Origin of the sequence: Siminovitchia sediminis, from assembly GCF_042680885.1 — a bacterium.
GTDB classification, from domain to species: Bacteria; Bacillota; Bacilli; order Bacillales; family Bacillaceae_C; genus Siminovitchia; species Siminovitchia sediminis.
Window position 1 is genome coordinate 230,686 of record NZ_JBHUEO010000005.1, and the last position, 57,671, is coordinate 288,356.

Genomic DNA, 57,671 nt, shown 5'->3' on the forward strand with positions numbered 1-57,671 from the left:
CGGAAAGAGAGGCTAAGCTGTTTGACGAGCTGCAGAAGCAAATAGGAATTCACTTTACTGATATAAAACTTTTAAAGAAAGCTTTTACACATTCATCCTATGTGAATGAGCATCGGAAAAAGCCGTATGAAGACAATGAACGCCTTGAATTCTTGGGTGATGCTGTCCTGGAATTAACTGTCTCCCAATTTTTATATGAAAAATATCCGATGATGAGCGAGGGCGAATTAACAAAATTGAGAGCAGCAATCGTATGTGAACCATCGCTTGTTACTTTTGCCAATGAACTGAACTTCGGCGAAGCCGTCCTGCTTGGCAAAGGTGAGGAAATGACAGGGGGAAGAAAGCGCCCGGCATTATTGGCCGATGCATTCGAAGCATTTATTGGTGCTTTATATTTAGACCAAGGACTGGAGAAAACGAAGGCTTTTTTGGATAAAGTTGTATTTCCAAAAGTTGAAGTAGGTGCTTTTTCTCATGTGATGGATTTTAAAAGCCAGCTTCAGGAAGTGGTGCAAAGAGATGGAACCGGCACGCTTAAATATGAGATCTTAAAAGAACACGGCCCTGCGCATAGCCGTGTATTTGAGTCCCAGGTTGTACTCAACGGAGAAGTTCTGGGCGAAGGAAAAGGACGCTCCAAAAAGGAAGCTGAACAACATGCAGCGCAAATGGCGCTGGGTAAACTAAATGAATCATGATTGAACATAAAGAAGGAGGAAGTTTATTTGTTCCTCAAGCAATTAAATATGTATGGATTTAAGTCTTTTGCAGAAAAAACGGAAATGGAATTTGTGCCGGGCGTTACGGCGGTTGTAGGTCCAAATGGAAGTGGAAAAAGCAACGTGACCGACGCTTTGCGCTGGGTCCTTGGGGAACAATCGGCCAAATCTCTCCGCGGGGGTACAATGGAGGACATTATATTTGCCGGAAGTGATTCGAGGAAGCCTCTGAATTATGCAGAAGTTTCGATTACATTGGATAATGAGACCGGCTCCCTGCCAGTGGATTACAGTGAGGTAAATGTGAAAAGGCGGGTTTTTCGGACGGGCGAGAGTGAATTTTTTATTAATGAAAAACCGTGCAGACTTAAAGATATTGTGGAATTATTTACTGACTCGGGCCTTGGTCGTGAAGCTTTTTCTATCATTGGCCAAGGGAAAGTGGATCAGGTATTAAACAGCAAGCCGGAAGAAAGAAGAACGATCTTTGAAGAAGCTGCAGGAGTTTTGAAGTATAAACACCGAAAGAAAAAAACGGAAGACAAGCTTCTTGAAACAGAAGAGAACCTTCAGCGCGTAGATGATATCCTTCATGAGCTGGAGGGCCAGCTGGAAATATTGAAAGAACAGGCTGACCGGGCGGAACAGTTTCTGCAGATGAAAGGTGAACTAAAAAAAGTGGAAACTGCCCTGATTGTTCGGAAACTTGAAGAATTGTACGTCCAATGGGAGAAAGTCAACAATGAAGTTGAACTCTATACTGACGCAGAAATAAAACTTTCGAAAGATATACAAAATCTTGAACTGGACATTGACAAAAAAAAGCAACAGCAAAATATTACGGATGAGAAAATAAACTCTCTCCAGGAAAAACTTGTAGATGTGTCTGAGCTGCTTGAAAAATTGGAAGGCCAGCGTCAAGTTTTGGAAGAAAAAAGTAGAAACATCGTTCGGAATATGGATATGCTTCAGGTGAATATCAAGGAAGCCCAATCCAAAAAAGAAGAGCTCCTTCATACCCAGAAGGAAACGGAAAGTTTAATTTCTCAAAAGAAAGCTGAAACGCAAAATATTCATAATCAATTATTGAAAATCGAGCAAAGCCTGGGGAAACTGGACGATACTCTGGACCAAACGATAGAAAATTTAAAAAGTGAGTATGTGGATGCCATGAATGAGCAGGCATCCTATAAAAATGAAATACAATATATCGAAAAGCAGCTCGGCCAGCACCGGATCAGGCTGGAAAAACTAAGGAGCGACAAAGAAAAGGACGAAGCAGAGCTCAATCTCATTTTGACTGAACTCAAAGAAAAAGAAACGAAGTTGACCCACATCCAGAAACAGCTTCGCTCCTTGACGGAAAAAAACGAGCAATATACAGAAAAACGGGCAGTAATGAAAAACCAACGGGAGAATCTTCAGTCAGAACTTTTTCAGTTGTACCGTGAAACACAGAAAATGAAAGCTGAACAGGAAAGTCTTGAGATGATGGAAGATGACTATGCTGGTTATATGCAGGGAGTCCGTGAAGTATTAAAGGCAAAACGGACGCTGTCAGGTATTGAAGGTACAGCAGCCGACCTGATTCAAGTTCCAAAAGAACTGGAGACGGCAGTGGAAACGGCTTTGGGTGCTGCTGTTCAGCATATTGTAGTTCAGACCGATACAGACGGCCGGAAAGCGATTGAGTTTTTGAAGAAGAAAAGACTTGGTCGTGCTACGTTTTTGCCTTTAAATGTAATCCAGCCAAAGTACTTTCATTCAAACTATAAAGAGGCAATGAAATCCCACCCTTCTTTTCTTGGCACTGCTTCAGATCTAGTAACATACGACAAAAAACATGAGCCGGCCATCAGGCATCTCCTCGGCAGTATTGTTGTGGCAAAAGATTTAAAGGGAGCAGGTGAATTGGCAAAGCTTACAGGCTATAAGCTTCGCATTGTCACTCTGACGGGTGATGTGATCAATGCAGGGGGTTCCATGACAGGGGGAACTTCTAAGCAAAAAAGAACCTCTTTAATCAGCAGAAAAAACCGGCTGGAATCTGTAAAGAAAAACCTCTTCGTTCAAAAACAGAAAATCACAACTGCTGAATCGGAATTAACCCGTCTGAAAGAAAAAATGACTGAATGCGAAAAGCTGTTAAGCAACCATCAAAACAAAATCAAGGAATTGGAAGCCGTGCAATATGAGCTTCAATCAGATAAGACGCAACTGAAAATCCAATTAAAACATGTGAAAGATGCCCTGTCGCTGAACGAGGTGGAACAAGATGGCCTACTAAACGACATTCAGGAATTAAAGCTGCAATCGGAACAATCACATACAGCCTTAATGGCGCGGGAACAGTCCATCCGCCAGCTGGACGAGGAAATCAAACAGCTTGCTGAGACGAGAATTTCTCAGCAAAGTTCAAAAGATCAGCTTTTGGCTACCATCCACCAATTGAACTTGCAAAAAGTCCAATTGGAAGAACAGATGCACGCAGCCAATTCTAATCTGGAGCGCATCCGTTCTTCATTAGTTGAGACAGACAGCTTCATCAAAGAGGCTCATCATAAATGGCAGGCTTTCATAACTGAAAAAGAGAGCTTGTTATTTGAAACGACGGAGCTGGAGGAGCAAATAAAGATCAAGCAGGCCGAAAAGGAAAAGACTCTGCAGCTTATATCTGACAGCCGCCGCATGAGGCTGGACATCCAAGAAGACATAAAGCATTGTGAAGCTGAATTAAAAGAGTTGGCCAGACAACAGAAAAAACTGGCGGAGAAATTAAAGAATGAAGAATTTAAAGGCAGCCGCCTAAAAATGGAGATGGAGAATCTTGCAAAGACCTTAACCGAAGATTTCGCCATCTCGTTTGAACGTGCCCGCAAGGAGTCATCCTCCCTGATAGATGTACCCGAGGCAGAGAAAAAAAGAGACAGCTTGAAAAAGGAACTTTCTGCTGTCGGTACAGTAAACGTCGGTGCGATTGATGAATATAAAAGAGTCAGCCGCCGTTGTCAATTTTTGCATGAACAGCGGGACGACCTGTTAAAGGCAAAATCCACCTTATATGAAATTATGGATGAAATGGACCAGGAAATGATCAAACGGTTTGGCAGTACATTTCACTCCATCCAAAATTCCTTTCAGGGTGTTTTCTCCTCATTGTTCGGGGGCGGACGCGCCGAGTTAAAGTTAACAGATCCAGATGATTTATTGAATACAGGTGTAGAAATTGTTGCACAGCCCCCGGGGAAAAAGCTGCAAAATTTAAGTTTGTTGTCAGGAGGAGAACGCTCCCTGACTGCCATCGCACTGTTGTTTTCTATTTTAAAGGTACGGCCCGTTCCTTTTTGTGTGTTGGATGAAGTGGAAGCTGCACTGGATGAGGCCAATGTCGACCGATTCAGCCGGTATTTAAAAAAATTTAGTGAAAATACCCAGTTTATTGTCATCACCCACAGACAGGGGACAATGGCGGGGGCAGATGTTTTATACGGGATTACTATGCAAGAGTCCGGTGTTTCCAAACTGGTATCCGTCAAACTGGAGGAGAGCCGGGCGATGGCAAAATTAACTTGAGGTGAAGAAAATGAGTTTTTTCAAAAAATTAAAAGATAAATTCTCAACTTCCGGTGACTCCATATCGGAAAAGTTTAAAGAGGGTCTTGTCAAAACAAGAGACAACTTTTCTAATAAACTAAATGACCTGGTCTCACGTTATCGTTCTGTGGATGAAGACTTTTTTGAAGAACTTGAAGAAATTCTGATACAGGCAGATGTCGGGTTTGATACCGTAATGGAGCTTGTCGAAGAGTTGAAAATGGAAGTGAAAAGAAGAAATATAAAGGATCCTGAAGAAGTGCAATCGGTTATATCTGAAAAGCTGATCGAAATTTATGAATCAGGTGAGGATCATTTAAGTGCTCTTCATATCCAAGAGGACGGGTTGACGGTCATTTTGTTTGTTGGTGTAAACGGAGTGGGCAAAACAACAACGATCGGCAAGCTTGCACACAAGTTTAAATCTGAAGGAAAGAAAGTGATCATGGCCGCCGGGGATACTTTTCGGGCAGGAGCCATTGAACAGCTGGAAGTATGGGGAGACCGCGTTGGGGTAGATGTAATCAAGCAAACGGAGGGGTCGGACCCCGCAGCGGTGATGTACGATGCTGTTCAGGCAGCCAAAGCCCGGAAAGCGGATATTCTGCTATGCGACACAGCAGGCCGGCTTCAAAATAAAGTAAATCTGATGAAAGAGCTGGAAAAGATTAAAAGAGTCATTGAACGTGAGATACCAGGTGCTCCGCATGAGGTTCTGCTTGTTCTGGATGCCACAACCGGCCAAAACGCACTCATTCAGGCAAAAACGTTTAAAGAGGCCACCGACGTCAGCGGAATTGTGTTGTCAAAACTAGATGGCACAGCCAAGGGGGGAATTGTTCTGGCTATTCGCAATGAAATGAAGATCCCTGTAAAATTTGTAGGTCTTGGTGAAAAAATGGACGATCTTCAGCCATTTGATCCTGAAAAATATGTGTACGGGTTATTTTCCAATGTGATTGAAGAAGCGGAAGAATGAGCGGTGGGTGTTGATGGTGCTTGACGCCCAGCTCGAAAAAAGTTATGATTTAACATGTGTAAAGGTTTTTGACTTAACAAGGTGGAGATTGAAGTATGCTTGAGAAAACAACGCGAATGAATTACTTGTATGATTTTTATCAATCGTTGTTGACTCCAAAGCAGCGCGACTATATGTCTCTATACTATCGTGACGATTTTTCTCTTGGTGAGATTGCGGAGAATCATGGAGTCAGCCGTCAGGCAGTATACGACAATCTCAAAAGAACCGAGGCTTTGCTGGAAGAATATGAGGAAAAGCTTTCTCTCTATAAAAGGTTTGAAGAGAGGAAAAAGTTGCTGGTTTTGATTAGACAAGAGTTGACGGAAAGTCCGTTGGACAAAGGCAAGCTAAACCGTTATTTGGATCATTTAGAGGAATTGGATTAGGGAGGCGGAAATCTATGGCATTTGAAGGATTGGCCGACCGCTTGCAAACGACTATCCAGAAGATCCGCGGCAAAGGCAAGGTAAACGAAGCTGACGTAAAAGAAATGATGCGGGAAGTACGCCTGGCCCTTCTAGAAGCGGATGTAAACTTTAAAGTAGTCAAACAGTTTGTGAAAAAAGTGAGCGAAAGAGCGGTTGGGCAGGAAGTGATGAAAAGTCTCACTCCTGGCCAGCAAGTCATTAAGGTCGTTAAAGAAGAGCTGACGGAACTGATGGGGGGCGAGCAGAGTAAAATAGCAGTAGCCAAACGCCCGCCAACCGTGATTATGATGTCCGGTCTCCAAGGTGCCGGTAAAACGACGACAACCGGAAAGCTTGCCAACTTGCTTAGAAAAAGCTATAACCGGAAGCCGTTGCTCATCGCTGCAGATATTTACCGGCCGGCTGCCATTAAGCAGTTGGAGACGATAGGTAAGCAGCTGAATATGCCCGTTTTTTCACTGGGTGACAAAGTCAGTCCAGTTGAAATTGTCAGACAAGGGATCGAAAAGGCCAAGGAAGAACATTATGATTATGTCTTGATTGATACTGCAGGACGCCTTCATATAGATGAAGAGCTGATGCAGGAGCTTAGGGATATAAAAGAAATCGCCCAGCCTGACGAAATTTTCCTCGTCGTAGATGCAATGACAGGTCAAGATGCGGTGAATGTAGCCCAAAACTTCAATGAGCAGCTTGATATTACCGGGGTCATTTTGACCAAGCTCGATGGAGATACAAGGGGCGGTGCCGCATTATCCATTCGTTCGGTAGCCGAGAAGCCGATCAAGTTTGTCGGTATGGGTGAAAAAATGGATGCGCTGGAGCCCTTTCATCCTGAAAGAATGGCCTCGAGAATTCTCGGTATGGGGGATGTGCTGACATTAATTGAAAAGGCACAGACGTCTGTAGACGAAGAAAAAGCCAAAGAAATGGAGCATAAATTCCGAACAGCTTCCTTTACATTTGAGGACTTTCTGGAGCAGCTGGGGCAGGTTCGGAATATGGGTCCTCTGGATGAGCTGATCAAAATGATGCCAGGTGCCAATAAAATGAAGGGTCTCGATAATATTCAGGTGGATGAAAAACAAATTGGCCACGTGGAAGCTATTATTAGATCCATGACAAAAGAAGAAAAAGAACGTCCTGAAATCATCAATGCCAGCAGGCGGCGGAGAATAGCCCGTGGAAGCGGAAGAACCATCCAGGAAGTGAACCGTTTACTCAAACAATTTGAAGAAATGAAAAAAATGCTGAAGCAAATGAGCGGCATGCAACAAAAAGGTAAAAAGAAGGGTTTTAAATTTCCGTTTATGTAACTAGAAAAGCGGAAGCGCCTTGCTTAGCCCCGACAAGCATAAGACGAGTGCTGAAGAAGGTGTCTTTTGCCTTCAGCAGCACTTGGCTTATGACCTCAAGGGGCTAGGCGCAGCAGCTGGACCGTAGAAAAGCGGAAGCGCCTTGCTTAGCCCCGACAAGTATAAGACGAGTGCTGAAGAAGGTGTCTTTTGCCTTCAGCAGCACTTGGCTTATGACCTCGAGGGGCTAGGCGCAGCAGCTGGACAGTAGAAAAGCGGAAGACGGCGTCTAGGGGCGACAAGCGCTGGAGAAAAACCAGTGAAGGCTGCTCTTTGCCTTCATGGTTTTTCGAAGCGACCTCGAGCCCCTGCCGTCTGCAGCTGGACCGTAGAAAAGCGGAAGCGCCTGTTCATCGACGTACAGACTGGAGCGACTCTGACGAGATAAAGGAAACACGGCGACAAAGGAGCCGATGTTGACTTATCGTAGGAGGAGGCGTGAAGTCTGCTAGTCGATAGGCGCAGCAGCTGGACCGTAGAAAAGCGGAAGCGCCTGTTCATCGACGTACAGACTGGAGCGACTCTGACGAGATAAAGGAAACACGGCAACAAAGGAGCCGATGTTGACTTATCGTAGGAGGAGGCGTGAAGTCTGCTAGTCGATAGGCGCAGCAGCTGGACAGTAGAAAAGCAGAAGTTTTTACGTGTTAAGAAAAAACACTTTACAAACAAATCACACATTGATAATATACTATTTTGTGTATAACATTTCGGAGGTGCTCATTAAAATGGCAGTTAAAATTCGTTTAAAACGTTTAGGAGCGAAAAAGTCTCCTTTCTATCGTATCGTTGTGGCAGATTCTCGTTCTCCACGTGACGGACGTATTATTGAGGAAGTAGGAACATACAATCCGGTTGCAGATCCTGCAGTGGTTAACATCGATGAAGAGAAAACATTAAAATGGCTTCAAAACGGTGCTAAGCCGTCCGATACGGTTCGTAACCTGCTCTCGAAGCAAGGGATTATGGAAAAATTCCACAACGCCAAAAATAGTAAGTAACAGGTAATCAAGCCTATGCAAGAATTAATAAGGTCGATTGTAAAGCCGATTGTTGACCATCCTGAAGATGTCCAAATACGTATAAATGAAGAAGAAAAACGGATAACGTATTACCTGACCGTTCATAAAGAGGATATCGGGAAGGTAATCGGCCGGCAAGGCAGGGTGGCCAAAGCCATTAGAACGGTCGTTTATGCTGCAGCAGGATCAAAACAACATAAGAGGATTTATTTAGAAATCGACGAATAGAGGGGATCAACACCCCTCTTTTTTCTACTTCAAGTAAATATACAGACGGAGGATGAGATTGTGAAAATTATCCAAACAGTCACCGTCAAACAGGTTCTAACAGAAAAAAGCAGGGAAGAACTATCTGCCAAATATAGGAAAACCAAACAGCAGCTGCAGAAAGAATGTGACCAATTGCTTTTTGAAATGAAAAAGCTTGAAAGAACCAAAAAGTATTCGGCTGCTGCGCTGAAAGCTCAATTTGACAAAGAAATTGAGCTTCGAAAGGAAAAAATGAAACTTGTCGATTTTCAAATGGAACAGTTAGAGATGCTGCCGTACGGAAGTGAACTGAAAGACCAGGATATCCAGGCGCTGGTGGATATTAAAGTCGGTGATTCCTGGGAAGAGATCATGAGTGGAAAAACAATTATCGTCAAAGACGGGATCATTGAAGAGATTAGGGAGCGATAAATGCATGGAAAACTGGTTTAATGTTGGAAAAATCGTAAATACCCATGGTATCCGGGGAGAAGTAAGGGTTATTTCTATGACAGATTTTCCAGATGAACGGTATATACCAGGCAACACCCTCTATCTTTTCCTTCCCAACAAACAGGAACCTACCCCATTAACCGTCAAGTCTCATAGGAAACATAAGAACTTTGACCTTCTTGCCTTTGAAGGGTATGATGACGTGAATGAAGTGGAAAAATGGAAAACAGCTATGCTAAAAGTACATCGGGAGCAGTTATCTGAATTACCTGAGGGTGAATACTATTTCTATGAAATTATCGGGTGCCGAGTGATAACGGAACAAGGTGAAAATATCGGTATAGTCAAAGAGATTTTGACTCCTGGAGCAAATGATGTCTGGGTCGTGGAGGATAAAAACGGAAAAGATCAACTGATTCCCTATATCCCTGATATTGTTAAGAAGGTTTCGGTTGCTGAGAAAAAGATCATCATTGATCCCATGGAGGGATTGCTGACATGAAGATTGATATTTTAACTCTATTTCCTGAAATGTTTGCAGGGGTATTGGGATCCTCAATTCTGAATAAAGCTGCAGAAAAAAAGGCAGTATCCTACCAAATTACAAATTTCAGGGATTTTTCCACTGATAAACACAAAACCGTCGATGATTACCCTTATGGTGGAGGAGCAGGTATGGTATTAAAACCGCAGCCGATTTTTGATGCGGTAACCCATGTGCAAAAAGGGTATGATCGCTCAAGAGTGATATTAATGTGCCCTCAGGGTACCCGATTTGATCAAGGAAAAGCTGAAGAACTCGCAAAAGAGGACCATTTAGTGTTTATTTGCGGACATTACGAAGGATATGATGAGCGGATCAGGGAGCATGTGGTGACAGATGAAATCTCTATCGGAGATTTTATTCTGACCGGGGGAGAGCTTGCGGCAATGGTGGTCATCGATGCAGTGGTCCGCCTCCTCCCTGGTGTTTTAGGCAATGTCCAGTCCGCCATTGAGGAATCATTTACCACCGGTCTGCTGGAACACCCGCACTATACACGGCCGGCAGATTTTCGGGGAATGAAAGTACCTGAGGTTTTGCTTTCAGGCAATCATAACAAAATTGAAGAATGGCGGTTACGTGAATCATTGAAAAGAACCAAAAACCGCCGTCCGGATCTCTATGCAAAATATGAGGAATCTGATAGAAAAAAATTGGATGATATCTGAAATCAAGAATGAAAAATGGATTGTAAATGATTTTGCGATATGGTATTATTACCTTTGTGACAATGGCGTTTACCGGATGCCTGTCTGTAACTACGGTGTTCCGCTGCAATGAAAATTTTTTTGTAAGAGCATCGGTTGGAAGGAGATGAATACGATGCACAAATTAATTGAAGAAGTAACTAAAGAACAATTGCGTACAGATCTTCCTGAATTTCGCGCTGGTGATACAGTTCGTGTTCACGTAAAAGTAGTCGAAGGCACACGCGAACGTATCCAGATTTTTGAAGGTGTTGTCATCAAACGCCGTGGTGCTGGAATCAGCGAAACATTCACTGTCCGCAAGATTTCTTATGGTGTTGGAGTAGAGCGTACCTTCCCACTTCACACACCGAGAATTGCCAAAATCGATGTCGTGCGTCGCGGTAAAGTTCGTCGTGCGAAACTTTACTATCTGCGTAAACTTCGCGGAAAAGCAGCTCGTATTAAAGAAATTCGATAAAAACCATGCATGGGTGCTGATCGGAAGCAGCCTTGCTGGATGATAAGTTCATTCCGTCTGTAAAAGGAGCTTGAGTACAAGCTCCTTTTTATAGTTTTAGAAAAGGATAAACGATTCTAGGATCGGAGTATACAAGAAAAATGACTTTGCCGGGCTCGACGGACAAGAAATCCCGGCGCCACCGAAGCAAGAGAATACAGCGTTCTCTTCTTCTTCGTTGTTCCGGGCCGAGTTCTATCCGGCGCAAGGGTATGCCATTGCTTTCTAAGGCATACTTCGCTTTGCCGGCACTCATCAAGTATGATGCCGATAAGCAGGCATCCCTCGCTTTGTCTCGCCAGAATTATTCTTTTTCTGGCTGCAATATATACCTCTCGAAATTATAACCCTGCAAGAATTGGGTAAGCTTAGCTTTGCTCATCGCAATACTGCATGAAGTATATTCAAGGATGTTTCTCACGGCGCTATTAATATCAATCGCTTGGCTGAGAGGCTGCTTTCTTGGAATCGCCTGATTTCCCCGCGCTCTGCCTTTCAGTTCTCTTTACATCCATAAACAGGCACTTGTGCTTTTGGATCTATAACAAGTATGTTTTCAGTGTTTTTACCTGGCCATTTACTGTACAATAATATAAACAGGATATTTATGGAGACTTCTTTAGTTGATTGGAAGGTGACAATATGGCAAAAGAAAAAAATGAATTGTGGGAATGGACAAAAGCTTTACTCATTGCTGTAGGACTGGCTGCAATTATTCGTTATGCATTTTTTACACCGATTGTCGTGGATGGTTTTTCCATGATGCCTACTTTGCATAATGGAGATCGGATGATTGTCAATAAAATCGGCACTCCCGACCGCTTTGATATTATCGTATTTCATGCTCCTGAACAAAAAGATTATATCAAACGGGTGATTGGTCTTCCGGGAGATACCGTTGAATATGTCAGTGATACATTATATGTAAATGGAAAAGCATATGAAGAGCCATATTTGGAAGCCTATAAAGAGCAGACTCCTGAAGGACCGCTGACAGAAGATTTTACCCTGGAAGAAATTACGGGAGAAAAAACCGTTCCGGAAGGAGAACTGTTTGTGCTGGGTGACAATAGACGCTCCAGCAAAGACAGTCGCCATATCGGTACCATTTCGATGGAACAGGTAATCGGAGATACAAAAATCGTCTATTGGCCGATAAAAGACATAAGAATTGTAGAGTAATGATGGAGTGAGTGTCATGGCAATCCAGTGGTTTCCCGGCCATATGGCAAAAGCACGCCGGGAAGTGACAGAAAAACTTAAAATGGTGGACATTGTATTTGAATTAGTGGATGCACGGATTCCTGTTTCGTCCGCAAATCCGATGCTTCAAGAGATTATCCGGCATAAAAAGCGGTTGATATTGCTGAATAAGGCTGATATGGCTGACCCTGAATGGACGAAACAATGGATTCAATTTTTTTCGGAGAAAAATCACAAAGCCATAGCGATTAATTCGCAAGAAGGGAAAGGATTAAATCACATCGTTAAATCAGCACAAGAGCTGCTCCAGGAAGAAAGGGAACGCCGCAAGGCAAAAGGGATCAAACCCAGGGCAATCAGAGCTATGATTATCGGGATTCCCAATGTGGGGAAATCCACTTTAATCAACCGGCTTGCAAAGAAAAATATTGCCAAAACCGGAAATACGCCCGGAGTTACCAGAGGACAGCAATGGATTAAAGTTGGCAAGGATTTAGAATTGCTCGACACACCTGGGATTCTATGGCCCAAATTTGAACATGAAGAAACGGGGTATAAACTTGCATTGACGGGAGCAATTAAGGATTCTCTTTTAAATATGCAGGATATCGCCGTATTTGCACTTCGGTTCTTGCAAAAGCACTATCCGGAACGGTTAAAAAGAAGATATCGGCTCGATGCCATCCCTGATGGAATCGTTGAATTATTTGACCATATCGGAAAAATGCGAGGTTGCCTTATATCCGGCGGAGAGGTGGATTATGAAAAAACCGCAGAGGCTGTGATCATGGATATGCGTATGCAGAAGCTGGGGGCCCTAACATTGGACAGGCCGGAGGATATCATCGACCAAGACCCGTAAGGGTCTTTGTTTTTGGCGCATCGACTTATTGAAAGATTTTTAATTTATGGCACTTTGCGTGAAACAGAGAGAGGAGGGAAAAGGGAGTGGTGAAAACCATGACCATCGCTCAAATACAAAAGGCTCTGCAGAAAATACATACCGAGAATGACCCTTTTTTGAAAGAGTTACAAACCGATTCCCGCAAAGGCGTTCAAACTTTATTAAACAGATGGAAGGTTGAAAGGAAAAAAGAACGTCAGGAATTGGAAAGGTTTCAACACATGTCCCTCCATGAAAAACGTTGGAGGCAAAAGGGGTTTGACGCCATTTGCGGAATTGATGAAGCGGGGCGCGGACCGCTGGCAGGCCCGGTAGTATCTGCAGCAGTTATATTGAAAAAGAACAGTTTTATCAAGGGGTTGGATGATTCCAAAAAAATCAGCGAGGCCAGAAGGCTGCAGTTGTTTGAACAAATTCATGAAGAAGCTGAGGCAATCGGTATAGGCATGATCTCTCCAATAGAGATAGACAAATATAATATTCATCAAGCTGTCTTAAAAGCAATGAAACTTGCTGTAAGCAACTTAGTTGTTCAACCAGATGTTCTGTTAATTGATGCAATGAATATTGAAACTCCCTATCCACAGGAATCCATTATAAAAGGGGACGCAAACAGCATTTCAATTGCGGCTGCATCCATTATTGCCAAAGTCACCCGTGACCGAATAATGGCAGAATACGATCTCCGCTATCCGGAGTATGGATTTGCAATACATAAGGGGTATGGAACAAAAGCTCATTTAGATGCATTAAAGAAATGGGGACCCAGTGAGATTCACAGAAGGTCTTTTGCCCCGGTACGATCGGCTTTGCAGCAATCCCGAAAGGGTGAATAAGATTGAATGTACATACGGTAACAAAAAATTTGCTCCGGACTTTTTCTTCAGACCCAAGCAGCCCCCTAATTTTAAGGCAAGGACAAATCTTTTTTGCTCAGGTACAAAAGATTTATCCAAACCAGCATGCCGAAATTCAATTGGGCAGCCGCCAATTAATTGCCAGGCTGGAAGCCCCGCTGGAAAGCGGCAAGGGCTATTTTTTACAAGTCGATTCTCATGAAGGAGAACTGCGTTTAAAACTGTTGGGAACGAGGCAGCAGGATGTCCATTTGCTCATGAAACAAATGTCTCTGCCGAATGAGAAAGGATTTCGGAGCCTGGCTGACTTATTAATGAAAGAGCCACTAAGTCTGACAAGGGATCAACTATATAAAGCGGGACAGTGGATCCAGGCTGCTGCGGATAAAGAACTCGCTCTGGAAGTGATACAATTCATCCATCACCAGAATTTACCCTTTAAGGAAAGTGTGTTTCAGGCACTTTTCAATGCCGGCAGCAAAGAGTCATTGACTCAATTAATTACTGGTCTGCGTGACGTACTGGCTGCAGAAAAACCCTCATCAGCATCACAGAAAATTATCTCTATCATTGATGAATTTGGTGTAGATTCCGAAAGACATTCCCGTGTTGCCGTTCCTGCAGCGTTATCGGGAAGGGAAGCGTTGGCAAAGATCAAACATTCGATAGAACAGATGGGCCTGTTTTCCGGGAATCATAACACCCGGCAACAGATCAGCCAAGCTGAGACACTAAGATCCCTCCTGGTCCAATATTTGGGAGCGAAAAGCGGAAAGTCAAATCAGGCTGCATTGGCGGCAGAAAAGCTTTTGCACAGAATCAATGGCCAGCAGCTCTTGTCTATTGATACCGGACCTGTACAGCAGCTGTTTTTTGAGCTGCCTGTTAACTTAAATGGCTTTCGTACGGATATTTCTTTTCTTTGGGAAGGAAAACGAAACAAGAAAGGAAAAATAGACCCTGCTTATTGCAGAGTAATTTTTTATTTACATTTGCCCTCTTTAAAAGAGACGGTAGTGGATGTAAAAATCCAAAACCGTGTAACAACCATCACCATTTTTAACGATTTTCCCGCCATTAAAGCCCTAGCTGATCCGCTGCTGCCGGAAATAAAAAAACAGCTGAGTACACTTGATTATGAAATATCCTCGGTTGAATTTAAAAAAACTCTTCAAAAGAAGGAAAAAAAGCTTCCTGCCTTCAGGGTGCAATCGTATTCGGGAGTTGATATTCAAGTATGAACAAGTCTACAAAAATTACTAAGGCAGCGGCATTGGGAGGTCCGTTGGATGATGGAGGAGCTCCTGTTGTTTTGGCTAAAGGCAAGGGGATCACTGCCGAAAAAATATTGGAAACAGCAAAAGAAAATGGGATACCTGTCCATGAAGACCCCGCTCTTGTTGAACTGCTGGGCCAACTGGACTTGAACGAAGCCATTCCGGAAGAGTTATACGAAGCTGTTGCGGAAATTTTTGCCTTTATTTACAGGCTTGATCAAAAAATGGCGGAAAATAGCTGATATGGCCTTAAACAGTGGACTTCCATTCGCCGTTTTTATACAATAAACACGCAATCTATTTTTTCAGTATTTGATAGGAGGACGGAAAATGAATATCCATGAATATCAGGGTAAAGAAATCCTTAGAAAATACGGAGTATCTGTCCCTAATGGAAAAGTTGCTTTTACCGTGGATGAAGCTGTAGAAGCTGCGAAAGAGCTTGGTACGGATGTTACGGTTGTCAAAGCTCAGATCCATGCCGGCGGGCGCGGAAAAGCCGGCGGGGTGAAAGTGGCTAAAAACTTGGATGAAGTTCGTACATATGCTGAGGAGATTTTAGGAAAAACACTTGTAACTCATCAGACAGGACCGGAAGGAAAAGAAGTAAAGCGCTTGCTGATTGAAGAAGGATGCGATATTAAAAAAGAATACTATGTCGGTCTCGTAGTTGACCGCAGCACGGACCGCGTGGTCATGATGGCTTCTGAAGAAGGCGGAACGGAAATTGAAGAAGTAGCTGAGAAAACTCCTGAAAAAATCTTTAAAGAAGTGATTGACCCGCTTGTTGGATTGACTGGATTCCAAGCCCGCAGACTTGCGTTCAATATCAATATTCCTAATGAACTTGTGGGCAAAGCGGCTAAGTTTATGATGGGGCTTTATAAAACGTTCGAAGATAATGACTGCTCGATTGCTGAAATCAATCCTCTTGTGGTAACAGGGGATGGAAATGTGCTTGCTCTTGATGCGAAATTAAACTTTGATGACAACGCTTTATATAGACATAAGGATATCCTTGAGTACCGTGATCTGGATGAAGAAGATCCAAAAGAAATTGAAGCTTCAAAATATGACTTGAGCTACATTGCACTTGACGGGAATATTGGATGCATGGTAAATGGAGCAGGTCTTGCGATGTCTACCATGGACATCATCAAATATTACGGTGGAGAACCGGCAAACTTCCTGGATGTCGGAGGTGGTGCAACAGCAGAGAAAGTGACAGAAGCATTTAAAATTATCCTCTCCGATGATGCCGTGAAAGGAATCTTTGTCAATATTTTCGGCGGCATTATGAAGTGTGACGTGATTGCTTCCGGTGTAGTTGAAGCTGTGAAACAGGTCGGCCTCGAAGTACCTCTGGTAGTAAGACTGGAAGGGACGAATGTGGATAAAGGAAAAGAAATTCTTCAACAATCCGGATTGAATATAACGGCTGCGGATTCCATGGCAGATGGAGCTCAAAAAATTGTCGAACTGGTAAAATAAGGGATCTGAAATGGTTGGTTTCATATCGCTCGAATCATAGACCACTTGAAAGGCAGGGAAAATCATGAGTGTTTTTGTCAATAAAGACACAAAAGTTATTGTACAGGGAATTACAGGCTCAACAGCACTTTTTCATACAGAGCAAATGCTTGAATATGGCACAAAAATCGTTGGCGGTGTCACACCTGGAAAAGGCGGACAGGAAGCTGCCGGTGTACCGGTTTTCAACACTGTTGAAGAAGCGGTAAAAGAAACAGGCGCAAATGCTTCTGTCATTTATGTACCGGCCCCATTTGCCGCAGATGCCATCATGGAGGCGGTGGATGCGGAATTAGACCTTGTCATTTGTATTACAGAACATATTCCTGTATTGGACATGGTGAAAGTCGTACGTTACATGGAAGGCAAGAAAACAAGACTTATAGGGCCTAACTGTCCTGGAGTGATTACAGCAGACGAGTGTAAAATTGGCATCATGCCTGGATATATTCATAAAAAAGGCCATGTTGGCGTAGTATCTCGTTCCGGGACGTTGACATACGAGGCCGTTCATCAGCTTACCACTGCGGGAATTGGCCAAACAACGGCTGTTGGTATCGGCGGAGACCCTGTGAACGGTACAAACTTCATTGATGTTCTGAAAGAGTTCAATGAAGATCCGGAAACCGAAGCTGTCATTATGATCGGAGAAATCGGAGGTACCGCAGAGGAAGAAGCTGCTGAATGGGTGAAAGCGAATATGACGAAACCTGTAGTCGGTTTCATTGGCGGAGCCACAGCACCTCCAGGAAAGCGTATGGGACATGCAGGCGCTATCATTTCCGGCGGTAAAGGTACAGCTGCGGAAAAAATACGTGTCATGACTGAGTGCGGTATTAAAGTGGCTGACACTCCGGCCGTGATCGGCGAAACTTTGATTGAGGCATTGAAAGAAAATGGCTTATATGAAAAATGTAAAACACATTAATTTCCTGAGCCCCTCCGGAAAGAGGGGCTTTCTCTAAATAAATCCGAAGGAAGTGGTCTGAATTTTTAAAGAAATGCTGGTCCATTTGCACCATTGTCCCCAACTGGGCAATCATTCGTTAAGAAACCTGCTTAGGCATGACCCGGCATTGGCCAATTTTCACTCCTATTCATCTTCTGTCCTACAACAAATCCTTCAATTAAAACCCTCATCTATGAAAAAATTTCTATATGAATTCAATACCATCGACATGAAAAGGATATTGGCAGTATACGATGCAAATTCCATCTCTGTCATAACTTTTCAGGATGAGGAATACCCGGAAATTTTACGAGAAATTCATGATCCCCCGCTTATTCTCTATACGGTCGGAAATAAAGATCTCCTGCAAAAACCAGCAATCGCGATCGTGGGAGCAAGAACCGCAGATGATTATGCAAATACTGCAATTTCTTTATTGCTGCCCCCTTTAATTGAACAACAATTGGTTATTATTAGCGGCTTGGCAAAAGGGGCTGATACGATTGCTCATGAACAAACCATCTGTATGGATGGTAAAACCATTGGAGTACTGGCTGGAGGATTTTTTCACTTATATCCGCCGGAAAACAAGGTACTTGCTGAACAAATGAAGAAAAATCATTTGATCCTTTCAGAATATCCCCCGATTTGGAAACCTCAAAAATGGCATTTTCCCATGAGAAACAGAATCATTAGCGGCCTGGCACAAGGCACCGTCATCATTCAGGCAAAGGAAAAAAGCGGATCGCTGATCACAGCTGATTTTGCCTTGGAAGAAGGACGTGAGGTATTTGCAGTTCCCGGTCCCATTAGTTCTCCGCTGTCTGCAGGAACAAACCGCTTGATTCAGCAAGGAGCTAAGCTTGTTACTTCGGGGCATGATATTCTGGAAGAGCTATATATCAGTTGAACGTCAGCGGCTTGAAAAATCAAAAAAAACTTGCAATTTCAAGTAAAGTGGGATAGATTCATCAAAAGAAGCATAGAATGGGTATATTAAACATGCACCATATATCTAATGACATTCAAACCAATTTGTGGTCCGCCAGATCGGCACTTCGGTGCCGTGTTTTCTTTTATTTTCGCAGGAGGCAGGCGTCCTCCGCTTTTCTATTGTCCAGCTGCGGCGCCTAGTCCCTCGAGGTCATAAGCCAGTCGCTTTAGAAGGCAAACTGCGCCTTCGTCAGCGCCAGTCTTATGCTTGTCGGGGCTGGGCAAGGCGCCTCCGCTTTTCGGTTGTCCAGCTGCGGCCGCCATCGGCTCGAGGTCGCTTCGGTCCAGTCAATGAAGTCTGAAGAACGACTTCATTATCTGGCCCTCCAGCGCAAGTCGCCGATAGGCAGGCGTCCTCCGCTTTTCTGATACCCTGTTCTATTTCTTTCGTTGACAAACATATCATACAACGTATAAGATTTAATCTACTGAATTAACCTCTGGGGAGGATTTTTGCATGTCGGATTATTTAGTAATAGTGGAATCGCCTGCAAAGGCGAAGACCATTGAACGATATTTAGGAAAAAAATATAAAGTGAAAGCATCCATGGGGCATGTCATTGATTTGCCGAAAAGCCAAACGGGTGTGGATGTTGAAAATAATTTTAAACCGAAATATATTACAATTAGGGGAAAAGGACCTGTTTTAAAAGAATTAAAAACGGCAGCCAAAAAAGCCAAGAAAGTATATTTGGCCGCTGACCCGGACAGAGAAGGGGAAGCCATCGCCTGGCATTTGGCTAATAGCCTTGATATTGATATTCATTCAGACTGCCGCGTGATTTTTAATGAAATTACAAAAGATGCCATTAAAGAATCATTTAAACATCCGCGTCCTATTAACATGAACCTGGTGGATGCGCAGCAGGCGAGGAGAATTTTAGACAGACTTGTAGGATACAATATAAGCCCGCTTTTATGGAAAAAAGTGAAAAAAGGACTGAGTGCCGGCAGAGTTCAGTCCGTAGCCGTACGTTTGATCATTGACAGGGAAAATGAGATTAAAAACTTTGTCCCTGAAGAGTACTGGTCGATCGAGGGTTTGTTTAAAAAGGGAAAAGATACCTTTCAGGCTGCATTTTACGGGATTAATGACAAGAAGAAGAAGCTTCAGTCCGAAGAGGATGTTCAAGAAATACTGGGAAAATTAGAGGGAAACACATTCATTGTTCAATCGGTGACAAAAAAAGAAAGAAAAAGAAACCCGGCCCGTCCCTTTACCACTTCTTCCCTTCAGCAGGAAGCCGCAAGGAAGCTGAACTTCAGAGCTAAAAAAACCATGATGCTTGCTCAGCAATTATATGAAGGTATTGATATCGGCAAAGAAGGAACGGTTGGTTTAATTACTTACATGAGAACGGATTCTACCAGGGTATCTGAGATTGCTGTCAAAGAAGCTGCAGAATATATTACTTCCCAATACGGAAAAGAATATGTGGCTTCAGGAATACGTAAAGAGAAGAAGAATGCCAATGCTCAGGATGCCCATGAAGCCATCCGTCCTACAAGTACCATGCGGGCTCCGGGTGCGTTAAAAGCTTATTTAAGCAGGGATCAGCTAAGATTGTACAGGCTTATTTGGGAGCGTTTCGTTGCCAGCCAGATGGCTCCTGCTGTAATGGATACCGTGACAGTCAATATGGTTAATAATGGTGTGACCTTTCGTGCCAATGGTTCCCAAATTAAATTTCAAGGGTTTATGAAAGTATATGTCGAAGGTACGGATGATCAATCAGAGGAAAAAGAAAATGTCCTGCCTGCTTTTTTGGAAGGTGAAAAGGTTCAATCTGAGAAAATCAATCCTAAACAGCACTTTACCCAACCGCCTCCAAGATATACAGAAGCAAGGCTGGTTAAGACTTTGGAAGAACTGGGAATCGGAAGACCGTCAACCTATGCCCCCACGTTGGATACCATTCAAAGACGGGGATATGTTGCTCTGGATAACAAACGTTTTGTACCTACAGAATTAGGTGAAGTTGTCATTGAACTGATGATGGAATTCTTTCCGGACATCCTGGACGTTGAATTTACTGCAAATATGGAAAACAATCTTGACGAAATCGAAGAAGGCCAAGCCGAATGGGTAAAAATTATCGATGATTTTTATCAAAACTTCGAGAAAAGCTTAAAAATAGCAGAATCTGAAATGAGAGAAGTAGAAATAAAAGACGAATATGCCGGGGAAGACTGCGAAAAGTGTGGGAATCCCATGGTCATTAAGATGGGGCGTTTCGGCAAATTTATGGCGTGCAGCAATTTTCCTGACTGCAGAAATACAAAAGCCATTGTCAAAGAGATTGGCGTGAAATGTCCATCATGTAAAGAAGGGAATGTCATTGAACGAAAAAGCAAGAAAAAGCGAATTTTCTATGGGTGTGACCGTTATCCGGAATGCGATTTTCTGTCATGGGATAAACCGATCAACCGTACTTGTCCGAAATGTGATCATATCCTTGTAGAGAAAAAGCTTAAAAAAGGAAAACAGATACAATGTGTTCATTGTGATTACAAAGAGAAGCTCCAACAGTAAGGAAAAAGCCATAAGTATAAGACAACCGCGGAAGAAGGCAATTTGTCTTCTTCTTTCATTCGCAAGGGGCCCGGGCTGAATTGACAACAGATACAATGTGGCAGTCGGCCAAAGGCGGGATGCACGATACGATACTGTCTGATCATGACAAGCGGCTTATTTCCTGAGGAGCATGTTGTCAGGAATGCTGGAGATCCGGAGCTGCTGTCAAGACCATCCGGTAACTTGCTCAGGTACCTGTGGTGTCAACTCCCGGAGATATCCATAAAGGAATGTTCCTCCTGACCCTATGCGCCTGGAACACATATGAGATACGTCCGATAAAGAGGGATAAGGTGAGTGCCAAAAGCGCTCACCTTTTCTTAAGCTTAAAATAATCAATAGAGAAGTGCGCTTTGTTTTTAATTATTATTTGTTTAGGGTAAAATGCTATAGGGTTCATGAATATGAAATTGTGAAATATTGATCATACATTTGGAGGTACTGCCCATGCAATCTGTCAATGTAGTAGGTGCGGGATTGGCCGGAAGCGAAGCAGCCTGGCAACTGGCCAAAAGAGGCATCTCAGTGCACTTATATGAAATGAGACCGGTTAAACAAACGCCTGCCCATCATACAGACAAGTTTGCCGAGCTTGTTTGTTCCAACTCACTAAGAGCGAACTCTCTTACGAATGCAGTCGGTGTGTTAAAAGAGGAAATGAGAACAATGGATTCCTTGGTGATTAAAGCAGCCGATCAATCATCAGTTCCGGCAGGGGGAGCTCTTGCTGTTGACAGGCACGACTTTGCGGGATTTATTACTGAACAGCTTCGGAATCATCCGCTCATTACGGTTCACAATGAGGAAATCACTGATATTCCATCCGGTATTACGATCATTGCCACAGGACCACTGACGAGTGACAGCCTGTCACAGAAGCTGAAACAGCTGACGGGGGAGGAACATTTGTATTTTTATGATGCTGCTGCTCCTATCATTGAGAAAGACAGCATAAATATGGATAAAGTTTATTTAAAATCCCGTTATGATAAAGGGGAAGCAGCTTACCTGAACTGTCCGATGAATGAAGAAGAGTTCGACCGATTTTATGATGCCCTTATACAGGCAGAAACTGTTCCGCTTAAAGAATTTGAAAAGGAGATCTTCTTTGAGGGGTGCATGCCCATAGAAGTGATGGCAAAAAGAGGAAAAAAGACAATGCTTTTCGGACCTTTAAAGCCGGTAGGTTTGGAGGATCCCAGAACAGGTAAAATCCCTTATGCTGTTGTACAGCTCCGTCAAGACGATGCTGCGGGAACTTTGTATAATATGGTAGGATTTCAGACTCATCTCAAATGGGGTCCACAAAAGGAAGTCATCCGTCTTATTCCTGGACTGGAGGACGTAGAGATCGTTCGTTATGGTGTAATGCACCGCAATACATTTATTAATTCTCCGAAAGTGCTGAAAGCAACATATCAAACTAAAGAAAGACCAGACCTGTTCTTTGCGGGGCAAATGACTGGTGTGGAAGGGTATGTGGAATCTGCAGCCAGCGGTTTGGCTGCCGGCTTGAACGCATCTTTACTGACCCTGGGCAAAGAGCCGGTTGCATTCCCAAAAGAAACCATGATTGGCAGCATGGCGCACTACATTACATCAACTGGCGCCAAAAACTTCCAGCCTATGAATGTTAATTTTGGGTTATTGCCGCCTTTGGAGGAAAAAATCAGGAACAAGAAACAGAAAAATGAAAAGTATGCTGAACGTGCCATGAATATAATTCAAAACTTTTCGAAAACTTTATAAAAATTCTTTGCAAGGCAAAATGGATTGTGATAATATTTAGAAGGCTCAAAATCGAGGTGGCGAGATGAAGGAAGAAACCGCTATTGCAAAGAACAAGTTTTTGGAATACTTGCAGATCGAGAAAAACTATTCATCTTATACCATAGAATTTTATCAAAAGGATGTAGAGCATTTCATATCATTTATGATTGAACAATGTATCGAAACACTGGATCAAGTAGAATATTTCGATGCCCGTTTGTATGTAACCTCATTGTTTGAGCAGAAATATGCCAGAACGAGTGCTTCGAGAAAAATATCCAGTCTTCGCAGTTTTTTTAAGTTTTTATTGAGAGAAAAAGTTGTACATGACAATCCTTTTGCATTGGTCATTCAGCCTAAGAAGGGAAGAAAGCTGCCAAGTTTTTTGTATGAGGAGGAAATGAATCAATTATTTGCTTCCTGTGATACTTCCACACCTTTGGGATTACGTAATCTTGCCCTAATGGAATTACTATACGCAACCGGGATCAGGGTAAGTGAGTGTGCAAACATTCAAATAAATGATCTGGATTTGGAACTATCAACATTATTGGTAAAAGGAAAAGGGAGAAAAGAACGGTATGTTCCCTTTGGTGCATTTGCAGCGGAATCAATTGAGTCTTATCTGGGCCATGCAAGGGGAAAATTGATCGGAAGTTCGGAACACCCATATGTATTTGTTAATGCAAGAGGAGGCCCGTTAACCGCAAGAGGAATTCGCTATATTCTAAATGATATAATGAATAAAGCTTCTATGTCGGGAAAGATTCATCCTCATATGTTTAGACACAGCTTTGCAACACACATGCTCAATAATGGGGCAGACATGAGAACGGTTCAGGAATTATTGGGGCATTCTCACTTGTCATCCACACAGGTTTATACGCATGTTACAAAGGATCATTTGCGAAAAACGTATATGAATAGCCATCCACGGGCTTGATTGAGCAAGGAGGGACAGAATGGAGCAATTTCATGCAACAACCATTTTCGCTGTTCACCACAAAGGGAAAAGTGCTATGGCGGGAGACGGACAGGTTACATTTGGAGAAGCAGTGGTCATGAAGCATACTGCCCGCAAAGTCAGAAAACTATTTAACGGAAAAGTGCTGGCAGGATTTGCCGGCTCTGTAGCTGATGCTTTTACACTCTTTGAAAAATTTGAAGGCAAGCTTGAGCAGTATAATGGCAACCTTCCCCGGGCTGCAGTTGAATTGGCAAAAGAGTGGAGAAGTGACAAAGTGTTAAGAAAACTTGAGGCGATGTTGATTGTCATGGATACATCGAATCTTCTGCTGATTTCTGGAACGGGTGAGGTCATTGAGCCGGACGATGGTATTTTGGCTATCGGTTCTGGGGGGAATTATGCCCTTGCAGCAGGACGTGCGTTCAAACATTATGCAGCAGAACAAATGAGTGCAAAGGACATGGCAAAAGCTGCACTGGAAATTGCTGCAGACATATGCGTCTACACAAATCGACAAATTATTGTCGAAGAATTGTAACACATGTTGACGATGGAATGAGTTACTGTAAAGGAGGGACTATTTTGCCAGTCATGAAGAAAGGCTCAGAAATGACGCCTAGGCAAATTGTTGATAAGCTGGATCAATATATTGTCGGTCAGAGGGAAGCAAAACGGGCAGTGGCTGTAGCCCTTCGAAACCGATATCGCCGCAGTCTTTTAAGCGAGGACATACGAGACGAGATTATCCCAAAGAATATTTTAATGATGGGACCAACGGGTGTGGGAAAGACTGAGATTGCCCGCCGGCTTGCTAAAATGGTCGGTGCTCCGTTTGTTAAAGTAGAAGCAACCAAATTTACAGAAGTGGGCTATGTGGGACGTGATGTAGAGTCTATGGTCCGTGATCTGGCTGAAACCTCTATTCGAATCGTGAAAGAAGAAAAGATGGAGGAAGTAAAGGAACAGGCTGAGAAACAAGCGAATAAAAGGCTGGTGGAGCTGCTTGTACCAAAGAAAAAGAAAGCTGAGAACTTTAAAAATCCGTTTGAAATGATCTTTGGCGGTAACCAGCAGTCTGAGAGTTCCGTTCAGGATGAGCAAGAAGACATAAGTATTAGGGAAAAAAGAAGAATGATTGAAGAGAAGCTTGCGCGAGGAGAACTTGAAAACGAAATGGTGCAAGTTGAGGTTGAAGAACATCAGCCATCCATGTTTGATTTATTTCAAGGATCAGGAATGGAACAGATGGGTATGAATATGCAGGATGCCTTAAGCAGTCTCATGCCGAAGAAAATGAAGAAAAGAAAGCTTCCTGTTAAAGAAGCCCGCGTTGTTTTGACAAACGATGAAGCCCAAAAGCTTATTGATATGGATGAAGTAACGCAAATGGCCATCACCAAAGCCGAGCAAACCGGGATCATTTTTATTGATGAAATCGATAAAATTGCAAGCAAGGGACAATCATCATCAGCGGATGTGTCCAGAGAAGGAGTCCAGAGAGATATCCTTCCAATTGTGGAAGGATCCACTGTGATGACAAAATATGGACCTATTAAAACGGATTATATTTTATTTATCGCTGCCGGGGCTTTCCATATGGCAAAGCCATCCGATTTAATCCCTGAACTGCAAGGTCGCTTTCCGATCCGGGTAGAGCTTGAAAAGCTGACAGCAGAAGACTTTTATAAAATACTCACTGAGCCTGACAATGCGCTTATTAAACAATATTCAGCATTATTGGAAACAGAAGGTATACAAATAGAATTTTCTGACGATGCTATAACTAGGCTTGCAGAAATCGCCCATGATGTGAATCAAACTACGGATAACATTGGTGCGCGACGCCTGCACACAATTATGGAGAAACTGCTAGAAGATTTGTCCTTTGAAGCTCCGGACGTGACAATGGAGAAAGTGGAGATCACCGCACATTACGTTGATCAAAAACTTTCAGCAATTTCAAAAGACAAAGATTTGAGCCAGTTCATTTTATAGGTATGAAATCCATCAATCTACATTTGAATATTTTAGGAGGAGAAACAATGGATTTATTAACAAGAACACGGACAATTAATGCAATGCTTCAAAATACTGCCGGCAAACCGGTAAATTTCACCGAGATGGCAGAAACTTTGTCGGACCTTATCGAAACGAACGTTTACGTCTTAAGCAGACGCGGAAAAGTACTCGGTTATTCTGTCCGTCAGCCAATCGAAAGCGACAGAATGAAAAAGATCCTGGAAGAACGCAAGTTTCCGGAAGAGTATACAAAAAACTTGTTTAATATCAATGAAACTTCGGCAAACCTGGATATCAACAGTGAGTACGCTGCTTTCCCTGCCGAGAGCAAAGACTTATTTGCAACAGCACTGACCACCATTGTACCGATCATCGGCGGTGGAGAAAGACTGGGCACATTGATATTGGCGCGCCTTGGCCAAGAATTTGACAATGATGACCTAATCCTGGCTGAATATGGTGCTACAGTTGTTGGTATGGAAATTCTCCGTGAAAAAGCGGAGGAAATTGAAGAAGAAGCACGAAGCAAAGCAGTCGTTCAAATGGCGATCAGCTCACTTTCTTACAGTGAACTTGAAGCAATTGAGCATATTTTTGAAGAGCTGAGTGGAACTGAAGGACTTCTCGTTGCATCAAAAATTGCAGACAGAGTGGGAATTACGAGATCTGTCATCGTCAACGCGCTTAGAAAGCTTGAAAGTGCGGGTGTAATTGAGTCACGGTCACTTGGTATGAAAGGTACGTATATTAAAGTGTTGAACTCGAAATTTTTTGTCGAATTAGAGAAGCTAAAGTCTAGCTAAAAGAATGTGATATTAGGTAAAAAAGAACGTCCGATAAGATCAGGCGTTCTTTTTTTTTTTTTTTTTTTTTTTTTTTGTCACATTATAGGTCTTTTTGACTAATTTTCATAATTTTCATCGATAGTTCACATAAAATTTACCCGCCATATATAGACGTAATATGACAAAACGATTACAATATGGATAGTTTAGGAAAAAGAGGAAATTGGCGGTGGTTTTTATGAAACTTTTTTCCGATACCATTCGAACGATAGAACGATCATTGGATTACTCAGCACTGAAACACGAAATAACTGCGCAAAATATTGCTAATGCAGATACCCCTAATTACAAGGGGAAGCAAGTGACTTTCCAAAAGGCACTGAACGAGGCGCTATCGGCATCTACTCTCCGTGTCAGTGACGACAGACACATTACAAACGGACAAAAGCGCGATTCGGCTGTAATCTCCGCCAACAGACAAGTCCAATATGCTCATAATGGAAACAATGTGGATATTGATAAAGAAATGTCAGACCTTGCCGCAAATCAAATATATTACAGTTTGTTAACAGATAGATTAAGCGGGAAATTTCAATCGTTACAGAATGTGATTAAGGGAGGTAAATAGTCATGAGCATTTTCCATTCCATGGGAATTTCTTCCTCGGCGCTGACATCCCAGCGCTTGAGACTGGATGTGATTTCCTCCAATATGGCAAATATTGATACGACGAGGGAACGGATAGTTAATGGAGAATGGCAGCCGTACAGAAGAAAAATGGTCGTCATGACTCCGAAGCAGACATCTTTTTCTTCTGCACTTAACAGAGCCATTGACTCCCAATCCGGACAATCTACTCCCGCAGGTGTAAAGGTATCAAGAATCATCGAAGATCCAACCCCATTTAAAACAATGTATGATCCTGAACACCCCGATGCGGATGAGGAAGGCTATGTTTATTTGCCTAATGTGGACCCGCTTCGCGAAATGGTAGACATGATCAGTGCTACAAGGTCCTACGAGGCTAATGTCACCGTCCTTAATGCAACAAAGGCGATGCTGATGAAGTCACTTGATATAGGAAAATGAGATTCAAATTAAAAAGGGGAAATGATTGATGCAAGTAAATGGCTATCTTTCTCCCTCGGCCAATGTTCTGTCGACCGAAGGAGGATCCGTTCGTGAGAGAATTGAAAATTCACAAGAAAAAAATGATTTTGGCAAGTATTTGAAAAACGCCATTGAAGAAGTGAATCAGTTGCAAAAGCAGTCTGACAAAGCTATCACTATGTTTGCTGAGGGCAAAAAAATCGATATGCATGATGTCATGATTGCCGGACAAAAAGCTTCAGTTTCTATGCAGGCTACACTTGAAATTCGCAACAAAGCTGTGGAAGCTTATCAGGAAATCATGAGAATGCAAGTGTAACCAGAATGTTTAAGGGGATTAACCATGAAAGATATACTGTTAAAACGCTTTTCCGCCATAAAAGAGTATTGGATGAACCGATCAAAAAAACAAAAGATCCTTTTTATAGCAGCTGCTGGTGCCTTGTTGATCTTCATTACATTCCTTACCATCCTGACAACACGAACAACGATGGTACCGCTCTACACAAACCTGTCACCGTCAGAGACAGGAGCAATTAAAGAAGAGCTGGATGCAAGGGGTATCAAATCGGAAATTGCAGAAAATGGATCCTCCATTAAAGTGCCGGATGGCAGTGCAGAAACGTTAATGGTGGAGCTTGCTGCGGAAGGGATACCGAAAACAGGACATATCGATTATTCTTTTTTTGGTGAAAATGCGGGTTTTGGCATGACAGATAATGAATTTAATGTATTAAAGCTGGATGCTATGCAAAATGAGCTGGCCGGGCTTATTAAAAGCATTGACGGTGTTGAAGATGCCAATGTCATGATTACAATGCCGGAGCAAAGTGTGTTTGTAAAAGAAAATAAAGAAGAAGCCTCGGCTTCCATTGTGTTACATACGGAACCTGGACATGATTTTGACGAGAAGCAAATTAAATCACTTTACCATCTCGTGTCTAAAAGTGTCCCGAATTTAACGACAGATAATATCGTGATCCGCAATCAGTATCTGGAATATTTCGATCTTAATGACAGCACTTATGCCGACAGCGGGATTGAAGGCCAACTCAAAATCAAAGAACGTATTGAGCGGAACATCCAGCGCCAGGTCCAGCAAATGCTCGGAACATTAATCGGACATAACAAGGTAATGACATCAGTAACGGCCGATATTGACTTCACCCAGGAAAATAGAGAAGAAAATCTTGTCACTCCTGTTGATGAAGAAAATATGCGGGGGATCGCCATCAGTGCCCAAAGAATAACCGAAACATTTACGGGGGATGGAGCCCAAGCCGGGGGCGTTCCGCAAGCAGCTGATCCGGCTGACAGTGGTGCCAGTCAATATCTGGAAGGCAATGGGGGCGAGGGGGAGTATGAACGATCAGAAGAAACCCTGAACTATGAAGTGAACAAGATCCGAAAAGAAATTGTGGAGAGCCCCTATAAGATACGTGATCTTGGTATACAGGTCATGGTTGAGCCGCCTGATCCGGAGGAGCCTTTTTCCTTTCCTGAAGATAGAAGGGATGATATACAGCAGCTGCTTTCTACTATTGTAAAGACATCTATTGACAAGGACAGCGGTACCGATTTATCAGATGAAGCCATTGAGGAAAAAGTTGTTGTATCCGTACAGCCCTTTAACGGTAATGCAGATCCCGAAGAGGATCCTTCCAAAGCTGCTTTGCCTTGGTGGGCTTATATTATTGGAGGACTTCTCCTGGCAGTCATCGCTGTTTTAATTTATTTATGGCTGCGAGCAAGGGGAGAAAGAGAAGAAGAGATGGAGGACATCGCTGCAGATGACCTGCCATCAGAACCTCAGCCGCCAAGTGCTGAAGAACTTGCTGCACTCAAAACTGCAGACCATCGTCAACAGCTTGAAGAAATGGCCAAAGAAAATCCGGAGCAATTTGCCAATTTATTGCGCACATGGCTAGCAGAAGACGAGGAGGACATGTAGAGAATTGGAAAAGAAACAAAAACTTTCACCATTGCAAAAAGCTGCTGTACTTCTCATATCTTTGGGACCCGATACCGCTTCAAAAATTTATAAGCAGCTGACTGAAAAAGAAGTGGAAAAGCTGACAATGGAAATCTCCACTCTCCGCAATGTCACATCCGAAAGAAAAGACAGAGTGATCAATGAATTTCACCATATTGCGGTAGCGCAAAAATACATTACGCAGGGTGGACTGGATTATGCAAAAGTCGTTTTGGAAAAGGCCTTTGGATATGAAGAGGCATCAAAAATGCTGAAAAAGCTTAATGCCTCCCTTCAGACCAAACCATTTGATTTTGCAAAAAGAGCAGATGCGGGACAAATATTGCACCTCATTCAAAATGAGCATCCGCAAACGATTGCTCTCGTTCTTACATATTTGGAACCTGAGAAGGCTGGCCAAATTCTTTCGGAGCTTCCGGATGAAACACAAGCGGACATTGCAAGGAGAATCGCGGTTATGGATGGAACTTCTCCGGACGTCATTAAAGAAGTAGAAGAAATTTTAAAAAGAAAACTGTCTGCAACGGTTACGGATGATTACTCACAAAGCGGCGGAATTGAAACGATCGTACAGGTATTGCAAGGAGTAGACCGGGCGACAGAAAAGACGATTCTGGATACCCTCGGTGTTCAGGATCCCGGACTCGCAGAGAATATACGAGAAAGAATGTTTGTCTTTGAAGATATTGTGATTTTGGATAATCTTTCCATTCAGCGTGTCATCAGAGAATGCGAAACAGATGATTTAATGCTGGCGCTTAAAGTGGCCAGCGATGAAGTGAAAGAAACGATTTTAAGCAACATGTCCACCAGAATGGCTGTAACGATACAAGAAGAGATGGAATTGATGGGGCCTGTCCGTCTACGGGAAATTGAGGAAGCCCAGTCGAACATTGTAGCCATTATCCGTCGCCTGGAGGATGCAGGAGAGATTATCCTTGCACGCGGAGGGGATGAAATTATTGTCTAATATTCTAAGGTTTCATCCGGAAGAAATTTTAGCGGACTCTAAGCTTATTAAACCTAAAAAAGTCGCTGGAACGGTCCGTGAAAATGAGAACATCGATCCGTCTATTGAAGAGAAAATGTATAAATTAGTGGAAAACGCAAAAAAACAGGCGGAGCGCATACTGGAAGCGGCCGCTCGTGAAGCTGAACAGCTTCGGAAGCAGATCAATGAAGAAAAAAGCCATTGGGAGTCGGAGAAAAAAAGCTTGTCAGAGCAAGCTTGGAATGAGGGCTACCAAAGCGGTTTGGAGCAAGGAAGGAAAGCTGGAAAAAACGAATATTCGAAGTTAATAGATACTGCTGCAGAAGCTATTAACCAAGCGCGTTCCGATACAAAGACCTATATTGCAAGCGCGGAACAAACGATATTGGAATTGGCCATGGCCAGTGCGGAAACTATTTTGGGAACGGTTTTGACTGAAACACCCGAGAAATTTTTGGAGGTAGTAAAAAAAGGGATAGCAGAATTAAAAGATGAAAAAGAAGTGGAAATTTATGTTCATCCGTCGAAATTACAATGGCTGGTTTCTTCCAGAAGTGTTTTGGAGTCTATATTTCCGCGAGAAGTCAATTGCTATTTTTATCCAAAAGAAGAATTGGGTGACGATGATTGTGTCATAGAGTGTGAGACTGTCCGTATTGATGTAAGTATCGACAGCCAGTTAAAAGAATTAAAAGAAAGGCTTGTGGAACTTTTGTCCGCAGATCCGGAATGATGAAAGCAAAAGATTTGCTTCCTGCTATTAAAGCCATGAATCCAGTCAAACGATATGGAAAAGTAATGAAGGTTGTCGGATTGATGATTGAGTCATTCGGCCCGGAATGTTCCATAGGAGATGTTTGCATGATTCACACCGGCAGCAAGGCAAACGGCCGGAAAGTGATGGCAGAAGTAGTGGGCTTTAAGGAGAAACATCTAATTTTAATGCCTTATACAAATCTGATGGATATAGCACCGGGGAATCTTGTTGAAACAACGGGAAAACCGTTGGAAATAATGGCAGGACCGGAAATAATCGGAAATGTGGTAAATGCACTTGGACAACCCATGGATGATTCAATTCTTCCGCGGGGGATGAGTTCTGTACAAATAGACCGTGATCCCCCCAACCCTTTAACTAGACCCCCCATTACAGAGCAGCTAAATATTGGGATAAAAGCCATTGACAGCCTGCTTCCTGTCGGAAAAGGACAACGCATGGGGATCTTTGCCGGCAGCGGGGTCGGAAAAAGTACGCTGCTTGGAATGATTGCCCGAAATACGACGGCGGATATCAATGTGATAGCCCTGATCGGTGAGCGGGGAAGAGAGGTAAAGGAGTTTCTTGAAAATGACCTGGGTCCCGAAGGTTTGAAAAAGTCCGTCATTGTCGCATCTACTTCTGATCAGCCTGCACTCATGAGGATTAAAGGTGCTTTTACAGCTACAGCCATTGCAGAATATTTTCGCGATAGAGGCTATAGCGTAAATCTGTTGATGGATTCGGTAACGAGGGTAGCTATGAGCCAAAGGGAGGTCGGATTGGCAGTAGGTGAGCCGCCGGCAACCAGAGGGTATACTCCGTCCGTTTTTGCTTTGCTGCCCCGCCTCTTGGAAAGGGCTGGAACAAGCCCCAGTGGTTCCATTACCGGTTTTTATACGGTGCTTGTAGACGGGGATGACATGAATGAACCGATTGCCGATACAGTTAGAGGGATTTTAGACGGACATATTGTCCTTGACCGGGCTTTGGCCAATCAAGGCCATTATCCTGCAATCAATGTCCTCAAGAGTGTCAGCCGGCTGATGAATCAACTTGCTGAACCAGACCATATAAAAGCTGCAAATGAGATCAGGCAATTATTGAGTACATATGTAAATGCAGAAGACCTGATTAATATTGGAGCATATAAAAAAGGGGCTTCTGAGGAAATTGACACGGCAATTGAATACCATCCGGAAATTGTAAAATTTTTACGGCAAGACATCAATGAACAGCCAACAAAGAAGGAAAGTATCCAAGCTTTGATCCACTTGGCGGAAACGGGTGAATTTCGTTGAAATTTGACTACAGGTTTCAGCATATTTTAACACTTAAAGAAAAAGAAAAAGAAGAAGTTTCATCTCTCTATGAGGAATCGGTCAGGAAATTTGAACAAGCAGCCAAGACTTTATATGAATTATTGAAGAAAAAGGAAACACTGGAGAAGTTTCAATCGGAAAAATTGGAAACAGGTTATCACATTCAGAAAATCAGACATCATCAAGTTTTTATTCAACATCATGAAAAAGCCATACAAGAATGGCAGAAAAAAGTCATTTCAACTCGAAATGAGATGCGCTGCTGGGAAGAGAAACTTCTTGAAAGCAATATTGAAGTAAAGAAATATGAAAAAATGAAAGATAAAAGCTATAAGTATTTTAAACGGTTCATTCATGTGGAGGAATCTCGACAAATGGACGAAATGGCTGCCATTCAATTTCAACATCGAAAAGGAAATTAGGTGACAAGTTGGGAAAGAAAGTAGATAAGCCAAAAGAACTTAAAAAATCTGGTGTTTTTCAAAAGTTTCTTACATGGATTATCATCCCGCTTTTGCTGATCCTTTTTCTTGCCATGCTGGCTGCTACAGTAACCGGCGTGAATGTTTATGAAAAAGCCAAGGAGGCCGGGGCCAAGCTTCCTCTTATCTCGAGCATGATGGGTGGAAGTGATATGGTCAGCAGGGATGATTACAATGAGGGAGTCATCAGCCTGGAAGCTCAGATAGAAGAGAAGAATGTAGAAATTTCTCGCCTGGAACGAGAGCTGGAGGACAGTGAGTCCAAGATCACCTTATTGGAACAAGATAAAAAAAGACTGGAAGCAGCTTTAGATGAAGCAGATGAAGCAAGGAACGAGAAAGACGGCGGAATGAAAGAGGTCGTAGATGTGTATGAAGCCATGATGCCCAAAAGGGCTGCTTCTATTATTGTTGAAATGTCAGATGATGAGGCGGTAGCGATTCTAAAGCAATTGAACCCGGAATCGCTGGCAAGGATTATGGAGAAAATGCCGCCGGATAAAGCGGCAGTTTATACAAATCGGCTTGCCTCAGAATCTCAATAAAGGGAGGTGACATTTAATGAGAATCATTTCATGGGAATCCCCTTTGCCTGCAGCTATTATACCCGTCCCAAACAGTAAAGCAGGGGACGCTGACGGCAGTTTTGGAAGTTTCCTTAATCAAAAGCTTGCAGTCTATCATTCTATACAGGCTGTAAATGAGTCCGGAAGTGCTGACACTGCGGCTGAAAGTCAAAGTAACTTACAGGTATTGGAAAAAGCTTTGGCACTCTTAAAGGAAATTCAGAAAGCACTATTTCCACCATCGAACACCAGAGAAAAAGAGGTCCTTTCCGACACTGCTTTTCTTTATGAGCAGTTGAACAAGACTGATCTTGAAATGGCATCTTCGGACTGGGAAGAAAGTTTAACACTTTTTATTGCGGCAGCACATGTGTTTTTACAGCAGAATGGGGAAGAGCTTCTGAAGATTCACTCGCTTGTAAAAGATCTGAAAGCCATGCTGCTGGATGTCGGCCCGCTGCCTATAAAAAGGGAAAAGGCATTTCCTTTTCAGGAACAGCCGTTAGCCGAGCATCTGATCCGGCATAAAAATCCGAGCGACACATCCGGGCAGCGGGCTCAGGACACCGCATATGCAGGGAAGAAAGTAGATATCGAAAAGGAACAGCCGGCCGTTTTCCGCCTTCAGACCGAGGGTCTGAAAGAAAAGAGAGTTCAAAGCCCCTTGCAGGACAGTGGACTGCCGGTACATTCTCCAAAGGATACCCAGGCTCACGATGCCATTATTGGACAATCAGGTATGCGGGCTGCGGGTAAAACGGAAGAAATGATCATGAACTTAGTAGAAAACAGTTCGTTTGAAAGGCAAGCCAAAGAAATGATCAGACAATTGGCCGGTATTTTGCATAAATCGCATTTTAAACAGGCATTGCAGACAAAAAGTTTGACTGTACGTCTGTACCCGGAGCATTTGGGATCTTTGCGGATCGAACTGATTCAAAAGGATGGAATGATGCTGGCTCGGATTCTAACGTCTACCGGTATTGCAAAGGAAATGCTGGATTCCCAGCTTCATCAGTTAAGACAGGCTTTTATCCAGCAAAACGTTCAGGTGGATAAAATCGATGTTACTTTTTATGACGGACTTGAAAAATATAGCAGCCGGAATCCTAACCAGGATCATGAAAAACAGCAGTCACAGCAGGAAGCTGAGAACAGCACGATGAAGGAAGAGAAAGAAGAGGAAGATTTTTCGCGTTTTTTGGAGCAAGTGTTATTTGAAATGGAAGTGTAGGTGAAAATATGACAAATGCAATCGATACAGATTATTTTTTGCCTGCAGAAGCGGCCAAAGGAGAATCTGTTGACAATGGTTCGTTGGGCAAAGATGCTTTTATGAAAATTTTATTTACACAGCTGCAAAACCAGGATCCGCTCAATCCGATGGAAGATACGGAATTTATTAGCCAAATGGCAACATTTTCATCACTTGAACAACTGATGAATATGAACAAGACGCTTGAGAGGTTTGTTCAGAGCACCACACAAGCAAATTTACTCGCTTATAGCGAATTTGTCGGAAAAGAAGTGACATGGCATGAAATGATCGGAGGTAACGATGCAAAGGAAGATCCTGAAGTAACAGAAGGGCGGGGGGTCGTTCAATCTATTCAATTTCTGGGAGACTCTGTAAAAATCATTCTGGAAGACGGCAAAGAATTAGTTCCGGCAAATATTTCTGAAATTCATCAAAGCCAGGAAGTAAACACTTTAGCTCAGGCGAGCCATCTGATCGGAAAGAAAACAGTTTATTTGGATGGAGAGAGGGAGCAAACAGGGGTTGTAGCCTCCGTCACCTCCAAAAAGGGCAGTATATATTTGATTATGGACAACGGATCTGTGGTGGCTCCCGAAAAACTGACGAAAATTGAGTAAGGGGAGGCGATGATGTGAAACCATTGATTCATTCCATTCAGTCGCCATTCCACATACATCCTGGCGGTCACAGAAAGGAAAACCAACACATAAGTGAGACATCCTTTTCAAAGCATTTACAGCAGTCTATTGAAGATACAGGACAATTAAAAGTGAGCAAGCATGCACGCATAAGAATGAAACAAAGGAACATTGATATTAGCGATGCAACGTGGGATCAAATCGAACGAAAACTTTATGAAGCCAAATCTAAAGGTATTCAAGAACCGCTGGTCATTTTGAAAAATGCGGCTATGGTTGTAAGTGCGAAAAACAACACGGTAATTACTATGATGGAAAGAAATGAAACTGCCGGGAAAATTTTTAACAATATTGATGGAACTATTCTATTAGACTAACAAGCGGCTGGACCTTATTAAGGAAGCCAACGGCTGTGGATTGACGGATACAGCCGAAGAAAGGGGAAACGAAAAAAATGTTACGTTCGATGTATTCAGGAATCAGTGGGATGAAAAACTTCCAAACAAAATTAGATGTGATCGGAAACAACATTGCCAACGTCAATACATTCGGATTTAAAAAAGGACGAGTGACATTTAAAGATATGGTCAGCCAGACGATTTCCGGAGCCAGTGCCGGAGATGGGGCGCGGGGCGGTGTAAATCCGAAGCAGGTTGGACTTGGCTCACAACTAAGTGCCATTGACACCATAGATACCCAGGGAAGTCTGCAGACAACAGGACGTGTATTGGATGTTGGAATCCAGGGGGACGGATATTTAGCGGTAGATGATGGAAATGGCGGGATTAAATATACCAGGGCCGGAAACCTGTATTTCGACAATGACGGTTATTTGGTTACAGCCTCTGGGGAATATGTGCTGGGCCTGGAGCAAACCAATACGAATAACGGTATTGGCCATCCGGTATACGATGATACAAATACTAATATTGTTGGTATGCTGAGACCGATACAAATTGCAAATATTGAAGCTGTTTCCAATTTAAGCATCGAAGAAAATGGAAGGATCAATTATACATATAATGGAACCAATATTTCTGGTGATAATATTGCCATTGCAAGATTTGCCAACAATGGCGGTCTGGAAAAGGTTGGAGATAATTTTTATATTGCTACGGCAGCATCAGGCATTCCGGCATATGGGTATCCGACAACAGGCGGAGCCGGCAAACTCGTATCCGGTACACTTGAAATGTCCAATGTGGATCTATCTGAAGAGTTTACTGAAATGATTGTAGCCCAGCGCGGATTTCAGGCAAATACAAGAATTATCACCACATCAGATGAAATTTTACAGGAGCTTGTCAATTTAAAACGATAGGCAAGGGAGGGACCCGGGCCTGGTAAATACCGGCCCAGGGCTGTTCATTGATACATATTACTAAATTAAATGGCAAGTCATTTTATTTAAATGCACTTTATATAGAAACCGTGGAATCATTTCCTGATACAACGATTACTCTGACAAATGGCCGCAAGTATGTAGTGGTTGAATCTGAACAGCTCGTGGCTGAAAAAATTCTTCAATTTTACCAATCTATTCAAATGTTGAGCAGCATTGGTGAGGAGCGTTCAAATGAAAAATAGCAAAATACTTTTCTTCTTATCCATACTTCTGCTCGGAGGAGCTGCAGGACTGCTTGTCTATGACAGGCTGGACCCTGGTCAAAAAGAAGCGAGTGCTGAACCATCGATTGATGATGTCATTGAAACATCAGTGGATATTGGAGAGATTGCAACGAATCTGTTGGATCAAAGGTATGTCAAAATTTCCTTTATGGTTCAAACAGACGGAAAAAAGGCGAAAAGTGAACTGGAAAAGCGGAAGTTCCAAGCTCAAAACATCATTATTACAGAACTGTCCGATATGAAAGCAGAAGATCTTGAAGGCAAAAAGGGAAAGCAGTCGCTTGAAGAGCTGATCAAAGTCAGAATGAATGAAGAGATGCAGCAAGGAAAAGTAGTCAAAGTGTATATTACCTCTTACATTATTTCTTAATGAGGAGCTCATACACAAGGAGGTGAAGCCGATGCCGGACGATCTGTTATCACAGGGAGTATTATCCCAAAAAGAAATTGATGATCTTATTTCTTCATTATCAGCCGGTGAAGATGCGATGCCGGCAAAACCAAAGGCGGCACCTGAGGAACTTGATAAAATTGTGAAGGTATATGATTTTAAAAGAGCACTGCGGTTTTCTAAAGATCAGATCAGAAGCCTAACCAGAATATATGAAAATTACGCACGTTTACTGGCTACTTTATTTTCAGCACACCTGAGGACCTACGCACATATTTCTGTGGTCTCTTCGGGTCAGGTGCCGTATGGGGAATACATCCGGTCCATTGATGGCATGACGTTTTTAAATGTAATTGAAATACCTCCTCTCAAAGGCCGAAAGATCATGGAGGTACAGCCCGACATAGCATATGCCATGTTGGACAGAATCCTCGGCGGCAGAGGAACGGGTATGAATAAAATCTCCCATCTGACTGATATCGAAATGAAGTTATTGACCAATCTCTTCACAAAATCGCTGGGTCCTCTGCAGGAAGCTTGGTCAAGCATTACTGAAATTGAGCCCAAGCTTTCGGAAATTGAGGTGAACCCACAGTTTCTTCAGGCAGTTTCGCCCAATGAATCAGTAGTTGTGATCTCTATGCATGCAGTGATTGGTGATACAAGCGGAACCATTAATATAGTGATTCCGCATGTTGTCCTTGAACCGGTTATATTCAAACTGACTGCCCAATATTGGATGGAGTCCGGTACAAAGGAAAGAAAACCTGAAGCGGTGGAAGCACTAAAAAACAATATTAAAGATGCGCACGTTGAAGTAAGTGCGGAATTGGGAAAAACTGATTTGACGATCAGAGATTTTCTCTCTTTAGTCACTGGAGATGTATTCCAGCTTCAAAAGCGGATCGATGAACCGCTGACGGTCAATGTGGCGGGTGTCCCCAAGTTTCTTGGGCAGCCGGGCATGAGGCACAATCATTTGGCAGTGCAAATTTTAAATATGATTGAAGAGGGAGATGAAGAAGATGAATGGTGAAAAGCTCTCCCAAGAAGAAATTGAGATGCTGTTCGCACAAGGTGTGAGTGATTCAGAAGAACCTGCGGACAGCCCAGATGAGCTTAGTGAAATTGAAAAGGATGCTTTAGGTGAAATAGGAAATATATCATTTGGGAATGCAGCTACTGCTCTATCTACGATGATGAATCAAAAAGTAGAAATTAACACCCCGACCGTCTCCATTATTGACTGGAAAACTCTCTCTGCTTCCAAAGATCCGGGGATGGCAGTTCAGGTCACATATACATCAGGGTTTTCCGGTGTCAATGTATTATTTTTGAAGAAGAAGGATGTGTCCGTTATTGCGGACGTATTAATGGGCGGTGACGGTACTTCACCATCAGAAGAAATGGACGAGATCCAACAAAGTGCTGTCCAAGAGGCAATGAATCAAATGATCGGTTCTTCTGCGACCTCGATGTCATCCTTTTTTGAGAAAAGGGTGGATATTTCTCCTCCGACATTCCATGTTTCCAACGAAACATTGGGAGAAGTGCTTCAGGAAATATCCGACCAATCTCCCTTTGCACAGGTTTCCTTTGATTTAAAAATTGGAGATATTGTTGATTCGAAGCTAACCATGTTCATTCCCGTCAACTTTGCTAAAAACTTGGTAGCCGAGTTATGGTCTCAAAACCAGGAAACCCCGGAAGCACAAGAGACACAAGAAGTGACGGCTTCCGCCATTGATTTGGCACTTGAGCAAACAAAACCTGCGGAGGAATCCTTTGTTTCTCCTGAGAAGAGTTCTCCCATTCATTCAGGGGCTGAACCATCAGATGTCCATGTACAGCGTGCGAGCTTTGCTCCGTTTGATGAGCAGGAGGAAGGACAAACAGACACCAGAAATCTCGATGTACTTCTGGATATTCCGCTCCAAGTGACAGTGGAGCTGGGCAGAACACATAAGTCTGTAAAAGATATCTTGGAGATTGGATCGGGATCCATTATTGAATTGGATAAGCTTGCAGGCGAGCCTGTTGATATCCTGATAAATAATCGCTTGATTGCCAAAGGAGAAGTCGTAGTTATTGACGAGAGCTTTGGTGTAAGGGTCACGGATATTTTAAGCAGGAAAAGCCGCCTGCAATATTTGAAGTAATCTTCCAAACGGAGACCGGTTCATGGAAAGTGTGAGGATTTTGGTGATCGTTCATCATAGAACAGGACAGAAGCTGTATGAATCACAATCAAGAAAAATCGAAAAAGAATTCAGGGAAGTTTTATGAGAAATAAATGGGTCAAATTTATGTTATTGCTTGTTGTTCTCGTGATTATCCAGCCGAACAATACCCAGGCAGCGGTGTCCGGTCCCTCCGTGGAGGAATGTTTGAAAAGTCCGGATCAATGTGATGAGGGTTCGGGGACAGTAGAACCCTCCAATCAGGAAAACAGGGAACAGGACTCTATTACCATCGGCTTTTTAGACATGGTTAAAATGATTGCTGCTTTAGCATTTGTCATTATACTCCTATATTTTTTATTGAAATGGATGAATAAGAAAAGCCAGTCTTACCAACAAAACCGTCTTATTCAACATTTGGGAGGAACTTCTCTGGGAGGAAATCGTTCGATTCAGGTGGTTAAGGCAGGGAATCAGATTTTAATTCTTGGCGTAGGGGAAGATGTTCAGCTGCTGAAGGAAATAGCCAATCCAAAGGAGCAGCAAGCCATCTTGCAGCAATATAATGACCAGCTTGAAAACAGTATTCAGCCTGCTTATGTTGTGGCAAAGGCAACAGAACTGATCAAAGACTTGAAAAAAAATAAAAAAGATGAAAATGCAGATCAATCATTTCATCAGCATTTCAAAACCGAAATGGATGAGTTAATCAAACGGAGAAAGCATGTCTTAAAAGAGTTTCAGGAGAAGGAGCATGATCAGCCATGAATGAAGTGATGGAGTTTTTAAACAGCTCTCCTGATACTGTGTCTACTTCAGTCAAGCTGTTTCTGCTGTTGACGGTTTTATCATTTCTCCCGGGTATTATAATCGTCATGACGTCTTTTACCAGGATTGTCATTGTGCTTTCTTTTGTCCGGACGTCTCTTGCTACCCAGCAGATGCCTCCAAACCAGGTAATCATTGGGCTGTCCCTGTTTCTCACTTTTTTTATTATGGCTCCTACCTTCAATGAAGTGAATCAAGAAGCCCTGATTCCTTTATTTAACGATGAAATTACACTGGAAGAGTCCTATGAGCGAGCCGCTTTGCCATTTAAAGAATTTATGAGTACGTATACGAGACAAAAAGACCTTGAATTATTTTTATCTTATTCAGGGGAGGAGCGGCCTGAAACGATCGAAGAGATTCCGTTGACGGCACTCGTGCCGGCGTTTGCTTTGAGTGAGTTGAAGACGGCCTTTCAAATTGGATTTATGATCTTTATCCCTTTCCTGGTGATAGATATGGTGGTGGCCAGTGTTTTAATGTCGATGGGGATGATGATGCTGCCGCCTGTTATGATCTCTTTACCTTTTAAAATACTTCTGTTTGTACTCGTCGATGGCTGGTATTTAGTAGTCAAGTCACTGCTGCAAAGTTTTGGTTAATGTTTATTCTTTAAATACATAGAAGGTGATGGAATGAGCGCTGAATCAGTGATCTCCTTGGCTGGAAAAGGAGTTTTTACCATATTAATTGTATCCGGTCCGCTGTTGCTTCTTGCCTTGGGAGTAGGGCTGATTGTCAGCATTTTTCAGGCTACCACCCAAATTCAGGAACAGACGTTGGCATTTATCCCCAAGATCATTGCTGTTCTGCTTGGAGTTGTTTTTTTTGGCCCGTGGATGCTGAGCAGAATGCTTTCTTATACAACGGATATTCTCCAAAATCTGACCCGGTTTGTAGGATGAAAAAATTATGGATATTGTATCAGCCTTTCCAGCATTTTTATTAATTTTTATGCGGGTGTCGGCCTTTTTCGTGACAATGCCGCTTTTTTCCTACCGTACCTTGCCGGCCATGTTTCGTGTGGGCTTTGCGTTCTTTATTTCGCTGCTTATGTACCATGCAGTAGATGCTCCTCCTATGGAAATTGATTTCGAATACTTTTTGTTAATCATGAAGGAAGTACTCGTCGGCCTGTTTATTGGATTTATAGGGTATTTGATTTTATCTGCCGTACAAACAGCCGGCAGTTTCATAGACTTTCAGATGGGCTTTGCTATTGCCAATGTGATCGATCCTCAGACAGGCGCCCAATCCCCATTAATTGGGCAATATTTATATATCTTTGCACTTCTGCTGTTACTAGCAGTGGACGGCCATCATCTATTGCTTGACGGAATTTTTTATAGCTATCAGTATATTCCGATAGATCAGGTCTCCATTGGACTTGGAAATGCGGGTATGGCTGAATATGTCATAAAAAGCTTTGCTATGATGTTTGTCATTGCCTTTCAAATGGCGGTTCCCGTCGTGGCAGTATTGTTTCTCGTGGATGTTGCGCTGGGAATTATCGCCCGAACCGTTCCTCAAATGAACGTTTTTGTCGTCGGGTTTCCTATTAAAATCGCTGTGAGTTTTATTGTTATTTTTATTGTCATGGGTGTAATTTTGGGGATTGTTCAAAACCTGTTTGACAAGATCGCTTTGACGATGAGGGATGTTATGGAAATGATGGGTGGAATTCAATGAAGCAGCTCCAGCTGGATCTTCAGTTTTTTGCAGGAGAAAAAACAGAAAAAGCAACCCCCCAAAAAAGACACGATACCAGAAAAAAAGGGCAGACGGCGAAAAGTCAGGATGTCAACACAGCAATCAGTCTATTAGCTGTTTTTATATTTTTATCATTTTTTTCTTCCCGGACCGGCCAGGTGATCCTGGATATTTTCCATCAGACCTTTAATGATTATATGCTGATGGAACTCACGGAGGAAAACATATACAAAATTGGACTCGATCTGCTTTTGGAAATAGCTGTTTTACTTGGCCCCATTATGCTGGTAGCTTTGGCGGCCGGGACAGCGGCCAATTTATTGCAAGTGGGATTTTTATTTACTGCTGAACCGATGAAGCCCAAACTTGAAAAGATCGACCCTATCAAGGGCTTTAAACGTATTTTTTCTGTTCGGGCGCTGGTGGAGCTGCTCAAATCTATATTGAAAATCAGCTTTGTCGGTTTTATTACTTTTCTTGTTTTGTGGCTTCGAATAGATGAAGTGTTTATTTTATCGCATAAATCAGTTTCCTCAGCATTGCAGACAATAGGGGGGCTGACTCTCCAAATGGGGATCAGTGCATCCATCGCTCTATTATTTCTGTCAATATTTGATTACTTATACCAAAGGTATGACTTTGAAAAAAACATCCGGATGTCCAAACAGGATATTAAAGATGAGTTTAAAAATACTGAAGGGGATCCGCTGATTAAATCAAAATTAAAACAGCGTCAGCGTGAAATGGCTACAGCCCGAATGATGGAGGAAGTTCCCAAGGCAGATGTCGTCATTACGAATCCGACACACTATGCAATTGCCCTTAAATACGAAGAGGAAAAAGCAGATGCGCCCGTTATCGTGGCCAAGGGTATTGACTTTATGGCCCAAAAAATTAAAAAGGTGGCAGAGGAACATCAGGTTGTCCTTGTTGAAAACCGACCATTGGCACAAGCTCTCTATCGCCAAGCAGATATGGGAGATGTGATACCTGACGAATTTTTCAAAGCGGTGGCTGAAATTTTGGCATATGTATATCGAATCAAACATAAAATTTGAAGTTTTGCGTTTGGAAGGAGGGACCAGCCAAAAATGAAAACTAAAGATATAGCTATTTTATTAAGTGTTATTTTAATCGTTGCCATGCTGGTCATTCCATTTCCGCCATGGATGCTGAGTTTCTTAATTATCACCAACATTTCATTAGCTCTTTTGGTACTTCTGACATCCATGAATATACATGAACCGCTGCAATTTTCCATATTTCCTTCCTTATTATTGCTGCTTACCTTGTTCAGGCTGGGGCTCAATGTATCGACAACAAGATCTATCTTATCCATTGGGGATGCAGGCGGCGTTGTTGAAACATTCGGAACCTTTGTTGTCGGCGGCAATATTTTAGTTGGACTGGTTGTCTTCTTCATTTTGGTCATCATTCAGTTTATCGTCATTACAAAAGGAGCCGAACGGGTTTCGGAGGTAGCAGCAAGGTTTACGCTTGATGCGATGCCCGGTAAGCAGATGAGTATTGACGCAGACTTAAATGCAGGTATCATTTCTGATCAGGAAGCAAAGAAACGCAGGGAAAAGGTTGCTCGCGAATCGGATTTTTATGGAGCTATGGACGGTGCCAGTAAATTTGTGAAAGGTGATGCCATAGCAGGTATCATCATTGTCTTGATTAATTTGATCTTTGGCATTTTAATCGGCATGGTCCAGCAGGGACTCCCCATCGGGGAGGCAGCTGTCAAGTATTCCATGCTGACTGTCGGAGATGGAATTGTCAGCCAAATTCCTGCACTTTTGATTTCGACAGCTACCGGTATTGTTGTAACGCGGGCAGCTTCCGAAGGAAATCTTGGTACTGATATTGCCGGCCAGCTATTTGCATATCCGAAAATTCTATATATCGCGGCAGGTACAATTCTGTTATTGGGAATAACAACACCTATCAATGATTTATTGACTATTCCGATTGCTGCAGCCCTGGCCGCAGGTGCTTATGCGCTGGGAAGAGTTCCTGAAACCCCGGGCGAGGAACATGAAATGGTTTCGGAAGAAGCTGCGGCGGAAGAAATGAAATCACCCGAAAGTGTACTGGATTTATTGCAAATGGATCCGATTGAATTTGAATTCGGCTACGGGCTGATCCCGCTGGCAGATGCCAATCAGGGTGGAGATTTGCTTGACCGTGTAGTAATGATTCGGAGGCAGCTTGCGTTAGAACTTGGGATCGTGATTCCTGTTGTCAGAATTCGAGACAATATTCAATTGGAACCCAATGAATACCAAATCAAAATTAAAGGCGATGAAGTGGCGAAAGGAACCCTTTTACTTGACCACTATTTGGCAATGAGCCCGGGAACTGAAAACACCATCCCAGGAATTGATACGATTGAGCCGTCATTTGGTCTTCCTGCCAAGTGGATAGCAGAGGAAGTAAAAGAACAAGCGGAAATTGAAGGTTACACAGTGGTTGATCCGCCTTCAGTGGTATCTACCCATTTAACAGAAGTTCTCAAAGCAAATGCACACCGGTTAATCGGGAGACAGGAAACGAAAGAACTGATTGACCATCTGCAGGAAAATTATCCAATTCTTGTTGAAGAAGTGACACCCAGTCCTTTGACAATTGGTGATGTGCAAAAAGTATTATCCAAACTTTTAAAGGAAAATGTATCTGTCAGGAATTTGCCGTTGATTTTCGAAACATTAGCAGATTATGGAAAAGTGACGTTGGATACAGATGTACTGACAGAGTATGTCAGGCAGGCGCTTGCACGCCAGATTACCAAGCAATATGCAGATGGCGAACCCACTCTAAAAGTGATTACCATTTCAGGCAAGGTGGAAAAAATGATTGCCGATAGCATCCAGCAAACGGAAAATGGGAATTATTTGGCGATGGATCCCGTTGATTCCCAGAAAATCATAGAAGCGGCTGCTGCTCAAATCGAAGAACTATCGAACATCCAGCGATCTCCAATCTTTTTATGTTCGCCTGCTATCCGGATGTATGTTCGTCAATTAATGGAGAGGTATTTCCCGCAAGTACCGATCCTTTCATATAACGAATTGGAAGCTGATGTAGAAGTTCAAAGTATCGGGATGGTGAATGTTTCATGAGTATAAAGAAAATTATGGCCCCTACCATGCCGGAAGCTTTTCAAAAAGTAAAAGATGAAGTAGGGGAAGATGCCGTGATTTTAAGCTCGAGGGTTGTATGGACGAAAGGGGTTCTGGGTTTTTTTAAGAAAAAGCAGTTTGAGGTGGTTGCAGCGTTAGATAATCAGCATGACTTGGGGAAAAAGCAAGCCTTGCCCAATTTTCATGAAGAACAAAGTACTCCGGGTATAATAGAAAAAATACAAGAAAGCCAAGTTTTATCAGAACTGGCAGAATTAAAGAAGTTGGTTGCAAAAGAAAGCCCGCCGTCACCATCTTACCTAACTTCTTATCCAGAACCGGTTCAGCAGACAGTCAAAATGTTATTGGAACAAGAAGTTGATCACAGTCATGCGATGAAAATCGGCGACCAGCTTTTGGCTCGATGGCGTCAATCAAAAGAAGAACCCACTATTAAAGACATGGTGGAGGAAGCGAAATCCATTCTCTCCTCTCAATTGAACAGGATTGGTTTTACGAAAGATGACCATAAAAAATTCATTGCATTGGTGGGGCCTACAGGAGTGGGGAAGACGACGACGCTGGCAAAAATGGCTGCTCATGCCGCATTGGAACAAGAAAAAAAAGTGGCATTTATTACACTGGATACGTATCGAATAGCAGCGATTGAACAGCTGAAAACATATGCAGGCCTGCTGAATGTACCGGTGAAAGTGGCCTATGAAGCCGAAGATTTTGTAGAGGCGGCGAAAGGGTTTTCTGATTATGACCATATTTTTATTGATACAGCCGGAAGAAATTATCGGGATAAAGATTTTGTCAACGAATTAAATCAGATGTTAAAGCTTGAAGAAGAACTGGATATTTACTTGGTGCTGTCTGTCACCATGAAAGAGAGAGATCTCGCCCCCATCTTGGATAACTTTCAACAGTTGCAGGTCAGCCGGCTGATTTTTTCTAAAGTGGATGAAACAAACGTATTCGGCTCGATGTTGAATATCATGTGGGACTATCAGCTTGCAGCGGCATATGTGACAACGGGACAAGAGGTCCCGGACGACATCGTTCAGGCGGATCCTCCATTGTTTATCAACTATCTCTTGGGAGATGGAAAAGAATGAAGGGAGATCAGGCCGAAAATCTTCGCCATAGAATGTTCAGCAGGCATATAAGAAAAAAAGCACGCACTTTGGCAGTTGTCAGCGGCAAGGGCGGAGTAGGCAAGTCCAATATATCCAGTAATTTGGCAGTTATTCTGACGAAGCAAGGTTTTAACGTGCTTGTGGTAGACCTGGATATCGGAATGGGAAATATTAATCTCTTACTGGGGGGCTCAGCTGCCAAGACAATGGCGGATTTCATCTATAGACAGGAACCGTTAAGTGAAATTGTCGAATTGGGTCCGGGAGGCGTTTCATTTATTGCGGGCGGGAATGGATTCCTTGAAGCAGTTGATCTTGATGATACGACCATCGACCGTATGTTTTATGGTTTTAAACGTATGGAGGAAATATACGATTATATTATATTTGATATGGGAGGCGGAGCCGGCCAATGGATGCTGCGTCTTTCATTAGCTGCAGATGAAGTGATTGTGATTACAACACCGGAGGCTACAGCGATTATGGACTCCTACTCTATGATGAAGCTTGTTCATCGTGTCCGCCCGGATGCTCGGCTTCTTGTAATATGCAATCGTGCAGATCATGTTAAACAGGGGATTGAAACATTCAGGCGCCTTCAAAAGGCGATGAAAAGCTTTCTCCAAAAAGAGATCCATTTACTGGGAATCCTGCCGGAAGACCCAAGCATGAGAAAAGCCGTCTTGGCTAACCGTCCTGTATATTTGGAATTTCCAAAAGCGTCTATTTCGAAAAGCCTGGAAAAAATTGCTCTTTCATTGACTGAAGCAAATCCCGGTAAGAATCCGGTTTACATGAAAGACTCATTTATTACGAGATTACAAAGGTTATTTTATAGTCGTTAACAGATATGTTTGTATTTGGAACATACTTCGTTAAAGGAGGGGATGCAAATGACGCTTACACTACCCATGGATGAGCAAACTCATTGGAAGCGCTGGAGAGAGTCAAGGGATTCAGAATCAGGCAGCGAGCTGGTCAAAAAATATATGCATCTGGTTACTTATCATGTGCAGCGCATCTCAGCCCATTTACCTTCAAATGTATCAAGAGAGGAATTAAAAAGCCTGGGGACGTTGGGCTTGCTTGATGCTTTGGATAAATTTGATTTAAGCCGCAATTTAAAATTTGATACATATGCCTCTTTTAGAATTAGAGGTGCCATTATAGACGGATTAAGGAAAGAGGACTGGCTTCCCCGAAATACACGGGAAAAAGTAAAAGAAATTGAAAGTGTACAAAATAGCCTGGAACAATCCTTGATGCGGCATGTCACAGCGGAAGAAATTGCACAGAAGATGGGAATTCCTGAAATGGAAGTTGTAAAGACGATGAATGAGTATTTTTATGCCCAAGTATTCTCGATTCATGAGCATGCACCCGGTGAAGATGACGAAGACCATCACACGTATGTCATAAAAGATGAGCAGACACCGACACCCGAAGAACAAATGGTGAAAAATGAATGGCTGGACGAAATGGCAGAGGCCATCGCAGAACTTTCAGAGAAAGAGCAGCTGGTTCTAAGCTTATTTTATGATGAAGAACTTACGCTCACGGATATTGGGCACATCCTTGAGCTGTCCACCTCCAGAATCTCACAAATCCATTCCAAAGCGCTTTTTAAATTAAGGCGGCAATTATTCAAAGCAGATCAACGTAAAGTAGTGATGCATTCATGACCGGGACTCTAATATTTATATTATTTTTGCTAAACATCCTGCTAGTCTTTGCAGTAGTTCTGCTTTATATGCGCCAAAACCGCCTGGTGGAAATGGAGCAGAGACAACAACAGCTTCTGGAGGAGTCAGAGCACGCGATGGCTGCACTGCTGGAGGAAATAAAAGATGAAAATGAAAATCTCATTCGCAGGCTTTACGGGCTGAATGATCATTTGGCTAGTACAGAACAACAAGGTGATGAGAGGAAATCAGAGACCGGTTCCGTCGTTGAACCGGAGGCCGAGGAGAGCCCCTTACAACCGCCGGAAAACATAGAGACACCATTTGTAGAAGTCGTCCTATCCGGCGATAAAGAAAAGCCTGAGGAAATTCCGCTCCGCGATCAGGTAGAAATGTTGGCTAAGGAAGGGTGGTCGATCTCTGAGATTGCTAAAAAGCTAAGAAAAGGAAAAACTGAAATTGAGCTGCTTATGAAACTGCAGTGAGTTCAGGGGCGGGAAGGTACTGCGCTGATTCCGCGCCCGGCCCTAAAGGTCATAATCCTGCAAGGGAGAAGTTGTACTCCTGCGGCGCAGTTTTTCAATGAAGCTAAGCTCACTCGTCGCAAAGCTACAGGAAGTATTTCAATGAAGCTTCTCACGATGTAATTGTAATCAGCTGCTTGGCTGAAAAGCTGCCCCTCGGAAATCACCTTATGCTTGTCGGGGCTGGTCAAGGCGCCTCCGCTTTTCCTGTTGTCCAGCTCCGGGCGGCAGGGGCTCGAGGTCGCTTCGAAAAACCAATGAAGGCAAAGAGCGGCCTTCCTTGGTTTTCCTCCAGCGCTAGTCGCCGATGAGCAGGGGCCCTCCGCTTTTCTTGTTGTCCAGCTCCGGGCGGCAGGGGCTCGAGGTCGCTTCGAAAAACCAATGAAGGCAAAGAGCGGCCTTCCTTGGTTTTCCTCCAGCGCTAGTCGCCCCTAACCAGCCGCCCTCCGCTTTTCTTGCTTGATTATCGTTTTTGGTTATGCTATAGTGTTTGAGGGTATGATTACACACGTTTCATGATTCTGCGACAGGGTGCTGTTATGAGAAAATAACAGTCTTTCCGGAAGATGAGTGAAACGGAGGAAAAAACCAAGGAGGAAACATACTATGTCTATTATTTCTATGAAGCAATTGCTTGAAGCCGGCGTACATTTCGGACACCAGACTCGCCGTTGGAATCCAAAGATGAAAAAATACATCTTTACTGAGAGAAACGGTATTTACATTATTGACTTGCAGAAGACTGTCAAAAAAGTAGAAGAAGCTTATAACTTTATGAGAGAGCTTGCTGAAAACAACGGGAAAGTTTTGTTTGTTGGAACAAAAAAACAAGCTCAGGAATCTGTTAAAGAAGAAGCAGAACGCGCAGGACAATATTATGTAAACCATCGCTGGCTTGGCGGAACATTAACAAACTTTGAAACGATTCAAAAGAGAATTGAACGATTAAAAGCGATTGAGAAAATGGAAGAAGATGGAACTTTTGACGTTCTTCCGAAAAAAGAAGTGGTCATGCTAAATAGAGAGCGCGACCGCCTTGTTAAATTCTTGGGCGGCATTAAAGATATGAAGGCTCTTCCGGATGCAATGTTTATCATTGATCCAAGGAAAGAGCGTATTGCGGTTGCAGAAGCGCGTAAATTGAATATCCCGATTGTGGGTATTGTAGATACAAACTGCGATCCGGATGAAATTGATTATGTCATACCGGCTAATGATGACGCCATTCGTGCAGTTAAGTTGCTTACTTCCAAAATGGCGGATGCCATTTTAGAAGCTAAATACAGCGAAGAGCCTGAAGAAGGTGCAGAGGAAGAAGAGACTACTGAAGCTGCTCAAGCATAATCGTCATAGTTAGAACGCCTTTCGTGAGGCGCATGAAAAGGTGATAAGTGTAGTACACTTTGTCACCTTTTTTCAAACAATCTAGTCTTTTTCACACATGAAGGAGGAAATACAAATGGCAATAACTGCTCAAATGGTTAAAGAATTGCGTGAAAAAACAGGTGCGGGTATGCTTGATTGCAAAAAAGCCCTGACTGAAACAAACGGAAATATGGAAGAGGCTATCGATTTTCTAAGGAAAAAAGGCATGGCTTCTGCAGCCAAGAAGGCTGACCGCATTGCAGCGGAAGGTATTACGCATATTTTAAGCAAAGGCAACGATGCAGTAATCGTCGAAGTCAATGCAGAGACTGACTTTGTTGCTAAAAATGAAAACTTCCAACAGCTTGTTAAAGAATTGGCTGAACATCTGCTGGAAAACAAACCTGCCTCTTTAGAAGAAGCTATGGATCAAAAAATGAGCAGCGGAGAATCCGTATCCGAGTATATTAACAGCGCAATTGCTAAAATTGGTGAAAAAATCACTCTTCGCCGATTTGAAGTGAAAACAAAGTCTGATAACGGAGCTTTCGGTGAATATCTGCATATGGGCGGCCGCATTGGCGTGCTTGCTGTTCTTGAAGGAACTACAGACCAAGAAGTAGCGAAAGATGTAGCCATGCATATTGCTGCGATCAATCCAAAATATGTTTCACGCGAACAAGTTTCCGAAGATGAAATTGCACGTGAACGCCAAGTTCTGACAGAACAGGCTTTGAACGAAGGAAAGCCTGAAAAAATTGTTGAAAAGATGGTTGAAGGCCGTCTTGGAAAGTTTTTTGAGCAAATCTGTCTTGTAGATCAGGCGTTTGTTAAAAACCCTGATGAAAAAGTAGGTAAGTTTCTGAAGTCCAAAGGCGCAGAAGTTGTGGACTTCGTCCGTTATGAAGTAGGCGAAGGCATGGAGAAACGCCAAGAAAACTTTGCTGAAGAAGTAATGAACCAAACAAAGAAATAATGGTTAGGTGGGCTTCGCCTGCGCTACTGGTTAATTAAGCAGATCATACTTTCCGGATTTGGAAAGAAAATCGGGGAACACGTTGTGTTCCCCTTTTAAGAAAGTCATGATACATATTAATAGGGATTATTGGAGGTTCAGATGGATACCCCGAAATATAAAAGAATTGTACTTAAATTAAGTGGTGAGGCACTGGCCGGGAATCAAGGGTTTGGAATCAACCCGGCTGTGATCAAATCCATTGCCGAACAGATTAAAGAAGTTGCTGAGCTTGATGTGGAAGTTGCTGTAGTCGTTGGCGGCGGAAACATTTGGCGTGGAAAAGTAGGCAGTGAAATGGGCATGGACCGTGCTACTGCTGACTACATGGGGATGCTGGCAACTGTCATGAATTCCTTGGCTTTGCAGGATAGCTTGGAACAACTGGGTATCGAAACCCGAGTCCAAACCTCCATTGACATGATTCAAGTGGCTGAGCCGTATATCAGGCGACGTGCCATCCGCCACTTGGAAAAGAAACGTGTTGTTATCTTTGCTGCGGGCACCGGGAATCCATATTTTTCTACCGATACTACTGCTGCTCTCAGAGCTGCGGAAATCGAAGCGGATGTTATTTTAATGGCAAAGAACAATGTGGACGGGGTTTACAATGCAGATCCTAAACTTGATAAGGATGCCATTAAGTATGAACAGCTTTCCTATTTGGATGTGTTAAAAGAGGGACTTGCTGTTATGGATTCTACTGCATCCTCGCTCTGTATGGATAATGATATACCACTTATTGTCTTTTCTTTCACTGAAAAAGGAAATATAAAACGTGCCGTAATGGGGCAGCCCATTGGAACGATTGTCAGGGGGAAAGAATAATGCCGAATCAAATTATTGCCAGTACAAAAGAAAAAATGGGAAAAGCCGTTCAGGTATACAGCCGTGAATTAGCAAGTATTCGTGCAGGCCGGGCCAATGCGTCTTTATTGGACAAAATCACGGTTGATTATTATGGTGTTCCGACACCAGTCAATCAAATGGCGACTATCTCAGTGCCTGAGGCTCGTCTTCTGGTGATCCAGCCTTACGATAAATCCACTTTGGGTGATATTGAGAAAGCTATTTTAAAATCCGACCTGGGCTTGACACCCACCAATGACGGATCTTTGCTGAGAATTTCCATTCCTCAGCTAACAGAAGAAAGACGTAAGGATCTCGTCAAGCAAGTACGCAAAGAAGCCGAAGATGCAAAAGTTGTAATTCGAAATATCCGGCGGGATGGTAATGAGGACCTGAAGAAGCTAGAAAAAAATGGTGAGATTTCAGAAGACGATCTTCGCGGTTATGCAGATGATATTCAAAAGCTGACGGATGAACATATCAAGAAAATTGATGAGCTGACGAAAGAAAAGGAACAAGAAGTCATGGCTGTATAATCCGAATAATGAACGACTCAGATCCCTCCTGACACGGAGGGGTTTTTCGTTTTAGGTACATAAAGAATAACCTTATCTAAGTACTTTGCTTTATACGAGTGGATACATCCCGGCATACAGGAAGTATTCTTCCAGGCGCAGATGAAAGGACAAGGCTAATATTTTGAGAGTTTTCATTGCAGGGGAATATTTGCGTGTGAGCCTGTTGAAAAAAACAGGAAGAAACGCTTTGAGACGTCATGGGGACATCGTTGAATGGGACAGCATCTGCTAAGGGATGGCGGGTTCTTGCACAGGAAAAATGGTTAGTCTTACTAAAGCAGCAGAAACATTCAACTGTCTTGCTATAGGTGCTTAATCTCATCAGCATCGCCTTGTTCTTATCACTTATATCTGGATATTTTTCGGTTATAAAATGGTTTTAAATAAAATAATCATTATAGAATCATATCCCTGGAAAACTTGATATGCTAAAATATGTTTGACGCACAGAAGAATGCTTTCTGACGGAGGACTAATTATGTTCAATAAAATGAAGTTATGGAATACTTCAAAAGAGAAAGAAATATATGGTGAACGCATAGACAAAATCCTTTCCCATCCGATTCCCCGGCATGTGGCGATTATCATGGACGGCAATGGGCGCTGGGCAAAAAAAAGAACTCTTCCCCGGGTAGCCGGCCATCGTGAAGGGATGAAGACTGTTAAAAAAATAACGAAATCGGCCAATCGTCTGGGAGTCAAAATATTAACTCTCTATGCCTTTTCAACGGAAAATTGGAAACGGCCCAAGCCCGAAGTGGATTTTCTGATGAAGCTTCCAGAGCAGTTTTTGGACAGCTTCCTGCCAGAATTAATAGAAGAAAATGTTAAAGTATCAACGATGGGAAATATCGAGCAGTTGCCTGCCAGTACCGTTAAAGCTGTGAAAGAAGCTGTTGAAAGAACCAAAAACAACGACGGCCTTATATTGAATTTTGCATTAAATTATGGAAGCCGCTCTGAAATGATTGCAGCGATTAAACATCTTTCACATGATATAAAAAATGGAACACTTAAAGAAGAGGATATCGATGAACAATGCTTTTCTCAATATTTAATGACCGACAGTCTGGGAGATCCGGATCTATTGATCAGAACGAGCGGTGAATTAAGGCTGAGCAATTTTATGCTTTGGCAGCTTGCCTATACAGAATTGTACTTTGTTGATGTGCTTTGGCCGGATTTTTCTGAAGAACATTTGTTGGAAGCGGTGGAATCGTATCAGAACCGCTCCAGAAGGTACGGCGGATTAATTGGCGAGGAGATATAATAAAAATGAAACAAAGAGTGGTCACAGCCATCACAGCCATGATCATATTCCTCCCGCTTTTATATATTGGCGGGATTCCTTTCATCATCCTGGTATATGCAATGGCAACGATCGGATTATATGAATTATTAAAAATGCGGCATTATCCGTTTTTTTCCGGACAGGGCATCATGTCTATGATTCTGCTTTGGATCATTCTCCTGCCGGGAACTTGGTTTGAATCAGGGCATGGAGCTGATATAAAAATTAAGGCGGTTATCTTGGGTGTCCTGTTGTTTTTGGCATATACTGTATTAAGTAAAAATAAATTTAATTTCGATGACGCAGGTTTTATTATGCTAAGTGTGCTATATGTCGGAATTGGCTTCCATTTTCTTATAGAGACACGTGAAGCGGGTCTTACCTATTTGCTTTTTATATTGTTTGTTGTTTGGGGAACTGATTCAGGTGCTTATTTCGTTGGCAAATCTCTGGGTAAAAGAAAGCTCTGGCCTGAAATCAGTCCCAATAAAACTATTGGGGGATCCATAGGCGGAATTTTCATTGCCTTACTGATAGCTCTCCTCTTTTTTAGTTTTACGACACTGGATATACCGCTGCTACAATTGCTGGGCGTTACAATTATCCTCTCAGTTTTTGGACAATTGGGCGATCTCGCTCAATCCGCATTCAAACGCCACTACGGTGTAAAAGATTCCGGAAACATCATGCCCGGACACGGGGGAATTTTGGACAGGTGCGACAGCTGGCTTTTTGTTCTGCCTCTTGTCCACTTATTGCAAATTATTTAATTGTCGCCATTGGGAGTGAAAAGTTTGAAATACATCAGTTTATTGGGGGCTACCGGTTCCATTGGGACTCAGACGCTTGAATTGATCAGGGAGCACCCCGGGCATTTTCGGCTGGCTGCCTTATCAGCCGGGAAAAACATTGATCTTGTCAGAAAAATTATTGAAGAGTTCGAACCGAAGCTCGTATCTGTCCAAACGAAAGAAGATGCTGATACCCTTCGATCCGAATTCTCCTCAAAAATTACATTTGTACACGGCGAGGAAGGACTTATTGAAGCAGCCGTTTATAAAGAGTCTGATATTATACTGAATGCCGTTATTGGCAGTGTTGGCCTCACCCCTACGCTTCAGGCCATTGAAGCGGGCAAAACGATAGCCATAGCCAATAAAGAGACCTTGGTCACGGCGGGTCATCTCGTCATGGGAGCAGCCAAAGAAAAAAATGTAGAGATTTTACCTGTTGACAGTGAACACTCAGCGATTTTTCAATGTCTGCAAGGGGAAGACACGAAGGAAATATCCAGGCTCCTGATCACTGCCTCAGGAGGGAGTTTCCGGGACCTGAATCGGGACGAATTACAGAGTGTTACACTCGAGCAGGCATTAAACCATCCAAATTGGTCCATGGGTTCCAAAATTACCATTGACTCTGCTACAATGATGAACAAAGGGCTTGAGGTGATTGAGGCCCATTGGTTATTTGACCTGGAATATGAAAAAATTGATGTGTTGCTGCATCGTGAGAGTATTATCCATTCATTAGTGGAATTTCATGACAGCAGTGTGATCGCTCAATTGGGAACACCCGACATGAGAGTTCCTATTCAATACGCCCTTACTTACCCGAAACGATTGGCTTTACAGTCAGCAAAGAAACTTGATCTGACCGAAATAGGCCGGCTGCATTTTCAGAAGATGGACATGGACCGCTACCGATGCCTGCAATATGCTTATGATGCGGGACGCTCAGGAGGTACGCTTCCAACTGTATTAAATGCGGCGAATGAAGCGGCAGTCCACGCATTTCTTGAGCGAAAAATTTCTTTTATACGAATTGAAGAACTCATTGAAAAAGCTATGGAACGTCATGAAATCATCCGTAACCCCGATCTCTCTGCCATTCGGGAAGTTGACAGGGAAACTAGACAGTTTGTTCACACACTCCTTTAAAAGGTGGTTATTTTTTTGAATACAGTCATCGCTTTTATTATTATTTTTGGAGCCCTTGTTTTTTTTCATGAACTGGGACATTTTATTTTTGCTAAGCGTTCAGGCATTCTTGTAAGAGAATTTGCCATTGGCATGGGGCCAAAAGTCTTTTCTCACAAAACAAAAGAAACCCTGTATACCATTCGTCTCTTGCCGATTGGCGGATACGTCAGAATGGCCGGAGAGGATCCGGAAATGCTTGAAATTAAGCCGGGCCATAGAATCGGACTCTTGCTAGATAAAGAGGGGCTTGTTGAAAAGGTGATACTTCAGGGAAAAGACCGCTTTCCCAATGCGCGTACGATTGAAGTTGAATCCGCTGATCTTGAACATGATCTGGTGGTCAAAGGGTATGAAGACGGGGAAGACGAGACCGTAAAAACATTTCGAGTTTCCCGAGAAGCAATGATCGTCGAGGATCAAGTTGAAACCCAGATTGCTCCGTGGGACCGTCAGTTTGGATCCAAGAAGCTCAGCGCAAGGGCGATGACGATTTTTGCAGGCCCCATGATGAACTTTGTGCTGGCCATTGTCATTTTTACCATCTTAGGATTTATTCAGGGAGTACAGGTGAATGATCCGCTGATAGGAAAGCTGCTTCCTGATGGAGCTGCACAGGAAGCCGGATTCAAGGAAGGCGACACTGTTTTAAGTATCGATGGGGCTGAGATTTCAAATTTTGAGGATATCACGGAAATTGTACGCAGCCACCCGGGTGAGGAGCTTGTTTTCACCGTTGAACGTGATGGAGCAACCCTGGATATACCGGTTACTCCGAAAAGAGAAGTCGCAGAGGGGGAAGAGTTTGGTCTCATTGGAGTTCAGGCTCCCGTAGATAAGTCCATTTCGAAAGTGGCCTTCAACGGATTTTCTGAAACATACTTATTAACAATAGAAATTTTCAAGATTCTTGGGAAACTTGTTACAGGACAATTTTCCATCGATATGCTAGCCGGGCCTGTCGGGATATATAAAACGACAGAAACCGTTGCACAATCGGGTGTGCTGCTTTTAATGAGGTGGACAGGGTTGCTGAGCATTAACCTTGGGATAATGAACTTGCTTCCGGTTCCTGCATTGGATGGCGGCAGACTGTTATTCTTCGGAATTGAAGCGCTGAGGGGTAAACCTATCGACCGCCAGAAAGAAGGTTTGGTCCATTTTATTGGTTTTGCCCTATTAATGGTATTAATGATTGTAGTCACATGGAACGATATTCAAAGGTTTTTTATCTTTAAATAATCCAAGTTGAGGTGCAAGTAATGAAGCAAAGCATGACAATCATTCCAACGCTCAGAGAGCTTCCTTCGGATGCAGAGATTAAAAGTCATCAGCTGCTTCTCAGAGCAGGATTTATTAAACAAATTGCCAGCGGGGTTTACACTTATTTACCGCTTGCCAAAAGAACATTAGATCATATTGAAAGAATTATACGTGAAGAGATGGAGCGGGCAGGAGCTGCAGAACTGCTTATGCCTGCCCTGCAGCCTGCTGAGCTGTGGCAGGATTCCGGACGCTGGTATACATATGGCGATGAATTGATGAGAATGCATGACCGCCACGACCGCAGCTTTGCACTGGGTCCGACTCATGAAGAAGTGATTACAAGCATTGTCAATGACGCAGTACCTTCGTACAAGCGCCTTCCAATCACCCTTTATCAGATCCAGACAAAATTCAGGGATGAAAAACGTCCCCGATTCGGGCTGTTGCGCGGCAGGGAATTTGTTATGAAGGATGCATATTCATTCCATACCTCTTCTGAAAGTCTTGATGACACCTATCAAAAAATGTATCAGGCCTATATAAATATTTTTAACAGATGCGGTTTGGATTTTCGCGC

At 42.9% G+C, this 57,671-nt stretch carries 61 protein-coding genes (2 of these 61 only partly in view); all 61 read left to right on the plus strand.

The window, feature by feature from the left end:
- Positions 1–701: the 3' portion of a ribonuclease III gene (gene rnc, locus ACFSCZ_RS03680; protein ID WP_380772392.1), read on the plus strand. The gene continues 31 nt to the left of window position 1, outside the view; 701 of the gene's 732 nt are visible here — the last part of the coding sequence; the start codon falls outside the window, past its left edge; the stop codon is at positions 699–701.
- A 27-nt stretch (positions 702–728) separates the two neighbouring features.
- The gene (smc, locus tag ACFSCZ_RS03685; protein ID WP_380772393.1) at positions 729–4,295 is read left to right on the plus strand and encodes a chromosome segregation protein SMC; all 3,567 of its coding nucleotides are present in this window, start codon (positions 729–731) and stop codon (positions 4,293–4,295) included.
- A 10-nt stretch (positions 4,296–4,305) separates the two neighbouring features.
- Positions 4,306–5,295, plus strand: a complete 990-nt coding sequence (ftsY, locus tag ACFSCZ_RS03690) for a signal recognition particle-docking protein FtsY (RefSeq protein ID WP_380772394.1) — start codon at positions 4,306–4,308, stop codon at positions 5,293–5,295.
- 95 nt (positions 5,296–5,390) lie between these two features.
- Positions 5,391–5,723 carry a putative DNA-binding protein gene (locus ACFSCZ_RS03695; protein ID WP_380772395.1) on the plus strand — a complete coding sequence of 111 codons (333 nt, stop codon included), beginning with the start codon at positions 5,391–5,393 and terminating at the stop codon, positions 5,721–5,723.
- A gap of 14 nt (positions 5,724–5,737) precedes the next feature.
- Positions 5,738–7,081 carry a signal recognition particle protein gene (ffh, locus tag ACFSCZ_RS03700; RefSeq protein WP_380772396.1) on the plus strand — a complete coding sequence of 448 codons (1,344 nt, stop codon included), beginning with the start codon at positions 5,738–5,740 and terminating at the stop codon, positions 7,079–7,081.
- A 767-nt stretch (positions 7,082–7,848) separates the two neighbouring features.
- Positions 7,849–8,121 carry a 30S ribosomal protein S16 gene (gene rpsP, locus ACFSCZ_RS03705; protein WP_380772397.1) on the plus strand — a complete coding sequence of 91 codons (273 nt, stop codon included), beginning with the start codon at positions 7,849–7,851 and terminating at the stop codon, positions 8,119–8,121.
- Between the two features lie 15 nt (positions 8,122–8,136).
- Positions 8,137–8,370, plus strand: a complete 234-nt coding sequence (locus ACFSCZ_RS03710; protein ID WP_380772398.1) for a KH domain-containing protein — start codon at positions 8,137–8,139, stop codon at positions 8,368–8,370.
- Positions 8,371–8,430: 60 nt separating this feature from the next.
- Entirely contained in the window at positions 8,431–8,823 is a 393-nt protein-coding gene (locus ACFSCZ_RS03715) for a YlqD family protein (protein ID WP_380772399.1), read from the plus strand.
- Positions 8,824–8,827: 4 nt separating this feature from the next.
- Positions 8,828–9,346: a ribosome maturation factor RimM gene (rimM, locus tag ACFSCZ_RS03720; RefSeq protein ID WP_380772400.1), complete on the plus strand. Its 519-nt coding sequence runs from the start codon at positions 8,828–8,830 to the stop codon at positions 9,344–9,346.
- The gene (trmD, locus tag ACFSCZ_RS03725; protein ID WP_380772401.1) at positions 9,343–10,056 is read left to right on the plus strand and encodes a tRNA (guanosine(37)-N1)-methyltransferase TrmD; all 714 of its coding nucleotides are present in this window, start codon (positions 9,343–9,345) and stop codon (positions 10,054–10,056) included. The genes rimM and trmD overlap by 4 nt, the downstream gene beginning before the upstream one ends.
- 154 nt (positions 10,057–10,210) lie before the next feature.
- Positions 10,211–10,555 (plus strand): 50S ribosomal protein L19, encoded by a 345-nt coding sequence (rplS, locus tag ACFSCZ_RS03730; RefSeq protein ID WP_380772402.1) that lies wholly within the window; start codon positions 10,211–10,213, stop codon positions 10,553–10,555.
- 681 nt (positions 10,556–11,236) lie between these two features.
- The gene (gene lepB / locus ACFSCZ_RS03735) at positions 11,237–11,776 is read left to right on the plus strand and encodes a signal peptidase I (protein WP_380772403.1); all 540 of its coding nucleotides are present in this window, start codon (positions 11,237–11,239) and stop codon (positions 11,774–11,776) included.
- A gap of 16 nt (positions 11,777–11,792) precedes the next feature.
- The gene (gene ylqF, locus ACFSCZ_RS03740) at positions 11,793–12,659 is read left to right on the plus strand and encodes a ribosome biogenesis GTPase YlqF (RefSeq protein ID WP_380772404.1); all 867 of its coding nucleotides are present in this window, start codon (positions 11,793–11,795) and stop codon (positions 12,657–12,659) included.
- Positions 12,660–12,748: 89 nt separating this feature from the next.
- Positions 12,749–13,537 carry a ribonuclease HII gene (locus ACFSCZ_RS03745; RefSeq protein ID WP_380772492.1) on the plus strand — a complete coding sequence of 263 codons (789 nt, stop codon included), beginning with the start codon at positions 12,749–12,751 and terminating at the stop codon, positions 13,535–13,537.
- 2 nt (positions 13,538–13,539) lie between these two features.
- Positions 13,540–14,799 (plus strand): hypothetical protein, encoded by a 1,260-nt coding sequence (locus ACFSCZ_RS03750; protein WP_380772405.1) that lies wholly within the window; start codon positions 13,540–13,542, stop codon positions 14,797–14,799.
- On the plus strand, positions 14,796–15,077 hold the full coding sequence (locus ACFSCZ_RS03755) for an EscU/YscU/HrcU family type III secretion system export apparatus switch protein (RefSeq protein ID WP_380772406.1): 282 nt from the start codon (positions 14,796–14,798) through the stop codon (positions 15,075–15,077). Before ACFSCZ_RS03750 ends, ACFSCZ_RS03755 begins: the two co-directional genes overlap by 4 nt.
- Positions 15,078–15,165: 88 nt before the next feature.
- On the plus strand, positions 15,166–16,326 hold the full coding sequence (gene sucC, locus ACFSCZ_RS03760) for an ADP-forming succinate--CoA ligase subunit beta (protein ID WP_380772407.1): 1,161 nt from the start codon (positions 15,166–15,168) through the stop codon (positions 16,324–16,326).
- Positions 16,327–16,390: 64 nt separating this feature from the next.
- On the plus strand, positions 16,391–17,293 hold the full coding sequence (sucD, locus tag ACFSCZ_RS03765; RefSeq protein WP_380772408.1) for a succinate--CoA ligase subunit alpha: 903 nt from the start codon (positions 16,391–16,393) through the stop codon (positions 17,291–17,293).
- Between the two features lie 262 nt (positions 17,294–17,555).
- Positions 17,556–18,224, plus strand: coding sequence for a DNA-processing protein DprA (gene dprA, locus ACFSCZ_RS03770; protein ID WP_380772409.1), 669 nt, complete (start codon positions 17,556–17,558; stop codon positions 18,222–18,224).
- Positions 18,225–18,764: 540 nt separating this feature from the next.
- Positions 18,765–20,840 carry a type I DNA topoisomerase gene (gene topA, locus ACFSCZ_RS03775; RefSeq protein ID WP_380772410.1) on the plus strand — a complete coding sequence of 692 codons (2,076 nt, stop codon included), beginning with the start codon at positions 18,765–18,767 and terminating at the stop codon, positions 20,838–20,840.
- A 483-nt stretch (positions 20,841–21,323) separates the two neighbouring features.
- On the plus strand, positions 21,324–22,631 hold the full coding sequence (gene trmFO / locus ACFSCZ_RS03780) for an FADH(2)-oxidizing methylenetetrahydrofolate--tRNA-(uracil(54)-C(5))-methyltransferase TrmFO (protein WP_380772493.1): 1,308 nt from the start codon (positions 21,324–21,326) through the stop codon (positions 22,629–22,631).
- 64 nt (positions 22,632–22,695) lie between these two features.
- Complete coding sequence (gene xerC, locus ACFSCZ_RS03785) at positions 22,696–23,595, plus strand: tyrosine recombinase XerC (protein ID WP_380772411.1); 900 nt, start codon at positions 22,696–22,698, stop codon at positions 23,593–23,595.
- 19 nt (positions 23,596–23,614) lie between these two features.
- Positions 23,615–24,157, plus strand: coding sequence for an ATP-dependent protease subunit HslV (gene hslV, locus ACFSCZ_RS03790; RefSeq protein ID WP_380772412.1), 543 nt, complete (start codon positions 23,615–23,617; stop codon positions 24,155–24,157).
- Between the two features lie 53 nt (positions 24,158–24,210).
- A complete protein-coding gene (hslU, locus tag ACFSCZ_RS03795; protein WP_380772494.1) occupies positions 24,211–25,614 on the plus strand; it encodes an HslU--HslV peptidase ATPase subunit in 1,404 nt (467 codons plus the stop codon).
- 47 nt (positions 25,615–25,661) lie between these two features.
- On the plus strand, positions 25,662–26,441 hold the full coding sequence (codY, locus tag ACFSCZ_RS03800) for a GTP-sensing pleiotropic transcriptional regulator CodY (protein WP_380772413.1): 780 nt from the start codon (positions 25,662–25,664) through the stop codon (positions 26,439–26,441).
- A 220-nt stretch (positions 26,442–26,661) separates the two neighbouring features.
- Positions 26,662–27,051 carry a flagellar basal body rod protein FlgB gene (gene flgB, locus ACFSCZ_RS03805; RefSeq protein ID WP_380772414.1) on the plus strand — a complete coding sequence of 130 codons (390 nt, stop codon included), beginning with the start codon at positions 26,662–26,664 and terminating at the stop codon, positions 27,049–27,051.
- Positions 27,052–27,053: 2 nt separating this feature from the next.
- A complete protein-coding gene (flgC, locus tag ACFSCZ_RS03810) occupies positions 27,054–27,512 on the plus strand; it encodes a flagellar basal body rod protein FlgC (RefSeq protein WP_380772415.1) in 459 nt (152 codons plus the stop codon).
- Positions 27,513–27,537: 25 nt separating this feature from the next.
- Complete coding sequence (fliE, locus tag ACFSCZ_RS03815) at positions 27,538–27,852, plus strand: flagellar hook-basal body complex protein FliE (protein ID WP_465270185.1); 315 nt, start codon at positions 27,538–27,540, stop codon at positions 27,850–27,852.
- Between the two features lie 24 nt (positions 27,853–27,876).
- Entirely contained in the window at positions 27,877–29,484 is a 1,608-nt protein-coding gene (gene fliF, locus ACFSCZ_RS03820; RefSeq protein ID WP_380772416.1) for a flagellar basal-body MS-ring/collar protein FliF, read from the plus strand.
- A 4-nt stretch (positions 29,485–29,488) separates the two neighbouring features.
- Positions 29,489–30,496 carry a flagellar motor switch protein FliG gene (gene fliG, locus ACFSCZ_RS03825; RefSeq protein WP_380772417.1) on the plus strand — a complete coding sequence of 336 codons (1,008 nt, stop codon included), beginning with the start codon at positions 29,489–29,491 and terminating at the stop codon, positions 30,494–30,496.
- Entirely contained in the window at positions 30,489–31,250 is a 762-nt protein-coding gene (gene fliH, locus ACFSCZ_RS03830) for a flagellar assembly protein FliH (RefSeq protein ID WP_380772418.1), read from the plus strand. The genes fliG and fliH overlap by 8 nt, the downstream gene beginning before the upstream one ends.
- Positions 31,250–32,575 carry a flagellar protein export ATPase FliI gene (gene fliI, locus ACFSCZ_RS03835; protein ID WP_380772496.1) on the plus strand — a complete coding sequence of 442 codons (1,326 nt, stop codon included), beginning with the start codon at positions 31,250–31,252 and terminating at the stop codon, positions 32,573–32,575. The genes fliH and fliI overlap by 1 nt, the downstream gene beginning before the upstream one ends.
- Positions 32,572–33,018 (plus strand): flagellar export protein FliJ, encoded by a 447-nt coding sequence (gene fliJ, locus ACFSCZ_RS03840; protein WP_380772419.1) that lies wholly within the window; start codon positions 32,572–32,574, stop codon positions 33,016–33,018. Before fliI ends, fliJ begins: the two co-directional genes overlap by 4 nt.
- A gap of 8 nt (positions 33,019–33,026) precedes the next feature.
- Entirely contained in the window at positions 33,027–33,623 is a 597-nt protein-coding gene (locus ACFSCZ_RS03845; RefSeq protein WP_380772420.1) for a MotE family protein, read from the plus strand.
- A 16-nt stretch (positions 33,624–33,639) separates the two neighbouring features.
- Complete coding sequence (locus ACFSCZ_RS03850; protein WP_380772421.1) at positions 33,640–34,878, plus strand: flagellar hook-length control protein FliK; 1,239 nt, start codon at positions 33,640–33,642, stop codon at positions 34,876–34,878.
- Between the two features lie 8 nt (positions 34,879–34,886).
- Positions 34,887–35,519 carry a flagellar hook assembly protein FlgD gene (flgD, locus tag ACFSCZ_RS03855; protein WP_380772422.1) on the plus strand — a complete coding sequence of 211 codons (633 nt, stop codon included), beginning with the start codon at positions 34,887–34,889 and terminating at the stop codon, positions 35,517–35,519.
- Between the two features lie 14 nt (positions 35,520–35,533).
- Positions 35,534–35,917, plus strand: a complete 384-nt coding sequence (locus ACFSCZ_RS03860) for a TIGR02530 family flagellar biosynthesis protein (RefSeq protein ID WP_380772423.1) — start codon at positions 35,534–35,536, stop codon at positions 35,915–35,917.
- Positions 35,918–35,994: 77 nt separating this feature from the next.
- Entirely contained in the window at positions 35,995–36,861 is an 867-nt protein-coding gene (gene flgG, locus ACFSCZ_RS03865) for a flagellar basal body rod protein FlgG (RefSeq protein WP_380772424.1), read from the plus strand.
- A gap of 47 nt (positions 36,862–36,908) precedes the next feature.
- A complete protein-coding gene (locus ACFSCZ_RS03870) occupies positions 36,909–37,127 on the plus strand; it encodes a flagellar FlbD family protein (RefSeq protein ID WP_380772425.1) in 219 nt (72 codons plus the stop codon).
- Positions 37,117–37,539 (plus strand): flagellar basal body-associated protein FliL, encoded by a 423-nt coding sequence (gene fliL / locus ACFSCZ_RS03875; protein ID WP_380772426.1) that lies wholly within the window; start codon positions 37,117–37,119, stop codon positions 37,537–37,539. The genes ACFSCZ_RS03870 and fliL overlap by 11 nt, the downstream gene beginning before the upstream one ends.
- A gap of 31 nt (positions 37,540–37,570) precedes the next feature.
- Complete coding sequence (gene fliM / locus ACFSCZ_RS03880; protein WP_380772427.1) at positions 37,571–38,596, plus strand: flagellar motor switch protein FliM; 1,026 nt, start codon at positions 37,571–37,573, stop codon at positions 38,594–38,596.
- Positions 38,586–39,719 carry a flagellar motor switch phosphatase FliY gene (fliY, locus tag ACFSCZ_RS03885; RefSeq protein ID WP_380772428.1) on the plus strand — a complete coding sequence of 378 codons (1,134 nt, stop codon included), beginning with the start codon at positions 38,586–38,588 and terminating at the stop codon, positions 39,717–39,719. The genes fliM and fliY overlap by 11 nt, the downstream gene beginning before the upstream one ends.
- Positions 39,720–39,842: 123 nt before the next feature.
- Entirely contained in the window at positions 39,843–40,508 is a 666-nt protein-coding gene (locus tag ACFSCZ_RS03890) for a flagellar biosynthetic protein FliO (protein ID WP_380772429.1), read from the plus strand.
- Positions 40,505–41,170, plus strand: a complete 666-nt coding sequence (gene fliP, locus ACFSCZ_RS03895; RefSeq protein WP_380772430.1) for a flagellar type III secretion system pore protein FliP — start codon at positions 40,505–40,507, stop codon at positions 41,168–41,170. Before ACFSCZ_RS03890 ends, fliP begins: the two co-directional genes overlap by 4 nt.
- A 33-nt stretch (positions 41,171–41,203) precedes the next feature.
- Positions 41,204–41,473 carry a flagellar biosynthesis protein FliQ gene (gene fliQ / locus ACFSCZ_RS03900; RefSeq protein WP_380772431.1) on the plus strand — a complete coding sequence of 90 codons (270 nt, stop codon included), beginning with the start codon at positions 41,204–41,206 and terminating at the stop codon, positions 41,471–41,473.
- A 4-nt stretch (positions 41,474–41,477) separates the two neighbouring features.
- On the plus strand, positions 41,478–42,257 hold the full coding sequence (fliR, locus tag ACFSCZ_RS03905) for a flagellar biosynthetic protein FliR (RefSeq protein ID WP_380772497.1): 780 nt from the start codon (positions 41,478–41,480) through the stop codon (positions 42,255–42,257).
- The gene (gene flhB / locus ACFSCZ_RS03910) at positions 42,254–43,336 is read left to right on the plus strand and encodes a flagellar biosynthesis protein FlhB (RefSeq protein WP_380772432.1); all 1,083 of its coding nucleotides are present in this window, start codon (positions 42,254–42,256) and stop codon (positions 43,334–43,336) included. The genes fliR and flhB overlap by 4 nt, the downstream gene beginning before the upstream one ends.
- Positions 43,337–43,369: 33 nt before the next feature.
- Positions 43,370–45,403 carry a flagellar biosynthesis protein FlhA gene (flhA, locus tag ACFSCZ_RS03915; protein WP_380772433.1) on the plus strand — a complete coding sequence of 678 codons (2,034 nt, stop codon included), beginning with the start codon at positions 43,370–43,372 and terminating at the stop codon, positions 45,401–45,403.
- The gene (flhF, locus tag ACFSCZ_RS03920) at positions 45,400–46,524 is read left to right on the plus strand and encodes a flagellar biosynthesis protein FlhF (protein ID WP_380772434.1); all 1,125 of its coding nucleotides are present in this window, start codon (positions 45,400–45,402) and stop codon (positions 46,522–46,524) included. The genes flhA and flhF overlap by 4 nt, the downstream gene beginning before the upstream one ends.
- The gene (locus ACFSCZ_RS03925) at positions 46,521–47,390 is read left to right on the plus strand and encodes a MinD/ParA family protein (RefSeq protein ID WP_380772435.1); all 870 of its coding nucleotides are present in this window, start codon (positions 46,521–46,523) and stop codon (positions 47,388–47,390) included. Before flhF ends, ACFSCZ_RS03925 begins: the two co-directional genes overlap by 4 nt.
- Positions 47,391–47,438: 48 nt before the next feature.
- Positions 47,439–48,227 carry a FliA/WhiG family RNA polymerase sigma factor gene (locus tag ACFSCZ_RS03930; RefSeq protein ID WP_380772436.1) on the plus strand — a complete coding sequence of 263 codons (789 nt, stop codon included), beginning with the start codon at positions 47,439–47,441 and terminating at the stop codon, positions 48,225–48,227.
- On the plus strand, positions 48,224–48,712 hold the full coding sequence (locus ACFSCZ_RS03935) for a hypothetical protein (protein ID WP_380772437.1): 489 nt from the start codon (positions 48,224–48,226) through the stop codon (positions 48,710–48,712). Before ACFSCZ_RS03930 ends, ACFSCZ_RS03935 begins: the two co-directional genes overlap by 4 nt.
- Positions 48,713–49,357: 645 nt before the next feature.
- Complete coding sequence (rpsB, locus tag ACFSCZ_RS03940; protein ID WP_380772438.1) at positions 49,358–50,095, plus strand: 30S ribosomal protein S2; 738 nt, start codon at positions 49,358–49,360, stop codon at positions 50,093–50,095.
- A gap of 115 nt (positions 50,096–50,210) precedes the next feature.
- Positions 50,211–51,092 carry a translation elongation factor Ts gene (gene tsf / locus ACFSCZ_RS03945; RefSeq protein ID WP_380772439.1) on the plus strand — a complete coding sequence of 294 codons (882 nt, stop codon included), beginning with the start codon at positions 50,211–50,213 and terminating at the stop codon, positions 51,090–51,092.
- Positions 51,093–51,233: 141 nt separating this feature from the next.
- On the plus strand, positions 51,234–51,959 hold the full coding sequence (pyrH, locus tag ACFSCZ_RS03950) for a UMP kinase (protein ID WP_380772440.1): 726 nt from the start codon (positions 51,234–51,236) through the stop codon (positions 51,957–51,959).
- Positions 51,959–52,516 (plus strand): ribosome recycling factor, encoded by a 558-nt coding sequence (frr, locus tag ACFSCZ_RS03955; RefSeq protein WP_380772441.1) that lies wholly within the window; start codon positions 51,959–51,961, stop codon positions 52,514–52,516. The genes pyrH and frr overlap by 1 nt, the downstream gene beginning before the upstream one ends.
- A 520-nt stretch (positions 52,517–53,036) precedes the next feature.
- A complete protein-coding gene (locus ACFSCZ_RS03960) occupies positions 53,037–53,828 on the plus strand; it encodes an isoprenyl transferase (RefSeq protein WP_380772442.1) in 792 nt (263 codons plus the stop codon).
- Between the two features lie 5 nt (positions 53,829–53,833).
- Positions 53,834–54,619, plus strand: coding sequence for a phosphatidate cytidylyltransferase (locus tag ACFSCZ_RS03965; RefSeq protein WP_380772443.1), 786 nt, complete (start codon positions 53,834–53,836; stop codon positions 54,617–54,619).
- Positions 54,620–54,643: 24 nt separating this feature from the next.
- On the plus strand, positions 54,644–55,789 hold the full coding sequence (locus ACFSCZ_RS03970; protein ID WP_380772444.1) for a 1-deoxy-D-xylulose-5-phosphate reductoisomerase: 1,146 nt from the start codon (positions 54,644–54,646) through the stop codon (positions 55,787–55,789).
- A 15-nt stretch (positions 55,790–55,804) separates the two neighbouring features.
- Entirely contained in the window at positions 55,805–57,070 is a 1,266-nt protein-coding gene (gene rseP, locus ACFSCZ_RS03975) for an RIP metalloprotease RseP (protein WP_380772445.1), read from the plus strand.
- Positions 57,071–57,090: 20 nt separating this feature from the next.
- Positions 57,091–57,671, plus strand: partial view of a proline--tRNA ligase gene (locus ACFSCZ_RS03980; RefSeq protein ID WP_380772446.1) — the start only. The gene runs 1,129 nt beyond the window's last position; 581 of the gene's 1,710 nt are visible here — the first part of the coding sequence; the start codon lies at positions 57,091–57,093; the stop codon falls past the right edge of the window.

Excerpts from the sequence above, each read along its gene's own strand:
- ftsY (WP_380772394.1), top strand. The coding sequence starts at position 4,306 with ATGAGTTTTTTCAAAAAATTAAAAGATAAATTCTCAACTTCCGGTGAC.
- ACFSCZ_RS03695 (WP_380772395.1), top strand. The coding sequence starts at position 5,391 with ATGCTTGAGAAAACAACGCGAATGAATTACTTGTATGATTTTTATCAA.
- ffh (WP_380772396.1), top strand. The coding sequence starts at position 5,738 with ATGGCATTTGAAGGATTGGCCGACCGCTTGCAAACGACTATCCAGAAG.
- rpsP (WP_380772397.1), top strand. The coding sequence starts at position 7,849 with ATGGCAGTTAAAATTCGTTTAAAACGTTTAGGAGCGAAAAAGTCTCCT.
- ACFSCZ_RS03710 (WP_380772398.1), top strand. The coding sequence starts at position 8,137 with ATGCAAGAATTAATAAGGTCGATTGTAAAGCCGATTGTTGACCATCCT.
- rimM (WP_380772400.1), top strand. The coding sequence starts at position 8,828 with ATGGAAAACTGGTTTAATGTTGGAAAAATCGTAAATACCCATGGTATC.
- trmD (WP_380772401.1), top strand. The coding sequence starts at position 9,343 with ATGAAGATTGATATTTTAACTCTATTTCCTGAAATGTTTGCAGGGGTA.
- rplS (WP_380772402.1), top strand. The coding sequence starts at position 10,211 with ATGCACAAATTAATTGAAGAAGTAACTAAAGAACAATTGCGTACAGAT.
- lepB (WP_380772403.1), top strand. The coding sequence starts at position 11,237 with ATGGCAAAAGAAAAAAATGAATTGTGGGAATGGACAAAAGCTTTACTC.
- ylqF (WP_380772404.1), top strand. The coding sequence starts at position 11,793 with ATGGCAATCCAGTGGTTTCCCGGCCATATGGCAAAAGCACGCCGGGAA.
- ACFSCZ_RS03755 (WP_380772406.1), top strand. The coding sequence starts at position 14,796 with ATGAACAAGTCTACAAAAATTACTAAGGCAGCGGCATTGGGAGGTCCG.
- sucC (WP_380772407.1), top strand. The coding sequence starts at position 15,166 with ATGAATATCCATGAATATCAGGGTAAAGAAATCCTTAGAAAATACGGA.
- sucD (WP_380772408.1), top strand. The coding sequence starts at position 16,391 with ATGAGTGTTTTTGTCAATAAAGACACAAAAGTTATTGTACAGGGAATT.
- topA (WP_380772410.1), top strand. The coding sequence starts at position 18,765 with ATGTCGGATTATTTAGTAATAGTGGAATCGCCTGCAAAGGCGAAGACC.
- xerC (WP_380772411.1), top strand. The coding sequence starts at position 22,696 with ATGAAGGAAGAAACCGCTATTGCAAAGAACAAGTTTTTGGAATACTTG.
- hslV (WP_380772412.1), top strand. The coding sequence starts at position 23,615 with ATGGAGCAATTTCATGCAACAACCATTTTCGCTGTTCACCACAAAGGG.
- hslU (WP_380772494.1), top strand. The coding sequence starts at position 24,211 with ATGAAGAAAGGCTCAGAAATGACGCCTAGGCAAATTGTTGATAAGCTG.
- codY (WP_380772413.1), top strand. The coding sequence starts at position 25,662 with ATGGATTTATTAACAAGAACACGGACAATTAATGCAATGCTTCAAAAT.
- flgB (WP_380772414.1), top strand. The coding sequence starts at position 26,662 with ATGAAACTTTTTTCCGATACCATTCGAACGATAGAACGATCATTGGAT.
- flgC (WP_380772415.1), top strand. The coding sequence starts at position 27,054 with ATGAGCATTTTCCATTCCATGGGAATTTCTTCCTCGGCGCTGACATCC.
- fliF (WP_380772416.1), top strand. The coding sequence starts at position 27,877 with ATGAAAGATATACTGTTAAAACGCTTTTCCGCCATAAAAGAGTATTGG.
- fliI (WP_380772496.1), top strand. The coding sequence starts at position 31,250 with ATGAAAGCAAAAGATTTGCTTCCTGCTATTAAAGCCATGAATCCAGTC.
- ACFSCZ_RS03850 (WP_380772421.1), top strand. The coding sequence starts at position 33,640 with ATGAGAATCATTTCATGGGAATCCCCTTTGCCTGCAGCTATTATACCC.
- flgD (WP_380772422.1), top strand. The coding sequence starts at position 34,887 with ATGACAAATGCAATCGATACAGATTATTTTTTGCCTGCAGAAGCGGCC.
- flgG (WP_380772424.1), top strand. The coding sequence starts at position 35,995 with ATGTTACGTTCGATGTATTCAGGAATCAGTGGGATGAAAAACTTCCAA.
- fliL (WP_380772426.1), top strand. The coding sequence starts at position 37,117 with ATGAAAAATAGCAAAATACTTTTCTTCTTATCCATACTTCTGCTCGGA.
- fliM (WP_380772427.1), top strand. The coding sequence starts at position 37,571 with ATGCCGGACGATCTGTTATCACAGGGAGTATTATCCCAAAAAGAAATT.
- fliY (WP_380772428.1), top strand. The coding sequence starts at position 38,586 with ATGAATGGTGAAAAGCTCTCCCAAGAAGAAATTGAGATGCTGTTCGCA.
- ACFSCZ_RS03890 (WP_380772429.1), top strand. The coding sequence starts at position 39,843 with ATGAGAAATAAATGGGTCAAATTTATGTTATTGCTTGTTGTTCTCGTG.
- fliP (WP_380772430.1), top strand. The coding sequence starts at position 40,505 with ATGAATGAAGTGATGGAGTTTTTAAACAGCTCTCCTGATACTGTGTCT.
- fliQ (WP_380772431.1), top strand. The coding sequence starts at position 41,204 with ATGAGCGCTGAATCAGTGATCTCCTTGGCTGGAAAAGGAGTTTTTACC.
- flhB (WP_380772432.1), top strand. The coding sequence starts at position 42,254 with ATGAAGCAGCTCCAGCTGGATCTTCAGTTTTTTGCAGGAGAAAAAACA.
- flhA (WP_380772433.1), top strand. The coding sequence starts at position 43,370 with ATGAAAACTAAAGATATAGCTATTTTATTAAGTGTTATTTTAATCGTT.
- flhF (WP_380772434.1), top strand. The coding sequence starts at position 45,400 with ATGAGTATAAAGAAAATTATGGCCCCTACCATGCCGGAAGCTTTTCAA.
- ACFSCZ_RS03925 (WP_380772435.1), top strand. The coding sequence starts at position 46,521 with ATGAAGGGAGATCAGGCCGAAAATCTTCGCCATAGAATGTTCAGCAGG.
- ACFSCZ_RS03930 (WP_380772436.1), top strand. The coding sequence starts at position 47,439 with ATGACGCTTACACTACCCATGGATGAGCAAACTCATTGGAAGCGCTGG.
- ACFSCZ_RS03935 (WP_380772437.1), top strand. The coding sequence starts at position 48,224 with ATGACCGGGACTCTAATATTTATATTATTTTTGCTAAACATCCTGCTA.
- rpsB (WP_380772438.1), top strand. The coding sequence starts at position 49,358 with ATGTCTATTATTTCTATGAAGCAATTGCTTGAAGCCGGCGTACATTTC.
- tsf (WP_380772439.1), top strand. The coding sequence starts at position 50,211 with ATGGCAATAACTGCTCAAATGGTTAAAGAATTGCGTGAAAAAACAGGT.
- pyrH (WP_380772440.1), top strand. The coding sequence starts at position 51,234 with ATGGATACCCCGAAATATAAAAGAATTGTACTTAAATTAAGTGGTGAG.
- frr (WP_380772441.1), top strand. The coding sequence starts at position 51,959 with ATGCCGAATCAAATTATTGCCAGTACAAAAGAAAAAATGGGAAAAGCC.
- ACFSCZ_RS03960 (WP_380772442.1), top strand. The coding sequence starts at position 53,037 with ATGTTCAATAAAATGAAGTTATGGAATACTTCAAAAGAGAAAGAAATA.
- ACFSCZ_RS03965 (WP_380772443.1), top strand. The coding sequence starts at position 53,834 with ATGAAACAAAGAGTGGTCACAGCCATCACAGCCATGATCATATTCCTC.